The 55,900-nt window shown below is 64.0% G+C and carries 56 protein-coding genes and 1 tRNA gene (2 of these 57 running past the window's edge); 36 read left to right on the plus strand and 21 right to left on the minus strand.

Annotated elements, in window-relative coordinates; genetic code table 11:
- On the minus strand, positions 1-790 hold the 5' portion of the coding sequence (locus FXB41_RS25605) for a LysR substrate-binding domain-containing protein (RefSeq protein ID WP_219683656.1). Its footprint begins 128 nt before the window's first position; 790 of the gene's 918 nt are visible here — the first part of the coding sequence; it begins with the start codon at positions 788-790; its stop codon lies off the left edge, out of view.
- A 126-nt stretch (positions 791-916) separates the two neighbouring features.
- Here FXB41_RS25605 and FXB41_RS25610 point away from each other — a divergent pair, with 126 nt between their 5' ends.
- From FXB41_RS25610 to FXB41_RS25620, 3 genes are all read left to right on the plus strand, one after another.
- Positions 917-1,696, plus strand: coding sequence for a sulfite exporter TauE/SafE family protein (locus tag FXB41_RS25610; RefSeq protein WP_219683658.1), 780 nt, complete (start codon positions 917-919; stop codon positions 1,694-1,696).
- On the plus strand, positions 1,693-1,923 hold the full coding sequence (locus FXB41_RS25615; protein ID WP_018453537.1) for a hypothetical protein: 231 nt from the start codon (positions 1,693-1,695) through the stop codon (positions 1,921-1,923). The genes FXB41_RS25610 and FXB41_RS25615 overlap by 4 nt, the downstream gene beginning before the upstream one ends.
- Positions 1,924-2,039: 116 nt before the next feature.
- Positions 2,040-2,735: a glutathione S-transferase family protein gene (locus FXB41_RS25620; RefSeq protein ID WP_219683661.1), complete on the plus strand. Its 696-nt coding sequence runs from the start codon at positions 2,040-2,042 to the stop codon at positions 2,733-2,735.
- Positions 2,736-2,895: 160 nt separating this feature from the next.
- On the opposite strand, the gene FXB41_RS40990 is transcribed toward FXB41_RS25620, so the two are convergent.
- Positions 2,896-3,087, minus strand: a complete 192-nt coding sequence (locus tag FXB41_RS40990) for a cysteine-rich CWC family protein (protein WP_007596767.1) — start codon at positions 3,085-3,087, stop codon at positions 2,896-2,898.
- Positions 3,088-3,201: 114 nt separating this feature from the next.
- Here FXB41_RS40990 and FXB41_RS25625 point away from each other — a divergent pair, with 114 nt between their 5' ends.
- From FXB41_RS25625 to hmuQ, 3 genes are all read left to right on the plus strand, one after another.
- Positions 3,202-4,791 (plus strand): DUF1800 domain-containing protein, encoded by a 1,590-nt coding sequence (locus FXB41_RS25625; protein ID WP_219683663.1) that lies wholly within the window; start codon positions 3,202-3,204, stop codon positions 4,789-4,791.
- A 2-nt stretch (positions 4,792-4,793) separates the two neighbouring features.
- Complete coding sequence (locus tag FXB41_RS25630) at positions 4,794-6,011, plus strand: DUF1501 domain-containing protein (RefSeq protein ID WP_219683664.1); 1,218 nt, start codon at positions 4,794-4,796, stop codon at positions 6,009-6,011.
- 78 nt (positions 6,012-6,089) lie between these two features.
- Positions 6,090-6,413 carry a heme-degrading protein HmuQ gene (gene hmuQ, locus FXB41_RS25635; protein ID WP_007596764.1) on the plus strand — a complete coding sequence of 108 codons (324 nt, stop codon included), beginning with the start codon at positions 6,090-6,092 and terminating at the stop codon, positions 6,411-6,413.
- 18 nt (positions 6,414-6,431) lie between these two features.
- Here the strand turns inward: hmuQ and FXB41_RS25640 are convergent, their stop codons facing one another.
- The 6 genes from FXB41_RS25640 to FXB41_RS25665 all read right to left on the minus strand — a co-directional run bounded on the left by FXB41_RS25640 (position 6,432) and on the right by FXB41_RS25665 (position 10,327).
- Positions 6,432-7,373 (minus strand): aldo/keto reductase, encoded by a 942-nt coding sequence (locus FXB41_RS25640; protein ID WP_219683666.1) that lies wholly within the window; start codon positions 7,371-7,373, stop codon positions 6,432-6,434.
- Positions 7,374-7,649: 276 nt separating this feature from the next.
- The gene (locus FXB41_RS25645) at positions 7,650-8,105 is read right to left on the minus strand and encodes a GNAT family N-acetyltransferase (protein WP_007596758.1); all 456 of its coding nucleotides are present in this window, start codon (positions 8,103-8,105) and stop codon (positions 7,650-7,652) included.
- 65 nt (positions 8,106-8,170) lie between these two features.
- Positions 8,171-8,983, minus strand: a complete 813-nt coding sequence (locus FXB41_RS25650; RefSeq protein ID WP_219683668.1) for a PAS-domain containing protein — start codon at positions 8,981-8,983, stop codon at positions 8,171-8,173.
- 129 nt (positions 8,984-9,112) lie between these two features.
- Positions 9,113-9,271: a hypothetical protein gene (locus tag FXB41_RS25655; RefSeq protein ID WP_007596748.1), complete on the minus strand. Its 159-nt coding sequence runs from the start codon at positions 9,269-9,271 to the stop codon at positions 9,113-9,115.
- Positions 9,272-9,344: 73 nt separating this feature from the next.
- The gene (locus FXB41_RS25660) at positions 9,345-9,521 is read right to left on the minus strand and encodes a hypothetical protein (protein ID WP_007596747.1); all 177 of its coding nucleotides are present in this window, start codon (positions 9,519-9,521) and stop codon (positions 9,345-9,347) included.
- Between the two features lie 155 nt (positions 9,522-9,676).
- The gene (locus tag FXB41_RS25665) at positions 9,677-10,327 is read right to left on the minus strand and encodes a glutathione S-transferase family protein (protein ID WP_219683670.1); all 651 of its coding nucleotides are present in this window, start codon (positions 10,325-10,327) and stop codon (positions 9,677-9,679) included.
- A gap of 523 nt (positions 10,328-10,850) precedes the next feature.
- On the opposite strand from FXB41_RS25665, the gene FXB41_RS25670 reads away from it, so the two are divergent.
- The 8 genes from FXB41_RS25670 to FXB41_RS25705 all read left to right on the plus strand — a co-directional run bounded on the left by FXB41_RS25670 (position 10,851) and on the right by FXB41_RS25705 (position 19,841).
- Positions 10,851-12,053, plus strand: coding sequence for a pyridoxal phosphate-dependent aminotransferase (locus FXB41_RS25670; RefSeq protein ID WP_007596745.1), 1,203 nt, complete (start codon positions 10,851-10,853; stop codon positions 12,051-12,053).
- A gap of 427 nt (positions 12,054-12,480) precedes the next feature.
- Entirely contained in the window at positions 12,481-12,960 is a 480-nt protein-coding gene (locus tag FXB41_RS25675) for a DUF992 domain-containing protein (protein WP_219683671.1), read from the plus strand.
- Between the two features lie 152 nt (positions 12,961-13,112).
- Positions 13,113-15,161: an elongation factor G gene (locus tag FXB41_RS25680; RefSeq protein WP_219683672.1), complete on the plus strand. Its 2,049-nt coding sequence runs from the start codon at positions 13,113-13,115 to the stop codon at positions 15,159-15,161.
- A gap of 284 nt (positions 15,162-15,445) precedes the next feature.
- On the plus strand, positions 15,446-15,718 hold the full coding sequence (locus FXB41_RS25685; protein ID WP_007596742.1) for a helix-turn-helix domain-containing protein: 273 nt from the start codon (positions 15,446-15,448) through the stop codon (positions 15,716-15,718).
- 109 nt (positions 15,719-15,827) lie between these two features.
- Complete coding sequence (locus FXB41_RS25690; protein ID WP_219683674.1) at positions 15,828-17,582, plus strand: SulP family inorganic anion transporter; 1,755 nt, start codon at positions 15,828-15,830, stop codon at positions 17,580-17,582.
- Between the two features lie 92 nt (positions 17,583-17,674).
- Complete coding sequence (locus FXB41_RS25695) at positions 17,675-18,508, plus strand: shikimate dehydrogenase (RefSeq protein WP_219683675.1); 834 nt, start codon at positions 17,675-17,677, stop codon at positions 18,506-18,508.
- A 67-nt stretch (positions 18,509-18,575) separates the two neighbouring features.
- Positions 18,576-19,202, plus strand: a complete 627-nt coding sequence (locus FXB41_RS25700) for a hypothetical protein (RefSeq protein ID WP_219683677.1) — start codon at positions 18,576-18,578, stop codon at positions 19,200-19,202.
- A gap of 15 nt (positions 19,203-19,217) precedes the next feature.
- Positions 19,218-19,841 carry a single stranded DNA-binding domain-containing protein gene (locus FXB41_RS25705; RefSeq protein WP_219683679.1) on the plus strand — a complete coding sequence of 208 codons (624 nt, stop codon included), beginning with the start codon at positions 19,218-19,220 and terminating at the stop codon, positions 19,839-19,841.
- Positions 19,842-19,995: 154 nt separating this feature from the next.
- Here FXB41_RS25705 and FXB41_RS25710 read toward each other — a convergent pair whose 3' ends face one another.
- A complete protein-coding gene (locus tag FXB41_RS25710; RefSeq protein WP_219683681.1) occupies positions 19,996-21,132 on the minus strand; it encodes an alpha-hydroxy acid oxidase in 1,137 nt (378 codons plus the stop codon).
- 131 nt (positions 21,133-21,263) lie between these two features.
- Between FXB41_RS25710 and FXB41_RS25715 the strand changes: the two genes are divergently transcribed.
- The 11 genes from FXB41_RS25715 (at position 21,264) to FXB41_RS25765 (ending at position 32,337) form a co-directional block, all read left to right on the plus strand.
- The gene (locus tag FXB41_RS25715; RefSeq protein ID WP_007596725.1) at positions 21,264-21,431 is read left to right on the plus strand and encodes a hypothetical protein; all 168 of its coding nucleotides are present in this window, start codon (positions 21,264-21,266) and stop codon (positions 21,429-21,431) included.
- 218 nt (positions 21,432-21,649) lie between these two features.
- The gene (gene glmM / locus FXB41_RS25720) at positions 21,650-22,993 is read left to right on the plus strand and encodes a phosphoglucosamine mutase (protein WP_007596723.1); all 1,344 of its coding nucleotides are present in this window, start codon (positions 21,650-21,652) and stop codon (positions 22,991-22,993) included.
- A 228-nt stretch (positions 22,994-23,221) separates the two neighbouring features.
- Positions 23,222-24,469, plus strand: a complete 1,248-nt coding sequence (locus tag FXB41_RS25725) for an MFS transporter (RefSeq protein WP_007596721.1) — start codon at positions 23,222-23,224, stop codon at positions 24,467-24,469.
- Positions 24,470-24,704: 235 nt separating this feature from the next.
- Positions 24,705-25,550 carry an outer membrane protein gene (locus tag FXB41_RS25730; RefSeq protein ID WP_007596720.1) on the plus strand — a complete coding sequence of 282 codons (846 nt, stop codon included), beginning with the start codon at positions 24,705-24,707 and terminating at the stop codon, positions 25,548-25,550.
- Positions 25,551-25,717: 167 nt separating this feature from the next.
- The gene (locus tag FXB41_RS25735) at positions 25,718-26,539 is read left to right on the plus strand and encodes an outer membrane protein (RefSeq protein WP_007596719.1); all 822 of its coding nucleotides are present in this window, start codon (positions 25,718-25,720) and stop codon (positions 26,537-26,539) included.
- Between the two features lie 74 nt (positions 26,540-26,613).
- On the plus strand, positions 26,614-27,204 hold the full coding sequence (locus tag FXB41_RS25740) for a glutathione S-transferase family protein (RefSeq protein ID WP_219683683.1): 591 nt from the start codon (positions 26,614-26,616) through the stop codon (positions 27,202-27,204).
- Between the two features lie 24 nt (positions 27,205-27,228).
- Positions 27,229-27,693: a GNAT family N-acetyltransferase gene (locus FXB41_RS25745; protein WP_219683684.1), complete on the plus strand. Its 465-nt coding sequence runs from the start codon at positions 27,229-27,231 to the stop codon at positions 27,691-27,693.
- 172 nt (positions 27,694-27,865) lie between these two features.
- Positions 27,866-28,057 (plus strand): hypothetical protein, encoded by a 192-nt coding sequence (locus tag FXB41_RS25750; RefSeq protein ID WP_246649176.1) that lies wholly within the window; start codon positions 27,866-27,868, stop codon positions 28,055-28,057.
- Between the two features lie 79 nt (positions 28,058-28,136).
- Positions 28,137-29,309, plus strand: a complete 1,173-nt coding sequence (locus FXB41_RS25755; protein ID WP_219683687.1) for a phosphoserine transaminase — start codon at positions 28,137-28,139, stop codon at positions 29,307-29,309.
- Between the two features lie 112 nt (positions 29,310-29,421).
- Positions 29,422-31,011 carry a phosphoglycerate dehydrogenase gene (gene serA / locus FXB41_RS25760; RefSeq protein WP_219683688.1) on the plus strand — a complete coding sequence of 530 codons (1,590 nt, stop codon included), beginning with the start codon at positions 29,422-29,424 and terminating at the stop codon, positions 31,009-31,011.
- Positions 31,012-31,164: 153 nt separating this feature from the next.
- Complete coding sequence (locus tag FXB41_RS25765) at positions 31,165-32,337, plus strand: thiolase family protein (RefSeq protein WP_219683689.1); 1,173 nt, start codon at positions 31,165-31,167, stop codon at positions 32,335-32,337.
- 133 nt (positions 32,338-32,470) lie between these two features.
- Here FXB41_RS25765 and FXB41_RS25770 read toward each other — a convergent pair whose 3' ends face one another.
- The gene (locus tag FXB41_RS25770; protein ID WP_219683690.1) at positions 32,471-35,878 is read right to left on the minus strand and encodes a PAS domain-containing protein; all 3,408 of its coding nucleotides are present in this window, start codon (positions 35,876-35,878) and stop codon (positions 32,471-32,473) included.
- Between the two features lie 641 nt (positions 35,879-36,519).
- Here FXB41_RS25770 and FXB41_RS25775 point away from each other — a divergent pair.
- The 5 genes from FXB41_RS25775 to FXB41_RS25795 all read left to right on the plus strand — a co-directional run bounded on the left by FXB41_RS25775 (position 36,520) and on the right by FXB41_RS25795 (position 40,301).
- Positions 36,520-36,957 carry a phasin gene (locus FXB41_RS25775; RefSeq protein WP_219683692.1) on the plus strand — a complete coding sequence of 146 codons (438 nt, stop codon included), beginning with the start codon at positions 36,520-36,522 and terminating at the stop codon, positions 36,955-36,957.
- 194 nt (positions 36,958-37,151) lie between these two features.
- A tRNA-His gene (locus FXB41_RS25780) sits at positions 37,152-37,228 on the plus strand.
- 398 nt (positions 37,229-37,626) lie between these two features.
- Positions 37,627-37,785 carry a hypothetical protein gene (locus tag FXB41_RS25785; protein ID WP_219683694.1) on the plus strand — a complete coding sequence of 53 codons (159 nt, stop codon included), beginning with the start codon at positions 37,627-37,629 and terminating at the stop codon, positions 37,783-37,785.
- A complete protein-coding gene (locus FXB41_RS25790) occupies positions 37,745-38,476 on the plus strand; it encodes a reverse transcriptase domain-containing protein (RefSeq protein ID WP_219683695.1) in 732 nt (243 codons plus the stop codon). The genes FXB41_RS25785 and FXB41_RS25790 overlap by 41 nt, the downstream gene beginning before the upstream one ends.
- 982 nt (positions 38,477-39,458) lie before the next feature.
- On the plus strand, positions 39,459-40,301 hold the full coding sequence (locus FXB41_RS25795) for a hypothetical protein (protein ID WP_219683696.1): 843 nt from the start codon (positions 39,459-39,461) through the stop codon (positions 40,299-40,301).
- Here the strand turns inward: FXB41_RS25795 and FXB41_RS25800 are convergent.
- Entirely contained in the window at positions 40,282-41,265 is a 984-nt protein-coding gene (locus FXB41_RS25800; protein ID WP_219683698.1) for a hypothetical protein, read from the minus strand. The two genes, FXB41_RS25795 and FXB41_RS25800, sit on opposite strands and share 20 nt — an antisense overlap.
- 447 nt (positions 41,266-41,712) lie before the next feature.
- On the opposite strand from FXB41_RS25800, the gene tenA reads away from it, so the two are divergent.
- The 3 genes from tenA to FXB41_RS25815 all read left to right on the plus strand — a co-directional run bounded on the left by tenA (position 41,713) and on the right by FXB41_RS25815 (position 43,725).
- Positions 41,713-42,387: a thiaminase II gene (gene tenA, locus FXB41_RS25805; RefSeq protein WP_219683700.1), complete on the plus strand. Its 675-nt coding sequence runs from the start codon at positions 41,713-41,715 to the stop codon at positions 42,385-42,387.
- Positions 42,388-42,516: 129 nt separating this feature from the next.
- Positions 42,517-43,236 carry an Xre family toxin-antitoxin system antitoxin gene (locus tag FXB41_RS25810; protein WP_219683701.1) on the plus strand — a complete coding sequence of 240 codons (720 nt, stop codon included), beginning with the start codon at positions 42,517-42,519 and terminating at the stop codon, positions 43,234-43,236.
- Between the two features lie 9 nt (positions 43,237-43,245).
- Positions 43,246-43,725, plus strand: a complete 480-nt coding sequence (locus tag FXB41_RS25815) for an RES family NAD+ phosphorylase (protein ID WP_219683703.1) — start codon at positions 43,246-43,248, stop codon at positions 43,723-43,725.
- Here FXB41_RS25815 and FXB41_RS25820 read toward each other — a convergent pair.
- The 3 genes from FXB41_RS25820 to FXB41_RS25830 are packed head-to-tail and all read right to left on the minus strand — an operon-like array spanning position 43,718 to position 46,761.
- Positions 43,718-44,662, minus strand: coding sequence for an AEC family transporter (locus FXB41_RS25820; RefSeq protein ID WP_219683705.1), 945 nt, complete (start codon positions 44,660-44,662; stop codon positions 43,718-43,720). The two genes, FXB41_RS25815 and FXB41_RS25820, sit on opposite strands and share 8 nt — an antisense overlap.
- A 6-nt stretch (positions 44,663-44,668) precedes the next feature.
- Positions 44,669-45,592 (minus strand): HpcH/HpaI aldolase/citrate lyase family protein, encoded by a 924-nt coding sequence (locus FXB41_RS25825; RefSeq protein ID WP_219683707.1) that lies wholly within the window; start codon positions 45,590-45,592, stop codon positions 44,669-44,671.
- A gap of 2 nt (positions 45,593-45,594) precedes the next feature.
- Positions 45,595-46,761, minus strand: a complete 1,167-nt coding sequence (locus FXB41_RS25830) for a CaiB/BaiF CoA transferase family protein (protein ID WP_219683709.1) — start codon at positions 46,759-46,761, stop codon at positions 45,595-45,597.
- Positions 46,762-47,085: 324 nt separating this feature from the next.
- Here FXB41_RS25830 and FXB41_RS25835 point away from each other — a divergent pair, with 324 nt between their 5' ends.
- Positions 47,086-47,448 carry a hypothetical protein gene (locus FXB41_RS25835; protein ID WP_219683711.1) on the plus strand — a complete coding sequence of 121 codons (363 nt, stop codon included), beginning with the start codon at positions 47,086-47,088 and terminating at the stop codon, positions 47,446-47,448.
- A gap of 436 nt (positions 47,449-47,884) precedes the next feature.
- Entirely contained in the window at positions 47,885-48,562 is a 678-nt protein-coding gene (locus FXB41_RS25840) for an AAA family ATPase (protein ID WP_007596685.1), read from the plus strand.
- Positions 48,563-48,638: 76 nt separating this feature from the next.
- Here FXB41_RS25840 and FXB41_RS25845 read toward each other — a convergent pair whose 3' ends face one another.
- From FXB41_RS25845 to trxB, 5 genes are all read right to left on the minus strand, one after another.
- On the minus strand, positions 48,639-48,818 hold the full coding sequence (locus FXB41_RS25845; RefSeq protein ID WP_007596684.1) for a hypothetical protein: 180 nt from the start codon (positions 48,816-48,818) through the stop codon (positions 48,639-48,641).
- A 98-nt stretch (positions 48,819-48,916) separates the two neighbouring features.
- Positions 48,917-49,063, minus strand: a complete 147-nt coding sequence (locus FXB41_RS25850; RefSeq protein ID WP_007596683.1) for a hypothetical protein — start codon at positions 49,061-49,063, stop codon at positions 48,917-48,919.
- A 179-nt stretch (positions 49,064-49,242) separates the two neighbouring features.
- Entirely contained in the window at positions 49,243-50,151 is a 909-nt protein-coding gene (locus FXB41_RS25855) for a 4-hydroxy-tetrahydrodipicolinate synthase family protein (RefSeq protein WP_219683712.1), read from the minus strand.
- Between the two features lie 465 nt (positions 50,152-50,616).
- On the minus strand, positions 50,617-51,540 hold the full coding sequence (locus FXB41_RS25860; protein WP_007614700.1) for a LysR family transcriptional regulator: 924 nt from the start codon (positions 51,538-51,540) through the stop codon (positions 50,617-50,619).
- 5 nt (positions 51,541-51,545) lie between these two features.
- Complete coding sequence (gene trxB / locus FXB41_RS25865; RefSeq protein ID WP_219683714.1) at positions 51,546-52,511, minus strand: thioredoxin-disulfide reductase; 966 nt, start codon at positions 52,509-52,511, stop codon at positions 51,546-51,548.
- Positions 52,512-52,776: 265 nt separating this feature from the next.
- On the opposite strand from trxB, the gene FXB41_RS25870 reads away from it, so the two are divergent.
- The gene (locus tag FXB41_RS25870) at positions 52,777-53,256 is read left to right on the plus strand and encodes an Lrp/AsnC family transcriptional regulator (RefSeq protein WP_007596676.1); all 480 of its coding nucleotides are present in this window, start codon (positions 52,777-52,779) and stop codon (positions 53,254-53,256) included.
- 88 nt (positions 53,257-53,344) lie between these two features.
- On the opposite strand, the gene greA is transcribed toward FXB41_RS25870, so the two are convergent.
- Both greA and carB read right to left on the minus strand, forming a co-directional pair.
- Positions 53,345-53,818: a transcription elongation factor GreA gene (gene greA, locus FXB41_RS25875; protein WP_007596674.1), complete on the minus strand. Its 474-nt coding sequence runs from the start codon at positions 53,816-53,818 to the stop codon at positions 53,345-53,347.
- Positions 53,819-54,031: 213 nt separating this feature from the next.
- A protein-coding gene (gene carB / locus FXB41_RS25880) for a carbamoyl-phosphate synthase large subunit (RefSeq protein WP_219683716.1) crosses the window boundary here: on the minus strand, positions 54,032-55,900 show its 3' portion. 1,596 nt of this gene lie beyond the right edge of the window; 1,869 of the gene's 3,465 nt are visible here — the last part of the coding sequence; the start codon falls outside the window, past its right edge; its stop codon occupies positions 54,032-54,034.

Genomic DNA, 55,900 nt, shown 5'->3' on the forward strand with positions numbered 1-55,900 from the left:
GGTACCAGCGCATGCCCTTGGGCACCGAGAGCTCGAATGGCGCCACCAGCCGGCCGGCGGCGAGATCGTCGTCGATATAGGGCCGAATGCCCATGGCGATGCCGAGCCCGTCGGCGGCAGCCTGAAGCGCCTGACCGTAGAACTGGAACTCCGGTCCCCGCGCGTTGATGCGCGCGAGGTTCGCGGCCTTGAGCCAGATCGGCCAGTCCTCGGGCGAATGCGCGACGCGGATCAGGCTCGGTCCCCTAAGATCGGCCGGGCGCTTCAGCGAGGACGCGAGGCGGGGCACGCAGACCGGTGTGAGGTCGCCGGCGAACAGCGGCTCGGCGACCAGCCCCGGCCAGTCGCCGGTCCCGAGCTGGATGCCGCAGCTCCAGTCCTCGCCGAACGGCACCGACGCGCCGCCGGTGGTGAAGCGCACCTCGATGTCGGGCTCCTCGTTGCGAAACTCCGACAGGCGCGGGATCAGCCAGCGCATCGCAAAGGTGTGGCCGATGCCGATGGTGAGCACGCGGACGCTCGAGGGCGCCGTCACCTGGGCGGTGAGGCTTGCGAGCGCGTCGAAGATCGGCGTCAGCCCGCTCTGGTAGGCGCGGCCCGCCTGCGTGAGAAGCAGCTTGTTGGCCTTGCGCTCGAACAGCGCGACGCCGAGCCGTTCTTCCAGGATGTGCACCATGCGGCTGACCGCCGCCGCCGATACGCTCAGCTCAAGGCCGGCCGCGGCAAAGCTGCCGGCCCGCGCCGCGGCTTCGAATGCCTTGATGCCGTTGAGAAACAGCAAGCGCCGCAAATGACCAACCCTCAGGAAAGCTGATGCCAGGCCAAGATAACTCAGTTTGCGTAGACGGGGCAAGCGGGGCACGTTTCCCTTCGCTTCGCGCCGCGAGCGGGGAGAAGGCCAATCGGAGATTTTTGCGTGACGCCCATCATGATCGCTGCCCTTGGATTGCTGATGGTCGGCACCGCGTTCCTGTCGGGGCTGTTCGGGATGGCGGGAGGGCTGATCCTGATCGGCGTGCTGCTGGCTCTGATGCCGCTGCCGACAGCGATGGTGTTGCATGCGATCACGCAGATGGCCTCGAACGGCTGGCGGGCCTTTCTCTGGCGCGCGCATATCCGCTGGCGGCCGGTCGCGAACTATATGGTCGGCGCCGCCGTCGCGCTTGCGGCGTGGTCGCTCACCCGCTACGTGCCGGACAAGCCGGTCGCGCTACTGCTGCTCGGCATCACGCCGTTCATGGCGCGGCTGCTGCCGCCGAACATCAAGCCGGATCCCGATCGACTCTGGCAAGGCACCGTCTACGGCACGATCTGCATGGGCCTCATGCTGATGACCGGCGTATCGGGGCCGCTGCTCGACACTTTCTTCCTCGGCGGCGATTTCGGCCGGCGCGAGAAGGTGGCGACCAAGGCGATGTGCCAGCTCGTCAGCCATTTCACCAAGCTGATTTATTTCGGCAGCATCATCGACCAGGCGGCGACGCTCGATCCCGTGCTCGCCGGGGTCGCGATCGCGGCGTCCATGCTCGGCACCACGCTGGCGCGGCGCATCCTCGAGGCCATGACCGACCAGCAATTCGTGGCCTGGTCGATGAAGCTGATCACCACTATCGCCTGCTACTATATTGCCTATGGCGGCTGGCTGCTGGTCCGCACGCCCGTGCTGGCCGCCTTCGACAAGGGAGGTTTGCAATGAGCGAGACTGCCGACCCGCTGGTGCTGGACTTCGTCGAATGGGTTGCGCGTGAGCCCCGCGCCTATGCCGAGGTGATCGCGACCTGGAAGACCTCGTGCCCGCGCCTCACCATCTGGGAAGACGCCGCCGACCGCGGCTATGTCGCGCGCGAGACGCTGCCCGGAATGGGGCTGGTGATCGCGGTGACGGAGGACGGCGAGAGACTGCTGCGCACGAACGGGCGCTAGCTCCCGCCACATCCGTCATTGCGAGCGCAAGCGAAGCAATCCAGAATGTTTCCGCGGCGGCAGTCCTGGATTGCTTCGCTTCGCTCGCAATGACGGAATACCGGGAGACCCCTTTCATGTCGTTCAAACTGTTCGAACTTGTCGGCACCGATCCCTCGCGACCGTTCAGCCCGTTCTGCTGGCGCACGCGGATGGCGCTGGCGCACAAGGGCCTTTCGGCGGAAACGCTGCCCTGGCGCTTCACCGAGAAGAGCGCGATCGCGCCGCACGGCTCGGAGAAGGTTCCGGTGCTGCTGCATCACGACCAGCCGGTGGTCGATTCCTGGACGATCGCGAATTATCTTGAGGATCATTTTCCGGACCGTCCGTCGCTGTTCGGCGGCGAGGGCGGCCGCGCCATGGCGCGCATGCTCAATGCCTGGGGCGACATCGCCATCGTCGGCGGCATCTTTCCATTGATCATCGCCGACATTCCGAAGAATCTGGACGCGGTGGACGCCGCCTATTTCCGCCAGTCGCGCGAGGCGCGTTTCGGCAAGAGTCTGGAAGAGGTGATGTCGGGCCGCGATGCCGGCGTGGTCGCCTTCCGCAAATCGCTCGAGCCGATGCGGCAGGCCCTGAAGAAGCAGCCCTTCATCGGCGGCGCCGCACCGAACTATGCCGACTACATCGTGTTCGGTGGTTTTCAGTGGGCGCGCGTGACCAGCCCGTTCAAGCTGCTGGAAGCGGACGACCCGGTCTACGCCTGGCGCGAAAAGCTGCTGGATGGGTTTGATGGAATGGCTCGGAGATCGCCGGGGCACGCGGTGTAGTTGTCGCGAGCTGTCTCTCCTCAGCGTCGTCCTGGCGAAAGCCAGGACCCATACCGCGGAATCTGTCGATGGCGTTCGGTAGACGTTCCGAACGACGAGTCTTCGCCAAACAACTCCGTGGGGTAATGGGTCCTGGCTTTCGCCAGGACGACGCGGAGGATTACGTTGCCTCCGCCGCCTCGCGCAAGCACGCCCGGCACAAACAATCCTCGCCCTTGACCGGCATCGGCAGCCGCGCCGTTTCTTCCGCGCACCAACAGGTGCCCGACAGGTCGCAGCCGAATTCGGCGCCGCAGCGGGAGCAGGCGAGGCGGCGCGGTTCCTGCACTGGAATGTCTTGCGGATTTGTCATGATTTGCGCAAAAGCCGTGCTGTCATTTTCATGTCGGGTTCATCTGCCCCTGCGGTATATTACGCCTCGCGCACGTATCAGGAAAGCGGTTGGCAACGCGCGAAGGACACATCGATGGCCCGCGATTCCCAAGCCGCGCTCGTCGCGCTCAACCGTTTCGGCTTCGGCGCTCGCGGTGGCGCATCCGGCGATCTCATCAACGCCGCCTCCGATCCTCGCGGTTTTGTGAAGGCGGAACTGGCTCGTCCTATCGCTGTGCTGCTGGAGGCGCCGGGCCTGCAATCCACGCCGCAGCTCGGGCAGGCGGTGTTTGCCTATCAGGATCAGGTCAAGCAGGCGCGCGAGGCCGCCGCCAAAGCCGGCGCGCCGGCCGAGGCCCCGTCGCAAGCGCCGGCGGATCAGAAGCCCGGACCGCGCCGCAATCTCTCGCTGAACGCCGTGGCAACCGAGATCGCCGGCCAGATGGCCGAGGCCAAGCCGACTGACAATAAGCCTGCTGACAAGAAGCCGGCGGACGATATGGCGAAGCCGGACACCATGCAGCCCAACGCGGCCGCGCCGGCTGCCGCAAAACCCGCCCCGCAGCCGCTCAACGTCATCCAAAAGACCTTTCGCGCCGAGGCGTTGGCGCGGTTGCAGCGCGCGACCCTGGTCGAGTGCGGCTTCACGGAACGTCTGGTCGTGTTCTGGTCCAACCATTTCTGCATCTCCGCCGGCAAGGGCGAGCTGGCGCGAATATGGGCCGGCGCGTTCGAGCGCGAGGCGATCAGGCCGCATGTGCTCGGGCGTTTCGCCGACATGCTGAAAGCGGTGGAGCAGCATCCGGCGATGCTGTTCTTCCTCGACAACCAGCAATCGCTCGGACCGGACTCGCGCGCGGGCCAGAACCGCAAGCGCGGGCTCAACGAAAATCTCGCGCGCGAGATCATGGAGCTGCATACGCTCGGCGTCGGCGGCGGCTACACGCAGGACGACGTCACCTCGCTCGCGCGCATCATCACCGGCTGGACCTTCGCCGGCCGGCAGGGACAGCTGGGAGCGCCCGGTTCGTTCGTGTTCAACGTCAATGCGCACCAGCCCGGGTCGCAAATGCTGCTCGGCAAGAGCTACGAGCCGACCGGCCTTGCGCAAGGCGAAGCCGCACTCGCGGACATCGCACGTCATCCCTCGACCGCGAACTTCATCGCCACCAAATTCGTCCGCCACTTCGTCGCCGACGATGCGCCGCCGGCGCTGGTGGCGCGATTGCGCGATGTCTTCATCAAGACCGACGGGGATCTCAAGGCGCTCGCAACGGCACTGGTTGATTCCGACGAGGCGTGGAAGGCGCCGCTGACGAAGATGCGCAGCCCCTATGATTTCCTGGTCGCGAGCGGCCGGTTGCTCGCGCGCGTGCCGGAGGATCCCGGCGCCTACCTCAACAACCTCAATCTGCTGGGCCAGCCGCTGTGGTCGCCGGCCGGCCCGAATGGTTTCGCCGACACCAGCGCCGCGTGGGCTGCGCCGGAAGGCATCAAGCTCCGCCTCGACATCGCCGCGCAAATGGGCGCGCGGCTCGGGCCCAACATCGATCCGCTCGATCTGTTGGAATTTGCCGCCGCAGATGCGGCCTCGATCGAAACGCGGCGCACCATCGAACGGGCGGAGTCGCGGCAGCAGGCGCTGGCGCTGCTGTTGATGTCGCCGGAAATGCAGAGGAGATGATGATGATCGACTGCGTCGAGAACCGGCTCCTCACCTCGCGCCGCGGCCTCCTGCTCGGCGGCGCCTCGTTCGCGGCCTGGGCGTACTTGCCGAAATTCGCACGCGCGGCTGACGGCCGCGATCCCAGGCTGATCGTGGTGATCCTGCGCGGCGCGCTCGATGGTCTCTCGACCGTCGCGCCGGTCGGCGATCCCGATTATGCCGGCCTGCACGGGGCGATCGCGCTCACTGCGGACGGCGCCCATCCCGCCATCATGCTCGATGCTTTCTTCGCGCTGCATCCGTCGATGCCTGAGTTCGCACGCATGTATCGCGACAAGCATGCCGCGGTGATCCACGCGGTGGCGACGCCCTATCGCGACCGTTCGCATTTCGACGGCCAGGACGTGCTCGAAAGCGGCTATGCCGGCCCGGGTCGCGTGCAATCCGGCTGGCTCAACCGCGCGCTGGAGGCGCTGCCGCGCGGCGAGCGGGTGTCGAGTGCTCTTGCCGTCGGCCCGACCACGCCGCTGGTGCTGCGCGGCAATGCGCCGACCGTCGGCTGGGCGCCGGTAGCGCTGCCGCAGGCCGATGACGACACCGCGATGCGTCTGGTCGAGCTCTATCGTCACCGCGATCCCGCGCTGGCGGCCGTGCTGTCGCAGGGCCTTCAGCTGGAAAAGGCCGCGAGCGGCGACGACATGAAGCCGAAGCCGGGCAATGCGGTCGCGCAGATGCGCCAGGTCGCGCGTGGCGCCGCAAAACTGATGGCGTCGGACGACGGCCCGCGCATCGCGGCGCTCGCGTTCGATGGCTGGGATACGCACGCCAATGAAGGCGGGCCGGTCGGTCGCCTCGCATTTCTGCTCGGCGGGCTCGACGGCGCGCTCGCCGAATTCGAAAGCGGCTTAGGGGAACGCTGGCGCGACACCGTCGTGGTGGTCGCGACCGAATTCGGCCGCACCGCGCGCATCAACGGCACCGACGGCACCGATCACGGCACGGGAACGATCGCGCTGCTCGCCGGCGGCGCGGTGAAGGGCGGTCGTGTCGTCGCCGACTGGCCAGGTCTCAAGCCCGCCAATCTCTTCGAGGCCCGCGATCTCAAGCCCACCACCGATCTGCGCTCCGTGATCAAAGGCGTGCTGCAGGGCCAGTTCGGCCTGTCCGATCGCGTGCTGGCCGAGACGGTGTTTCCGGACAGTGCGGGAGCACGGCCGATGAAGGGGCTGGTTGCTTAAACTGCGATTCCGGGCCCGCGCCTTGCGGCGCGTCTCGGAATGACGACATGATGAGCCGAACATCAGGAGACCCTTCGCATGTACATCGCCATGAACCGCTTCCGCGTCGCCAAGGGCTCCGAGGCCGCCTTCGAGCAGGTCTGGCTTTCGCGCGATACCCATTTGGACAAGGTGCCGGGTTTCGTCGAGTTTCATCTGCTGCGCGGCCCCGAGCTCGAGGACCACACGCTGTACGCCTCGCACACGGTGTGGGCGAACCATGCGGCGTTTGAGGCCTGGACCAAATCGGATGCTTTTCGTGCCGCGCATGCGCGGGCCGGCGATACCAAGCCGACCTATCTCGGCCATCCCCAGTTCGAGGGCTTCGAGGTGATGCAGACGGTGGGGCGCGGCGCCAAGTAGCGCGCCACGCCGTAACGATCAGCCCAGCGTGATCTTGTCGATCTCCGCCATCTCCTCCGGACTGAGCTTCCAGGCAATCGCCTTCACGTTCTCCTCGACCTGCTCGACGCGGGTGGCGCCGGCAATCACGCTCGACACTTGCGGGCGCGCGGCGAGCCAGAAGAAGGCGAGCTCGAGCATGCTGTGCCCGCGCGCTTTCGCGAATGCCGTGAGCTTCTCGACGATGTCCTCATTGCGCGGCGTGACATAGCGGTCACGCAACGCCGGTACCTTGCCGAAGCGCGTATCGGTCGGGGCGGCCGCGCCGCGCTGGTACTTGCCGGTGAGGAGCCCGCTTGCGAGCGGGAAGAACGGCAGGAGACCGAGCTTGTACTCTTGTGCGGCCGGCAGCAGGTCCTTCTCGATGTCGCGCACCAGCAGGCTGTATTCGTCCTGGCAGGAGACGAAGCGGCTGACATTCATCGCGCGCGCGGTGAATTCGGCCTCCGCCATGCGCCAGGCCGGAAAGTTGGAATTGCCGATGTAGCGCACCTTGCCCTGACGGACGAGATCGTCGAGCGCGCGCAGCGTCTCCTCCATCGGCGTCAGCGGGTCGTAATCGTGCTGCTGATAGAGATCGATGTAGTCGGTCTTGAGCCGCGTCAGGCTCGCCTCGACTGCGTTCATGATGTAGCGGCGCGAAGCGCCCTGCTTGGTTCCGTCGGTCGCCATCGGCTTGGAAAATTTGGTGGCGAGCACGATCTCCTTGCGGCGGTCGCCAAGCACGGTGCCGAGCACCGTTTCCGAACCGCCCATGCCGGCATAGATGTCGGCGGTGTCGAACAGCGTGATGCCGAGATCGAGCGCGCGATGGATCACCTTGCGCGAGGTCTCCAAATCCGTGCGCTGGCCGAAATTGTTGCAGCCGAGCCCGACCGCAGACACGCGCAGGCCGGAGGCGCCGAGATTACGAATTTCCATGGGAGATCCCTGTCGGAGATGGGCAGGGGCTTATTGTGACTGCGGTACGCCGCCGCAGCAAGCCGCGCGCCGCGTTGCTGCCATGCTGACAAGGAACTGCGGACAACGACTGCCGACAAAAAAATGCGGCCCCTGTCAGACGCGGCGACTGACGGGGACCGCTTTGGGGCGCTTGATCGGTGACGGGGGGCTGACCAGACGCAGCTGCAGCCTAGTCCCGCTATGTTACGCGCGGGTGACAGGCAGAGTTATCCACAGGCGTCGCGATCGCGAGGATCAGAAGATCTTGCGATAGACGATGAACCCGGAACGCTCGGCGACCTTGTCGTACAGGCGCTGCGCCGTGACGTTGGTCTCGTGCGTTTGCCAGTACACGCGCGGCGATCCCACGAGCTTTGCGCGCTCGTAGACGCCATGGATCAGCGCCGAGCCGACACCCTTGCCGCGTGCGGCCTCGGTCGTGAACAGGTCCTGCAAATAGCAGGACGGCTCGATCGCGGTGGTGCTGCGGTGAAACAGGTAATTCGTCATCCCGAGCAGGCGGCCGTCGCTCTCGGCGACCAATCCGTGCACCGGCTCATAGGCATCGAAAAAGCGCTGCCATGTCGCGCGCGTGATGTCGGGCGAGAGCGCGGTCGGACCGGAGCGGCCGTAGAAGGCGTTGTAGCCGTCCCACAACGGCAGCCATTGTTCGTAGTCCTGCCTCGTGACGGAGCGAATGGTGAGCGACATATGGATTCCCGCGATCGATGAGGTGTCCTTCATACGTGATGAGGGACGTGCTGATCAATCGCGCATCACTCCGCGAAGCGCAGATACCGGATCAGCTTGCGGCCTGTGGGATCGCGCAGTGAGCGGTAGTAGTCGGCGCGAGACGGCGCATCGGTGTGGCGCACGAGGTCGGTCACGGGCGTGTAGCTCAGCATGCGCCCGCCATCGGGCAGCGCAGCACAGACGAAGCGCAACACCGCGCCATTGCGCAAGGCGATGTCGATCGGCGTGGCATCGCCGATCCGCACCATCTCCATACGCTGTGCGATGAAAGTGCCGAGCTCGTCCTCGGGCAATTCGAACGCGCCGGTGTCGCGGCCATGATACATCAGCGCGATGAACGGCGGCTTGTCGTCGGCGATGTCGTCCGGCACCGCAAAATAATCGCGGAACGCGCGGTTGATGAATTCGGCGCGCGTCTCGGCATCGAGCAGCACGATGCCGATATCGACCTGGTCGAGCGCGGCCGACAGCCGCGCGGCGGTGGCGTGGCTCCGACGTTCGGCGGCAAACGTGCCGAGCAGCCGCTGGCGCATCAGGCCGGTGATGGCTGCGGTGCCCGCGGCCGTCGCGGCCAGGACGCCGAGCCGGATCATATCCGCGATGGTAAAACCTGCAACGCCGTGTCGGCTGAGGAGCAGCAGTGCCGCGCCGATGACGGCGATGGCTGCGCTGGCGACGGCGGAAGCGGGACCCGAGAGCGCGCCGGCGAGCGCCACGATGCAGACGAGCAGCGGCGCGGGCGAGGGAGTGGGGACGAAGCGATCGAAAAACATCGCCAGCAGCAAAGTCGCTGCCGTCAGCGCCGGACCGGAGATCGCACGCCATCCCAACCGCATGGGCCTGTCTCGCTCCTCCCTGAACGCGGTAAGGCGGCAACACTGACTGATTATCGCGCCAGTGCGATGCGGTTTCGCGCGGTGTGCTTAAGGTGCGCTTTGATTCATGCGCAAAGCTTTCGGATGATTTTAGACCAAGTGCGCGTGCTTGAGACGTTGTTGCAGCGCGGGCGCATTCAGCGTCGACGTCCCCTGGCCCTTGCGCGTGCCGACGAAGATCAACAGCGACGCCGCGACCAGGATGGCCGCGGTCAGGGTGATTGCAACGATGACCACAGGTGATTTCATCGAAATCCTGTCGCGATGCCGGTCGGCGCGGGCGACGCTTCGCCTTGAAGGCGTGTCCAGGATGAAGCGGGAATCAGACCGGCAGGCCCATCGCCATGGTCGCCTTGGTCGACAGCACCGTCAGGGTGACGATCAGGCACAGCGAGAGCGCGGCGACGGCGAGCGAGGCCGCGACCGCGTTGGTCAGCCGGGAAGACGAAACGGTTGCGGGTTGGCCTTGAAAGCCCGCCGTGCCGGACGCCCGAATCATGGTCTAAATCCTTCAACGCGCGATCGAATCACCCGCGACATCGAACAATTTCACTGTTGCAATCGGCAATATTGCGGCGGCCAATCGGGTGAAAATGGCGAGATTGCGGCAATGGTGACCCTTATGCCCGCTATTCGCCAGAGCGCGATCGCCCCTCAGGCGCCGGCGGCGATGCTGGCGGGGTCCTCGATGTCGGCCGGCCGCCAGTCCATTGCGACGAAGCCGGGGGCCGCTTCCACGCGCTTCAGCCACTCCCGGATCGCCGGGAAGGTCGAGAGGTCGAAGTCGCAGCGGTCGGCGAGGTGGGTATAGCCGTACAGCGCGATGTCGGCGACCGTGAGCTGGCGGGCGGCGAAATAGGCGTTGGTCTTGAGGTGATTCTCCATCACCTGGAGCGCGCCATAGCCGCGCTCCATCCAGTCCTCCAGCGAATGAGTCTGGAGGTCGCGGCCGCCCCTCACCAGCGACAGCCAGAAATAGGCCGCGCCGATGTTCGGCTCCAGCGCGTGCTGCTCGAAGAACATCCATTGCAGCGCGTCGGCGCGATCGATGCGGTTCTCCGGCGCGAGCGGCGTGCCGACGGCGACATACCAGAGAATGGCGTTGGACTCGGCGAGATAGCGATCGTCGCCGACCTCGAGCAGCGGCACCTGACCGGATGGGTTCTTGGCCAGGAAGTCCGGGGTGCGGCTCTCGCCGCGCAGAATGTCCACCTCGACCGCTTCGTAAGGCAAGTTCAGCAGCGCCAGCGCAAGGCGGACCTTGTAGCTGTTGCCCGAGCGCTGCATCGAATAGAGCTTGTACATTCTAGGGATGATTCCGGAAGACGGGAGGGCGCGGCGCTTGTTGCCCCGCAACGCGGCTAAACAATGATGCCGATGCGAATCCGCCGCAAGACCCGGCCAATAGAAAAACTCGAAAACCCTACCGCATTGCAATGCGGCGGAAGATCATTTCCGTGCGACCATCCAACTCAGTTCACGCTTGCGTCAATGCGGCCGCATTGCTCGGCGCATTTGTGTGAGAGGGTTGAAGGTCGTGATCGCCTCGGCCGCTGGTCTCTCAAGCGCCGGACTGCCGTCAGCTTTATGGGCGTCTTGAAGCGCGCAAAATTGCTCCGAGGACACGCCTTGTCGGATATGTGGGATTTGCCCGGCAAAGTTGCGGAAAATTGCGGAAAGTCACGCCTTGATGCGCGCCAGACACGTAAACTTTTGCGGGATCGGACCGAAGTTTCTTGCGGCGCAACGGCACTCGTTTTAGGGTGGCTCATTCCCACAATCGGAGTCGTGAAGCCAAAGGGTTCACGACGCTTGTCAGGAGATGACGATGTCCTTCCTTGCCGCTGCGCTCGACCGTGTGAAGCCGTCCGCGACCATCGCGGTCACGGATAAAGCACGTGCGCTGAAAGCGGCGGGCCGCAACGTCATCGGCTTAGGTGCCGGCGAGCCCGACTTCGACACGCCCGCGAACATCAAGCTGGCCGCGATCCACGCCATCGAAGCCGGCAAGACCAAGTACACCGCGGTCGACGGCATTCCCGAGTTGAAGGAAGCCATCATCGCCAAGTTTCAGCGCGAGAACGGCGTCGTCTACAAGGCGAACCAGATCATCGTCGGCACCGGCGGCAAGCAGGTGCTCTACAACGCGCTGATGGCAACCATCAATCCGGGCGACGAGGTGATCATCCCCGCGCCGTACTGGGTCAGCTATCCCGAAATGGTGGCGCTCGCCGGCGGCGAGCCGGTGCCGGTGGTCTGCACCGCCGCGACCGGCTTCAAGCTCCAGGCCGAGGCGCTCGAGCGCGCGATCACGCCGAAGACCAAATGGGTGATCCTGTGCTCGCCGTCGAATCCGACGGGAGCTGCCTACACCAGGACCGAGCTGAAGGCGCTGACCGACGTGCTGGTGAAGCATCCTCACGTCTGGGTCATGACCGACGACATGTACGAGCATCTCGTCTATGACGATTTCCAGTTCACCACGGTCGCGCAGGTCGAGCCGAAACTCTACGACCGCACGCTCACCGTGAACGGCGTGTCGAAGGCCTATTGCATGACCGGCTGGCGCATCGGCTATGCCGGCGGTCCGGCGCAGCTGATCAAGGCGATGTCGACGATCCAGTCGCAGTCGACCTCGAACCCGTCGTCCATTGCGCAATGGGCCGCGGTCGAGGCGCTGAACGGTCCGCAGGACTTCATCCCCGCCAACAACAAGGTGTTCAAGGAGCGTCGCGACCTCGTCGTCTCCATGCTCAACCAGGCCAAGGGCATCGAATGCCCGCGGCCCGAGGGCGCCTTCTACGTCTATCCGTCCTGCGCCGGCACGATCGGCAAGACTGCGCCGTCCGGCAAGGTGATCGACAATGACGAGACGTTCGTCACCGAACTCTTGGAGACCGAAGGCGTCGCCGTGGTGCAGGGCTCGGCGTTCGGCCTCGGCCCGGCGTTCCGTATCTCCTACGCGACCAAGACCTCCGACCTCGAAGACGCCTGCAAGCGCATCCAGCGCTTCTGCGGCAATCTGCGGTAAGGCTGTCGCGACAGTGCAAATTGGAAAGGCCCGCTTCGCGCGGGCCTTTTTTATGCGTGCTTCGATGAGTGAAGTTGGATGGACTATTGCTTGGGCCGATGCTGTGCCCTGCCCCTCACCCGGATCGCTTTGGCGCGCACTTGCGCGCCAAAGCGATCCGACCTCCCCCCGCAAAGAGCGGGGAGAGGTTAAGGGCGCTCGCGGCGTCCCGTTGAAGTTCGATGGGCCCATGAAGTGAGGGACACACTGCTCGTGCACTCCCTCGCCCCGTTCTTACGGGGAGAGGGTGGGGTGAGGGGCTCTCTCCGCGAACTCGCTTTTAGACGCGTTCGATCTGGCACCGCCAAAACTATTGTGGCATAGACCATCGCGCATCACGGGTGGGGCGCTCTCTCTGCTCGCATCACATTCATCGCCGGAGATATTCATGCGCCGTTCACTCCTCCTCGCCGGGCTTGCCGTTGCGAGCTTCGTTGCCTCCTTTGCGGGTGCCAGCGCGCAGTCCCGGATGGTGCAGGTGGGCGTGCTCGAATGCCGCGGCGGCGCCAGCGTAGGCTTCATCGTGGGATCGGTAACCAATCTCGGCTGCGTGCTGCGCGTCGATGGTTTGCCGGACGACCGTTACGTCGCGACGATCCGCAAGGTGGGCCTCGACCTCGGCATCACCCAGGAAACGGCACTCGCCTGGGGCGTGTTCGCGCCGGTGAACCGGCTCGGCCCGGGCGACCTCGCCGGCACCTACGCCGGTGCGCAGGGCAGCGCATCGGTCGGCGTCGGCCTCGGCGGCAACGTGCTGGTCGGCGGCTCCAATAATTCGATCGCGCTCCAGCCACTCAGCGTGCAGGGCCAGGTCGGCCTCAACGTCGCCGCCGGCCTCGAGAGCCTGGAACTCCACCCGGGCCGTTGACAACTCCCGTGTGCGAATCGCGTCGCTCCGACGCGATTCCGGCAACGACGCACCGCAGCGACGTTTGATGCTTGCCAAATCTCGGGGACGGGCAGAGCATCGGCGTTTGCCGACCCAATCATGGGCCGAGCTCCACACCAAGGAGGCGGCGAATGGGACAAGACGTCAGAAGTCCCCGAGGTCCACGGTGCATCGCGCTGGTGGGCCCTTTCCAAAGCGGTAAAACCACACTTCTCGAAGCCATCCTGGCGCGAACCGGCGCAATCCCACGCGCCGGCAGCGTCGACGCCGGAACCTCCGTCGGCGACGCCGCGCCAGAGGCCCGTCATCACAAGATGACGGTCGGGCTGACTGCCGTCACCACGAGTTTCATGGGCGACAGCTACACCTTCCTCGATTGTCCCGGTTCCGTCGAATTTGCCCACGACATGCGCGCCGCGCTGCCCGCGGTTGATGCCGCAATCGTGGTCTGCGAAGCCGACGAGAAGAAGCTGCCGCAGCTTCAGATCATTCTGCGCGAGCTGGAAGAACTGAAGATCCCGCGTTTCCTGTTCCTCAACAAGATCGACCGCGCCAACAAGCGCATCCGCGAGACGCTCGAGATACTCCAGCCCGCCTCGCGCGTGCCGCTGGTGCTGCGCCAGATCCCGATCTGGAAGGACGATCTGATCGAGGGCTTCGTCGATCTCGCGCTGGAGCGTGCGTTCATTTACCGCGAGCACAAGGCCTCCGAAGTCGTCGCGCTCCAAGGCGGCGATCTCGATCGCGAGAAGGAGGCCCGCTTCTCGATGCTGGAGAAGCTCGCCGATCATGACGATGCGCTGATGGAGCAGCTGCTCGAGGACATCCAGCCGCCGCGCGACGCCGTGTTCGACGATCTCGCGCGCGAATTGCGCGACGGGCTGATCTGCCCCGTGCTGCTGGGCGCCGCCGCACGCGAAAACGGCGTGCTGCGTTTGATGAAAGCGCTGCGCCACGAGGCGCCCGGTATCGCGGAGACCGCAAAGCGTCTCGGCGTTCCCGAGACCAGAGACGTCCTCGGCTTCGTCTTCAAGACTCTGCATTCGCAGCACGGCGGCAAGCTCTCGCTGACGCGGATGCTCGCGGGCCATCTCGACGACGGTGCTACGCTGCAATCCTCCTCCGGCGGGGTCAGCCGCATCTCCGGCATCCTCGCCGTCACCGGGGCCTACGACACCAAGCGTGCCGCGGCGGAAGCCGGCGACACGGTGGCGCTCGCTAAGCTCGACCCGATCAAGACCGGCGACACGGTTTCGAACGGCAAGACCCCGCCGGCAGCGCTTGCCGCCAGCGAGCCCACTCCGCCGGTGCTCGCGATCTCGGTTGCGGCCACCGACCGCAAGGACGACGTCAAGCTCGGCCAGGCGCTGATGCGGCTGCACGAGGAGGATCCCTCGCTCGTCTTCGTGATGAACGCCCAGACCCACGACACCGTGCTGTGGGGTCAGGGCGAGATGCACTTGCGCGTCGCGAGCGAGCGGCTGCGCGATCGTTTCGGCGTCAAGGTCGCCTCGCATCCGCCTGCGATCGGCTATCAGGAAACCATCCGCAAGCCGATCGTCCAGCGCGGCCGCCACAAGAAACAGTCCGGCGGGCATGGCCAGTTCGGTGACGTCGTGCTCGACATCAGGCCGCTGCCGCGCGGCGAGGGCTTCAAGTTCGCCGAGAAGGTGGTCGGCGGCGCGGTGCCGCGCAACTACATCGGCGCGGTGGAAGAGGGCGTCGTCGACGGGCTCGCCCGCGGCCCGCTCGGTTTCCCGGTCACCGATTTGCAGGTGACGCTGACCGACGGCTCCTATCACAGCGTCGATTCCTCCGACCTCGCCTTCCGCACGGCGGCGCGGGTCGGGCTCACCGAGGGCCTGCCGCAATGCCAGTCGGTGCTGCTGGAGCCGATCCACGTGGTCGAGATCGTCTGCCCGACCGACGCCACCGCCAAGATCAACGCGATCCTGTCGGCACGGCGCGGCCAGATCCTCGGCTTCGACACCCGCGACGGCTGGAGCGGATGGGACTGCGTCCGCGCCATGATGCCGGAAGCCGAGATCGGCGAGTTGATCGTCGAACTGCGCTCGGCCACGGCAGGCGCCGGCAGCTTCACCCGCCAGTTCGACCACATGGCCGAAGTCACGGGGCGCGCCGCCGACCAGATCATCGCCGCGCATCAACACGCGGCGTGATCGGTCTGCCGAAGTAAGGGACGCATCACTCTCTCGCACCCTCTGCCCGTTCTTTACGGGGAGAGGGTGGGGTGAGGGGCTGCCTCGCCACCCCGTCATTGCGAGCGCAGCGAAGCAATCCAGAATCCCTCCGCGGGGACAGCCTGGATTGCTTCGCTGCGCTCGCAATGACGGTGGAGACAGACGGGAGCGATAAAGTGCTTGCGCACGGCCTTGAATGATGTATTTTACATCATTGTACATGCTTCAGATATCACTTATAAACGCTGACACGTGAGGCCGAGGTGATCACGTCGTTCCAGATGCGGGCAGCGCGCGCGCTGCTCGGCATTGACCAGAGGGCCTTGGCGGAGCTCGCAGGCGTTTCGCTGCCGACCATTCAGCGGATGGAGGCGAGCACCGGCAACGTCCGCGGCGTGGTCGAGACCTTGATGAAGGTGGTCGAAGCCTTTGATCGGGCCGGCGTCGAGCTGATCGGCGAACAGGTGCGCAGCGAAGGCGGCGGACGCGGCGTTCGGCTCAAGGAGCCGGGGCCGCCGCGTCGGGTGGGAGCATGATCCCGCAATGATCATGCTCGGAAGCAGTCTTGACTAACGCACCGTCGCGCCCCGATACGCGGCCGCACGATGCATCGGGGCGTTGTGGGCAGCGGAGCATTTTGCTGAAATGAGCATCACAGGCGAACACGCAGGCAAGCTGCACCAGCTTCGTCGGCCGACCTTTACCGAACTCTATCTGCCAAAGCTCGTCACCGTCTGGCGCGAGGGCTATGGCCTATCGGATTTCCGCGCCGATGTGTTCGCGGGCCTCACGGTCGCGATCGTCGCGTTGCCGCTGTCGATGGCCATCGCGATCGCCTCGGGCGTGACGCCGGACCGCGGACTCTACACCGCTGTCGTCGGCGGCTTCATTGCCTCACTGCTCGGCGGCAGCCGATTCCAGATCGGCGGTCCCGCCGGCGCCTTCATCGTGCTGGTTGCGGCGACCGCCGACCGTCACGGGGTTGATGGCGTGATCCTGGCCACGCTGATGGCGGGCCTGTTCCTGATCGCTGCGGGCTTCCTGCGGGTCGGCACTTATATCAAGTTCATTCCGTATCCTGTGACGGTCGGCTTCACGGCCGGCATCGCCGTCATCATCTTCGCCAGCCAGCTGCGCGATCTCGGCGGGATCACGCTCCTCGCGAAGGAGCCGAGCGAGTTCGTTCCGAAACTGGTCGCGCTCGCCGGGGGCCTGCACACCGTCAATCCGTCGGCCGTCGCGGTCGCGATCGTCAGCATTGCCATTATCGCGGGCCTGCGACGCTGGCTGCCGTCCTGGCCGGGTATCCTGATCGCGGTCGTGCTCGCGGCGCTCGCATGTGCCGTGCTGTCGCTGCCGGTCGAGACCGTCGGCTCGCGCTTCGGCGGCATTCCGCGCGAACTGCCCTCGCCGGCCTTGCCTGCGTTCTCGCTCGCGAAGGCGACCGCCGTGCTGCCGGATGCGATCTCCTTCGCGCTGCTCGCCGCCATCGAATCGCTGCTGTCGGCGGTGGTGGCCGACGGCATGACCGGGCGCCGTCACCGCTCCAATTGCGAGCTGGTGGCGCAAGGCGCCGCCAATGTCGGCGCGGCGCTGTTCGGCGGCATCTGCGTCACCGGGCTGATCGCGCGCACCGCGACCAACATCCGCGCCGGCGCGCGGGGGCCGCTGGCGGGCATGCTGCATTCGGTCTTCCTGCTGCTGTTCATGCTGATCGCAGCGCCGCTCGCGAGCTACATCCCGCTGGCCGCGCTCGCCGCCGTGCTCGTCGTGGTGGCCTGGACCATGGCAGAGAAGCACGAATTCGCGACGCTCCTGCGCTCGTCATGGGGCGATGCCGTCGTGCTGCTCGCAACCTTCCTGCTCACCATCTTCCGCGATCTGACCGAAGGCATTTTGGTCGGCTTCGCGCTTGGCGCGGTCCTGTTCATCCATCGCATGGCGGAAATGACCGGCATCGAGGAACGTTCGCCGCTGGTGGCCGCCGATCGTCCCGACGACGATAATGGCGGGCGCGTGCCCTACGACCCCGCCCTCGCGGTCGATCGCGACGTGCTGGTCTATCGCATCACCGGCGCATTCTTTTTCGGTGCAGCCTCGGCGATCGGCGGCGTGCTCGACGGCATCGCCGACAAGCGCAAGGGATTCGTGGTCGATTTCGCCGCGGTGCCGTTCCTGGATTCGACCGCGGCCAACGTGCTCGGCCGCGTCGCCGCCAAGGCCCACCGCCAGGGCATCCGGCTGTTCATCACGGGGGCATCGCCAACGGTTCGCCGCGCGCTGCTCACCCATGGCGTCACGCCGCCACGCGCCCGCTATCGCGAGACCATCGCGCGTGCGGTCGCCGACATCAAGGGCGGCGCGGCGCACCCCGCGGCCGGTGAGGCGGGCACGACCTGACGCCGAGCCTCTCCCGAGACGCCCGCGCGCTTGACAGGGCTTGCGGGACGCGAAATGGATCGCCTCCGAAACGAACCCAGGGGAGGACGACCGTGACCAAGGCTCCCGCAGCCTGTCTGATCGGATGGCCGGCTGCGCATTCGCGCTCGCCGCTGATCCATCGTTACTGGCTGCGCACGCTCGGGATCGAGGGCGGCTATGTCATCGAGGCGGTTCCACCCGATAATTTGCGCGACTTCGTGCTGCGGCTGTCGCTGCGCGGCTTCGTCGGCGCCAACGTCACCATCCCGCACAAAGAGGGCGTGCTTGAGCTCTCGACGCCCGATGCCCGCGCGCGGGCTGTCGGTGCGGCCAACACGCTGTGGTTTGCGGACGGCGAGCTGCGCTCGACCAACACCGACGTCGAGGGCTTTATCGGCAATCTCGATGCCAGCGCGCCCGGCTGGGACGCAGCCGAAGAGGCGCTGGTGCTCGGCGCCGGCGGCTCCTCGCGCGCCATCGTGTTCGGGTTGCTCGAACGCGGCATCAGCCGCGTGCATCTCGCCAACCGCACCATCGCCCGGGCCGAGATGATTGCACGCGAGTTCGGGCCGAAGGTGCATCCTGTTGCCTGGGACGGGATCGATGACATCCTGTCGCGTGCAAGACTTCTCGTGAACACGACCTCGCTCGGCATGCACGGTCAGCCTTCACTCGACCTTGACGTGGCGCGCCTGCCGGATGGCGCCGTGATCGCCGATCTCGTCTATGTCCCGCTGGCGACGCCGCTGCTCGCGGCCGCAAAGGCGCGCGGGCTGAAGACCGCCGACGGGCTCGGCATGCTGCTGCATCAGGCGGTCCGCGGCTTCGAGCTGTGGTTCGGCCAGCGGCCGCAGGTCACGGCCGAGCTGCGTGCGCTGGTCGAGGCCGATCTCACAAAGACTTGAGAGAATAGCGCGTAACCTCCGGAGTTCTATGTCCGTAAGGGGACAATAGGGACAATCGGAGACCGTCATGTCTGTTCAACGTGCAACTTTCACACGTCCGCTCATTGCCGTCGCGATGGTGGCCGTCTCGACCCTCTCGGCACTTGCGCAAAGGGCGCCGGTGCCGACGCGCATCCGCGGCACGATCGAAAGCGTCAATGGCGACACCATGCAGGTCAAGGCGCGCAGCGGCGAGGACGTCAAGCTGCACATCGCCTCCGACGTGAACGTGTCGGGCATTACCAAGATTTCACTTGCCGACATCAAGCCCGGCTCCTTCGTCGGCGCCACCACCGTGCCGGGACCGGACGGCGGCGCGAACGCGGTCGAGGTCCACGTGTTTCCTGAGAGCATGCGCGGCACCGGCGAGGGCTCGCGACCTTATGACCTCAAGCCCAACTCCAGCATGACCAATGCGACCGTGTCGGAGAGCGTGGTCGGCAACGACGGCCATACGCTGCTGGTCAAGTACAAGGACGGCGAGAAGAAGGTGTTCGTCGCCGACAATACGCCGGTGGTGACCTTCGTGCCCGGCGACAAATCCGATCTGAAGGCCGGCGCCAAGGTGATCGCCTTCATGAAGCAGCTGCCGGACGGCTCGTTCGAAACCAACCGCGTCAGCGTCGGCCGCGACGGCCTGACGCCGCCGATGTAAATGGAGACTAACAACATGTCGAAGAGAACCTGGATATCACGCATTGGCATGGCCGCATTCGCGGCCTGCATCGTCACGTCATCCGCCCTGGCGCAGCAGACGCCGACGGTGCGCATCCGCGGCACCATCGAGAGCGTCGACGGCAACACGCTCGGCATCAAGACCCGCGAAGGCAGCGACGTGAAGGTGCGCATGACCGACAACGTCGCCGTCTTCGCGGTGGTGAAGACGTCGTTGTCGGAGATCAAGGACGGCTCCTATATCGGCGTCACCGGCCTGCCGGAGCCCGACGGCACCCAGAAGGCGATCGCGGTGCACATCTTCCCCGAAAACCAGCGCGGCGCGGCCGAAGGCTTTCGTCCCTGGGACGCGCGCGCCAACTCGACCATGACCAACGCCACCGTGGCGCAGACGGTGAAGGGCACCGACGGCCAGAACATCACGGTCAAGTACAAGGACGGCGAGAAGAAAGTCGTGGTGCCTCCGGACACGCCGATCGTCACCTTCGTCGCCAGCGACAAATCCGAGCTCAAGCCCGGCGCCAAGCTGATCATTTTCGGCGCGGTGAAGAAGGACGATGGTTCGCTGGAAGCCAACCGCGTCAACGTCGGCCGCGATGGGGTGACGCCGCCGATGTGAGGAGCGCGCCAAGCGGAGATTTGTAGGGTGGGTTAGGCGAAGCCGTAACCCACCATGCTTCCGCAAATGCGGACCGAAGTTGGTGGGTTACGCTCAGCGACCGCGCTTCGCGCAGCCGCAGAGCTAACCCACCCTACAGCACTGCCGCTGCGGTTCACATCGCAATGATATGTTCGTCGATCTCGTCAATCCTGTTGACGCCGCACAGGCCCATGGTGGTGAGCAGCTCCTTCTGGATGATGTCGATCGCCTTGGCGACGCCGGCCTGGCCGCCGGCGCCCAGGCCATAGGCGTAAGCGCGGCCGATCATGCAGGACTTTGCGCCGAGCGCGAGCGCGCGCATCACGTCTTGACCGGAGCGGATGCCGCCGTCGAACATGATCTCCATCCTGTCACCGACCGCCTCGGCGATCTCGGGCAGCACCTCGATCGATGACGGCGCGCCGTCGAGCTGACGGCCGCCGTGGTTCGATACGACGAGAGCCTGCGCGCCGGTCTTGGCGGCTTCCTCCGCGTCCTCGACGTCCAGAATGCCCTTGATGATCAGCTTGCCCGGCCAGATGCTGCGGACCCACTCGACGTCCTTCCAGTTCAACGACGTGTCGAACTGCGACGCCGTCCACTCGGCGAGGCGATTGAGATCCCCGGTGTTCTTCACATGTCCGGCGATGTTACCGAAGGTGCGGCGCTTGCCCCGGAGCACGCCCGACACCCAGGTCGGCTTGGTGGCAAAGTCGATCAGCTTCGAGAGCGACCATTCCGGCGGAACCGTCATGCCGTTCTTGATGTCGGCGTGGCGCTGGCCGATGACCTGGAGATCGACTGTCAGCACCAGCGCGGAGCATTTCGCCGCGATCGCGCGCTGGATCAGTTCCTTGATGAAGCCGCGGTCCTTCATCACGTAGAGCTGGAACCAGAACGGCTTCTCGACACTGGCCGCGATGTCTTCGATCGAGCAGATCGACATCGTCGACTGCGTGAACGGGATACCGGCGGCTTGCGCGGCGCGGCAGGCATGGATCTCGCCATCGCCATGCTGCATGCCGAGCAGGCCTACCGGCGCCAGTATCAGCGGCATGGTCGAGGGCTCGCCGAGGATCGTGCTCGCGGTGTCGCGTTTGGAGACGTCGACCAGGATGCGCTGGCGGAACTTGATGGCCTGCATGTCATCGCGGTTGGCGCGCAGCGTTTCCTCGGCGTAGGAGCCGCGGTCGCAATAATCGAAAAACGCCTTCGGCACGCGGCGCTGATGCAGTGTGCGAAGATCGTCGATACAGGTGATGTGCTTCATGAACGTTTCCCCGGCCCGTCTTCTATCAAGAGTCTTGTACTGGAAGACTCTTGCATCGGAAGATCGAGGGGTCATCTAGCATGGTTGGATGCACAGCCAAATCGTTTGAAAATCTTTTGGAGGAGGGCGCCATGACCAGGCCGCACACCGGACCGACGCCGGAGGAGATCAAGGAGAAGCATGATCTCGAGGAGGCGCTGGAAGAAGGTCTGGAAGAGACCTTTCCGGGCTCCGATCCCGTCAATGTCACCCAGCCGGCGCCGAGCCGCGGGGACGGCCATGTGAAGCGCTCGGACTAGGCGCGGTTCCGCCCTGTTCCGGCGTCCTCACCGGAAATATAACGTTAACAAGGCGTTATCGGGGCCGGGGTACGTCCGGTTCCGTAATGATTCATCATATTTTTTGAAGCCAAGTTAGCCGCGATGGCTTTATAAGACCTCAGCAAATCAGGGATGCGGGTCCCGCCAGGGCACCCGCAGGTTGTCTTGGGATCCCTGGTTGTCGCGTGGGGGACGATATGAGCCGCAAATATTTCGGGACGGACGGGATCCGGGGCCGCGCCAACGGGCTGATCACGCCGGAGCTCGCGCTCAAGGTCGGCCAAGCCGCAGGCCTGGCGTTTCAGCGCGGTGACCACCGCCACAGGGTCGTGATCGGCAAGGACACCCGCTTGTCCGGCTACATGATCGAATACGCCATGGTTGCGGGCTTCACCTCGGTCGGCATGGATGTGCTGCTGGTCGGCCCGATGCCGACACCGGCGGTCGCGATGCTGACCAAGTCGATGCGCGCCGATCTCGGCGTGATGATCTCCGCGTCGCACAACCTGTTCGAGGACAACGGCATCAAGCTGTTCGGCCCGCAGGGCTTCAAGCTCTCCGACGACGTCGAGAAGCAGATCGAGCAGCTGCTCGACGAGCCCATCGACAAGCGTCTTGCCCAGAGCGCCAGCCTCGGCCGCGCCCGCCGCATCGATGGCGTGCATGATCGCTACATCGAATTCGCCAAGCGCACGCTGCCGCGCGATCTGTCGCTCGACGGCCTGCGCGTCGTGGTCGATTGCGCCAACGGCGCCGCCTACAAGGTGGTACCGGAAGCGCTGTGGGAGCTGGGCGCCGACGTGATTGCGATCGGAGTCGAGCCCGACGGCTTCAACATCAACAAGGAATGCGGCTCCACCTCGCCGGAAGCGCTGTCGAAGAAGGTGCGCGAGATGCGCGCCGACATCGGCATCGCGCTCGACGGTGACGCCGATCGCGTCATCCTGGTCGACGAGCGCGGCCACATCGTCGATGGCGACCAGCTGCTCGCGGTGATCGCGCAGAGCTGGAAGGAAGACGGCCGGCTGTCGCGATCGGGCATCGTCGCCACCGTGATGTCGAACCTCGGGCTCGAGCGCTTCCTCAATGCGCAGGGGCTCGATCTCGTGCGCACGCCGGTCGGCGATCGCTACGTGCTCGAGCAGATGCTGAACGGCGGCTACAATCTCGGGGGCGAGCAGTCCGGCCACATCATCCTGTCCGACTACGCCACCACCGGCGACGGCTTCGTGGCCGCATTGCAGGTGCTTGCCGTGGTGCAGAAGCTGCGCCGGCCGGTGTCGGAAGTCTGCCACCGCTTCGATCCGCTGCCGCAGATCCTGAAGAACGTCCGTCACAAGGGCGGCAAGCCGCTCGACAATTCCGACGTCAAATCGGCGATCTCCGACGGCGAGCAGCGGCTCAACGGCCACGGCCGCCTGCTGATCCGCTCCTCCGGCACCGAGCCGGTGATCCGCGTCATGGGCGAGGGTGAGGATCGCATCCTGGTCGAGGACGTCGTCGACACCATCGTTTCCGCACTCGGGCAGGCCGCGGCTTAAGGCGCATCGCGAAGCACGATCGTAGCCCGGATGGAGCGCAGCGAAATCCGGGAATCGTGCAACAGGCGAACGGCCCCGGATTGCGCTGCGCTCCATCCGGGCTACGAACTCCCTCAGGCGGGAAGAGCGAAGCGCATCCCAGCCATCGACGATTGGCGGTGGATCGCTCGCCGCGCGCAGCGTAACTAGCTTGTCGCGGCAATCTGCCGCGCCGGCCGGGATGCTCCATTGAACAAGCCAGTCGTCGTCTCAGAGGAAACGCTGACCGAGCCCGTCATCGTCAGCGACGTGGCATCCGCCGCCAAGGCCGCAGGGCCGGCCTATGTCGTGCTTGCCGGCATCAGCTTCTCGCACTTTCTCAACGACACCATGCAGTCGCTGATCGCTTCCGTGTATCCGATCCTGAAGGACACCTACGCACTCGACTTCGCGCAGATCGGCATGATCACGCTGGCCTTCCAGTTCACGGCCTCGCTGCTCCAGCCGGTGGTCGGCCACTACACCGACAAGAAGGCGCAGCCCTATTCGCTGTCGATCGGCATGGCCTCGACCTTCTTCGGTCTGTTGCTGCTCAGTGCCGCCCACCAATATCTCGTCATCCTCGTCGCCGCCGCGCTGGTCGGCCTCGGCTCGGCGGTGTTTCACCCGGAATCGGCACGCATCGCGCGGCTCGCCTCCGGCGGCCGCTACGGTTTTGCGCAATCGGTGTTCCAGCTCGGCGGCAGTTTTGGCACCTCGATGGGACCGGTGCTCGCCGCGCTCATCGTCGTGCCGTTCGGGCAGGGCAGCATCGCCTGGTTCTCCTCGATCGCCTTCCTCGCGATCCTCATCCTCTGGCGCATCGGCCGCTGGTACGAACCGCAGATCAAGGCGAAGAAGACCGCGGTCGCTCAAGCCCATCCCGACGCGCCGAGCTCGCGTCGCGTCGTCGTTGCGCTCCTCGTGCTGGTCGCGCTGCTGTTCTCGAAACAGCTCTACGTCTCGAGCCTGTCGAGCTACTACATCTTTTATCTGATCGACCGCTTCGGCGTGTCGACGCAAGCCGCGCAGATGTATCTCTTCATTTTTCTCGCCGCGAACGCGGTCGGCGCTTTTCTCGGTGGTCCCCTGGGCGATCGCTTCGGCCGCAAGATCGTGATCTGGATCTCGATCCTGGGGGCGCTGCCGTTCACGCTGGCGCTGCCCTATGCCGGGCTCTATGCGAGCGCGGTGCTATCAGTGATCATCGGCCTGATCATCTCCTCGACGACGTCATCGATCATCGTGTTCGCGCAGGAGCTGGTGCCGCATCGCTTCGGCATGATCTCCGGCGTGTTCTTCGGTGTCGCCTTCGGCATCGGCGGCTTGGGCGCCGCCGTGCTCGGCAAGCTCGCCGACCACACCTCGATCGCGTTCGTCTACCAGGTCTGCGCTTACCTCCCGGCGATCGGCCTGCTTGCGGTGTTCCTGCCCAAGCTGCCGCGGCACGCGCGTTAACATATCCTGTCTTGCTGCAACGCGGCTTCATACATCGTTAGGAAATGCGGCGACGGCGTCGTATTTGCGCTGCATTTTTGCAACGCTCGCGCCGCACGCGCGTGTGCAGTTAGAAAAAATCAACCTTAAAAATTAGGGTTAAGTGGCGCTTAAACATTTGCTGGCATCGTCCGGGCCGTGAGTTTCCAGAACGTGAGGCGCCGTATTTGCCTCACCGGCCAAAAGGACGAAGCCAATGCGTAGCGTTAAGTCTCTCCTTGCCGCGGGTGCGGCAACCCTGATCTCATCGATGGCGTTCGCCGCCGACATGCCGATCGCGGCGCCCCCTCCGATGTACGCGCCCCCGGCTCCGCCCGCCGATTTCGGTGGCTGGTATCTGCGCGGCGATGTCGGCTTCAGCAATCAGAAGACAAGCGATCTCCACTACGGTCGCGAGTCCGCCTATTCGCAGCTCACCTCGTTCAATCAGCAGGCGTCGTTCGACACGGCCGGCATCTTTGGGCTCGGCGCGGGTTACCGGTTCAACAATTGGTTCCGCGCGGACGTGACCGGGCAGTATCGCGGCAATTCGAATTTCAAGGGAACGGATCGTTTCACCGGAACCGCGGGCGGCGTGCCCTACAGCGGGATCGACAATTACAGTGCATCCAAGTCCGAATGGCTGGTGTTGGCGAACGCGTATGTCGACCTGGGCACCTGGTGGTGCATCACGCCGTTCATCGGCGCGGGCGTTGGCGGCGCACGCGTCTCCATCTCGAACTTCACCGACACCGGCATCAACGATCTTGCGTTCTCGACCGCGAGCTTCTCGAGCGCACCGACCGGTTCGAAGTGGAACTTGGCGTGGGCTGCCCACGCGGGTCTCGCATACAAGGTCAATCCCAACCTCGTCCTCGAACTTGCCTATAGCTATGTCGATATGGGTGAGGGGCAAACCGGTGTTTTGTCGACCTACACCGGGGGAACCACGGGCAACGTCTTCAAGTTCAAGGACATCACCTCGCACGACCTGAAGCTCGGCGTGCGCTGGAATCTCGACAGCCCGCCGGCCTACATGCCGCCGCTCGTCACCAAGGGCTGATCGTCAGCCTGATCGGTTAGGACTTCTTAACGGCGCGGGATCATCCCGCGCCGTTTTGCTTTGCGTATTTTTCATGGCGGGCGGCGACGAAAGGCTCCGACGCAACCATTGGTTAAGGTTAACGAGCCATGATCACGAGCGAAAGTTCGAGTTCGATGGAGCGTTCGATGCGTAGGCTTTTGTTGGCGGCGGCGATGTTGGGGACGATCTCTGCGGCGCACGCGGCTGATCTCTCTGACCTGCCGATCCTGCGCGGCGGCTTCACAGACGGCTTGAGCAACTCCAACGTCAACTGGCAAGGAAGCTATATCGGCGCCCAGGGAAGCTACGGGACATCCGATATGAATTTCACCGGTTCTACTAGAACTGTTGCGGCTGCCTTGCTTGCCAATACTTCGATTGAAGCCGGCGGACAGGTATCGAGCTGGCCAGTGGGCGGCGGCAAGGTGTCATCACATGGTCATGGCTATGGCGCCTTCGCCGGTTACAACGGGCAATGGGACGATGTCGTGCTCGGCGTCGAGGTCAATTACATACATGGCAAGTTCGGCGGCTCGGCGACCGGCACCATGGGGCGCTCCTTTGTCGATCCTCTGAGTTTTCTGGACGACATCACGTACAAAAGCACGAGCTCGATAGCGATCTCCGATATGGGAACGCTCCGCATTCGCGGCGGCTACGCCGTCGGCTCTTTCTTGCCTTATCTGTTCGGAGGCATTGCACTTGGGCAAGCCAACATCACCAAGACTGCCGAGATCACCGGGACTCAGTTCAACCAGTCGGCGCCCTTTCAAACAATCAATGTCAATCTGTCCGCCACAGATGGTCTCTATAGTCACCTGATCTATGGCTACTCCACCGGTATTGGTGTCGATGCGATGCTGTGTGCAGGCCTGTTTCTGCGGGCGGAGTGGGAATACGTTCGCTTCACGTCATCGGTTGACACCAGTATCAACACCGTTCGCGCCGGCCTCGGCTACAAGTTCTGAAGGCACTGCGGTGTCGTCGGTTGACAGGTTTGCCTCGTCCTGATGCTCTGTTGCCGGAAGACGGGGCAGTAGCGATGAAGATCTACGGCGATACCAATTCCGGCAATTGTCTGAAGGTGAAGTGGGTCTGCGATAAGCTCGCGCTGCCCTATCAGTGGATCGAGATCGACACTCGCAAGGGCGAAAGCCGCACGCCGCAATTCCTGAGGATGAACGGCGCCGGCCAGGTGCCGACGGTGGCCTTCGACGAAGGTGGCACGCTGGCGCAATCCAATGCCATCATCCGCTATCTCGCGCGCGACAGTGCGCTCATTCCGCGCGATGCCTTCACTGCCGCGAAGATGGACGAATGGCTGTTCTGGGAACAATACAGCCACGAGCCCTATATCGCGGTGTGCCGCTTCCAGCTCGTCTATCTCGGCAGGGACGCCTCCGAGCTCGATCCCGAAAAGGTCAAGCGCGGCTATGCGGCGCTCGACCGCATGGAGCAGCATCTGGCGGCAAGCCGCTTCTTCGCCGGTGATGACGTTTCGCTTGCCGACGTCTCGCTGCTTGCCTATACGCGCGTCGCGCATGAGGGCGGCTTCGATCTCGGTCGTTATGCCGCCATCCGCCGCTGGATCGGCGAAGCCGAGACCTTTCTCGGGCTTCCCAAGGTGCGTTAGGCGCGCTGAGGCAGGAGTAACTCAATGAACACCGAATCCGTTTCCATTCGTCCCGCGCGCCGTGAGGATGTTGCTGCGATCGTGGCGATGCTCGCCGACGATCATCTCGGGAGCGCACGCGAGCGCGTGGAAGATCCGTTGCCTGCATCCTATTACGAGGCATTCGCGCGGGTCGAGCGCGATCAAAATATCCAGCTCGTGGTCGCCGAGAGCGAGGGCAGGGTGGTCGGCTGCCTGCAGCTCGCGATCCTGCCGGGTCTCAGCTCGCAAGGCGGCTTGCGCGGTCTGCTCGAAGACGTCCGCGTCGCTTCCGATTGCCGTAGCCGCGGCATCGGCGAGCAATTGGTGCAATGGGCGGTGACGGAAGCGAAAGCGCGCGGTTGCAATCTGGTCGAGCTGCTGACGCATCAGACGCGAACAGATGCGCAGCGCTTCTACAAGCGGCTTGGGTTCACGGCGAGTCACGTCGGCATGACTGTCCGCTTTTGACGCAGTACGACAATGAGCGTTGCGCGATCAGCGAAATCGGATCGCGCATACGTTCATATTAAGAGCTGATAAACCACCGCTACGGCGTTCACGTTGGCTAGGGAACGAACGGTGCTACGGGACGTCGAAACCGGGCTCGATCGGTTCGGGGATTTCGATGACAAGCTATTCGATGATCAAGGTCGGCAACGACTACGTCGTGCAGGCCAACGACAAATGCATTTTGAAAGTCGGCAGCCGCCGCCGCGCCGCGCAATTGATCAACGATGCCACCGACTTGTTGAACGCGCTGGCCGTGGTCGAATCCCCTAAAATCGCACCGGAGGCGCCATCATTCGCGCGTGAGGTCCCGGAACTTCCTTGACTGGTCTTCCCGATTCCCGTATCAGCCGCGGCGGGACACCTCCCCCCAACGGGAGGCTTACTATCTGGAAGGGTAGACGATGACTGTAGCGAAGCCCGCTTCGCGGCCGAACGTGCCGCATTTTTCCTCCGGCCCCTGCGCCAAGCGCCCCGGATGGAATGCCCAAAACCTCAAGGACGCAGCGCTCGGCCGTTCGCATCGCGCGAAGGTCGGCAAGACCAAGCTCAAGCTCGCGATCGATTTGACGCGCGAGGTGCTCGAAGTGCCCGCCGATTATCGCATCGGCATCGTGCCGGCGTCCGATACCGGCGCGGTCGAGATGGCACTGTGGTCGATGCTGGGTGCGCGGCCCGTCACCACGCTCGCTTGGGAATCCTTCGGCGAGGGCTGGGTCAGCGACATCGTCAAGGAATTGAAGCTCAAGGACGTCACCAAGCTCAATGCGGCTTACGGTGAACTCCCGGATCTCTCCAAGGTCGATCCGAAGTCCGACGTCGTCTTCACCTGGAACGGCACCACCTCGGGCGTGCGCGTGCCGAACGCCGACTGGATCAGCGCGACCCGCGAAGGCCTGACCATTTGCGACGCCACCTCGGCCGCGTTCGCACAACCCCTCGACTGGGCCAAGCTCGACGTCGTCACCTTCTCCTGGCAGAAGGCGCTCGGCGGCGAAGCCGCGCACGGCATGCTGATCCTGTCGCCCCGCGCGGTGGAGCGGCTCGAAACCTACAAGCCGGCCTGGCCGCTTCCGAAGATTTTCCGCATGACCAAGGGCGGCAAGATCAACGAAGGCATTTTCGTCGGCGAGACCATCAACACGCCGTCGATGCTCTGCGTCGAGGATTATCTCGACGCGCTGAACTGGGCCAAGTCGATCGGCGGCCTGAAGGCGCTGATCGCGCGCGCCGACGCCAACACCAAGGTGCTCGCCGACTGGAAGGCGAAGACGCCCTGGATCGACTTCCTCGCCAAGGACGCCGCGATCCGCTCCAACACTTCGGTGTGCCTGAAGTTCACCGATCCCGCGATCACCTCGCTCTCCGAGGACGCGCAGGCCGACTTCTCCAAGAAGCTGGTGGCGCTGGTCGAGAAGGAAGGCGCGGGCTACGACTTCGCCTACTACCGCGATGCGCCCGCCGGCCTGCGGATCTGGTGCGGCGCCACCGTCGAGGCCAGCGATGTCGCGCTGCTGACCCAGTGGATCGACTGGGCTTTTGCCGAGACCAAGGCCGCGCTCGCCAAGGCGGCGTAGGTTTCTTTCTTCGCTTCTCCCCGTAAGAACGGGGGGAGGGAGAAGTGCTCCGAGACATTCATCCAATCCGGTCTAAGGCCCTTCCCTTGAGGAAGGCAGAGGACACATTCCCATGACCAAACCCAAAGTTCTCATTTCCGACGCGCTCTCTCCCGCCGCCGTACAGATCTTCAAAGACCGCGGTGTCGAGGTCGACTTCCAGCCCAACCTCGGCAAGGACAAGGACAAGCTCGCCGAGATCATCGGCAATTACGACGGCCTCGCGATCCGCTCGGCGACCAAGGCGACCGCGAAGATCCTCGAGAAGGCGAGCAACCTCAAGGTGATCGGCCGCGCCGGCATCGGCGTCGACAACGTCGAGATTCCCGCCGCCACGGCCAAGGGCATCATCGTGATGAACACGCCGTTCGGCAATTCGATCACGACCGCCGAGCACGCCATCACCCTGATGCTGGCGCTGGCGCGCGAGATTCCGCAGGCGGACGCTTCGACCCAGGCCGGCAAATGGGAGAAGAACCGCTTCATGGGCGTCGAGATCACCGGCAAGGTGCTCGGCGTCGTCGGCTGCGGCAACATCGGCTCGATCGTCGCCGACCGCGCGCTCGGCCTGCGCATGAAGGTGATCGCGTTCGATCCGTTCCTGTCGCCGGAACGCGCCAGGGACATCGGCGTTGAGAAGGTCGAGCTCGACGATCTCTTGAAGCGTGCCGACTTCATCACGCTGCACACCCCGCTGACCGAGAAGACCAAGAACATCATCGACGCATCCGCGATCGCCAAGATGAAGAAGGGCGTGCGCCTGATCAACTGCGCCCGCGGCGGCCTCGTCGACGAGCAGGCCGTGGTCGACGCTTTGAATTCCAAGCACATCGCAGGTGCCGCCTTCGACGTCTTCGTCGAGGAGCCCGCCACCGCGAACGTGCTGTTCGGTCATCCCAACGTGATCTGCACGCCGCATCTCGGCGCGTCCACCACCGAAGCGCAGGAGAACGTCGCGCTTCAGGTCGCCGAGCAGATGTCGGACTACCTGCTCACCGGCGCGATCTCGAATGCCGTCAACTTCCCCTCGATCACGGCGGAAGAGGCCCCGAAGCTGAAGCCTTTCATCGCGCTCGCCGAAAAGCTCGGCTCGTTCGCCGGCCAGTTGACCGAGAGCGGCATCCTCAAAGTCGAGATCACCTATGAGGGCCACGTCGCCGAGATGAAGATCAAGGCGATCACGTCCGCCGTGCTGTCCGGCCTGCTGCGGCCGATGCTGGGCGAGGTCAACGTCGTCTCCGCGCCCGTCGTCGCCAAGGAGCGCGGCATGGTGGTGGACGAGATCGTCCGCGCCGCCCAGAGCGACTATGAAAGCCTGATCACCGTCACGGTCACCACCGAGCGGCAGGAGCGGTCGGTTTCGGGCACCGTCTATGCCGACGGCAAGCCGCGCCTGGTCGACATCAAGGGCATCCGCGTCGACGCCGAATTTGGCAAGTCGATGATCTACGTGACCAACGAGGACAAGCCGGGCTTCATCGGCAAGTTCGCAAGCCTCTTGGGCGATGCCAAGATCAACATCGCGACCTTCCATCTCGGCCGCGTCGCGCCGGGCTCCGATGCCATCGCGCTGATCGAGGTCGACGGCGCGGTGCCGGCCGATCTGCTCGCCAAGGTGCAGGCGCTGCCGCAGGTCAAGCAGGTCAAGGCGCTGACGTTCTGATACGCCGACATATTCCGACCCGCGGAACAACGCCGCCCTCTCGCGAGGGCGGCGTTTTTATTTCTCCCGCGACCGCCGGACATTGTGTACCAATGGCGCCGAGAAGACGTCGACCGACGCTCCGTTCAAAATCGTTCGAAAAGGGAGAAAACAATGCGTGAAGCCGTCATCGTTTCCTATGCACGCACGGGCCTCGCGAAATCCGGCCGCGGCGGGTTCAACATCACCCCGCCGATGTCGCTCGCGGCCCACGCCATCCACCACGCGGTCGATCGCGCCGGCGTCGAGAAGGGCTATGTCGAGGATTGCTATCTCGGCAATTGCGCCCATGGCGCGCCGAACATCGGCCGCCAGGCCGCGCTGCTGGCAGGAATGCCGAAATCGACCGGGGGCGTCTCGGTGAACCGGTTCTGCTCGTCCGGTCTCCAGACCATTGCGATGGCCGCCAACTCGATCCGCTCGGACGGTTCCGACTGCATCGTCGCAGGCGGCGTCGAGAGCATCTCGATGCCGGGCGGCGGCACGCCGAAGGAATCGATCGATCCCGAGCTGCTCAAGACGGCGCCGGCGATCTTCATGGCGATGATCGACACCGCCGACATCGTCGCCGAGCGCTACAATCTCAGCCGTGAATATCAGGACGAGTATTCGCTGGAATCGCAGCGCCGCATGGCCGCCGCGCAGCAGGCGGGCAAGTTCAAGGACGAGATCGTTCCGATGAAGACCAAGATGAAAGTGGTCGACAAGGCGACCAAAGCGGAGTCGATCGTCGATTACGTCGTCGACCGCGACGAGTGCAACCGGCCCGAGACCACGCTGGAAGGTCTCGCCAAGCTCGAGCCCGTCAGGGGTCCCGGCAAGTTCGTCACGGCGGGCAACGCCAGCCAGCTGTCGGACGGCGCCGCGGCCGTGGTGCTGATGGAAGCCAAGGACGTGGAGAAGCGCGGCCTCAATCCCATGGGCCGCTTCGTCGCCTGGGCGGCGGCGGGTTGCGAGCCGGACGAGATGGGCATCGGCCCGATCTTTGCCGTGCCGAAGCTGTTGAAGCGTCATGGCCTGAAGATCGACGACATTGATCTGTGGGAGCTCAACGAAGCCTTCGCCAGCCAGTGTCTCTATTCGCGCGACAAGCTCGGCATCGATCCCGCCAAGTACAACGTCAACGGCGGCTCGATCGCGATCGGCCATCCCTTCGGCATGACCGGCGCACGTCTCACCGGCCACATCCTTCAGGAAGGCAAGCGCCGCAAGGCCAAATGGGGCGTCGTGACCATGTGCATCGGCGGCGGCCAGGGCGGCGCCGGACTGTTCGAAATCTACAGCTGAGGCGAAGACTCATTGAATGCGAAGGGCACGGCGCCGCAAGCGCCGTGCCCTTTTTGTTTGGGCGATTTGTGCTTGTGGGCTCTCTCAACGCGGGTCGTCCCGGGCCTTCGCCGGGACGACGATGTGGCGAAGGTTAAGCCTGCGCCAGCGCCGGTGCGAACACCACCTCGATCAGCGAGCCGGAGTTCGCCGCGCTCTTGATGTTGAACCGGGCGCGGTTGGCTTCGACCAGGGCCTTGGTCAGCGACAGGCTCAGCGCCGAATTGTCCTCGGCGTCGCCGGGCGGTGGCGTCCGGAACGGCTCCATCGCGGCGGCGACTTCGCGCTCGCTGAGGCCGTGGCCGGTGTCGCGGATCCGAAGTGCGACCTCGCCGCGGTCGGTGAGGGCGGTCGAGACGATGACCTGGCCGCCGGCGCTGGCGAGCCGGATCGAGTTGGAGATCAAGTTCATGGTGATCTGCCGCATCGCGCGCGCATCCGCGCTCACCTGCGGCAGCGCATGGCCGAGCGAGGTGCGGATGATGATGCGCTCGCGATTGGCCTGCGGCTGCATCACCACCACGCAGGCCTCGACCAGATCGTTGAGGTTGAGGTTGGCGAAGGTGAGGTCGAGCTTGCCGGTCTCGATCCGCGACAGCTCGAGCAGGTCGTCGATGATGGCGATCACGCGCTCCCCGGAGGCGCGGATGTCCTTCATGTACTCGCCGTAGCGCTCGTTGCCGAGCGTGCCGAAGCGCTCCGAGATCATCACCTCCGAGAAGCCGATGATGGCATTGAGCGGTGTGCGGATCTCGTGGCTGATCCGCGCCAGCATGTCGGCCTTGGCATTGGCCGCGCCGTCGACCAGGCGTCGCGCCTGCGTCAGCTCGCTCTCGCCCTGCTTGCTGTGCGAGAGGTCGCGGAACACGGCGAAGAAGTTCGGGCCGTCGGGCCGGGTGCGGCCCATGATCATGGCGAGCGGAATGACGCCGCCCTTCTTCTCGCGCCCCAGCACCTCGCGGCCGTGGTCGAGCAGGCTCGCGATGTCCTGGCTCTTGAGGTTTTCCAGATAGTCGATGACGACATGCTGGCTCTCCGGCGCGAACAGCGTCACCAGATTCTGCTGCATCAGCGTCTCGCCGTCATAGCCGAACAGCGCCTCGGCGCTGCGGTTGCAGGCGTGGATGTTGCCTTCGGCATCGAACATCACGATGCCCTCGGCCGTGGTGTCGAGGATCGCGGCGAGATCTTCCGCGTCCGCCTCGCCGACGTCGGGCTCGGGCGGGAAGGTCTCGGGGACAATGGTCTCTGCGATCACGGTCTCCGCAACGACGGGCGCAGCGGGTGCTGCTTGCGGCAGCGCGCAGATCAGCGCGTGCGCGCTCTCGCCGTCCCAGTCGATCGCGTGCAGATGCGCTTCGGTGGTCGGCAGCGGCGCTTCGCCATTGGCGAGCGTCGCGCTGATCGTGACAGGCGTGCCTGCTTGCGATGTGCTGCTGGCCGCCGACACGCCCGGCTCGACATAGAGCGCATCCAGCCCGCCGGCGTTCTCCAGGGCGCTCAGGCTGGCATAGCCCATGCGCGCGAGAAACGCGGGGTTGGCGTAGAGCAGGCGGTCGAGCCGGTAGATCAGGATGCCTGATGGCAGCAGGTCGAGCAGCGCGCGGTCGCGCGGGCTGTGGCCGTGCGCCGGCGGCGCGGGCGCGCTCAGCCATTCGGCTGGCGTGTGCGGCGTCTCAGACTTGGGCTCGGGCTCCGGCGTCGGCGCTTCGGGCGTGATCTCGGCATCCGGCGGTTCAGCCGATGCCGCGATGGTTTCCTTGTCGCGTTCGAGGCGCTCGGACAATTGCCGGGCAAGCTCGTTGAACGCACTGTTCTCGACCGGCGTCAGCGTCGGCGATCGCGTGTCGCCGGGCGCGCGGAACGGCAGGACATTGGGAGGCGTTTCCACTGGGGTTTCCGGATCGGTTGGATGTGAATTCGCGTCGGTTGCGGGTTCGGGCAGTTCAGCTTCAGGCTCAGGCTCAGGCTCAGGCTCAGGTGCGGGCGGCTCGATCGGCGGAGGCGGCGCCTCTGGCTCTCGCTCGGGCTCCGGCTCGACCATATCGGCGGACAGGCTTTGCGGCGCCGTCGGTTCGGCCAGCAGTTCAAAACGCCTGAGCGCATCGAGCCGGTTGAGGCCATCGAGATCGCGGCAGACGCCAAATCCCCTGAAGCCCGCGAAATTGCGGTCGCCGTCATAAACCGGAAGTCCGGCAAGCTCGACCGGCAGATGCTCGCCGCAATCGACCGGCCAGTTCACGGTGATCCCGGCCCAGGTGTCCTTGCTCGCAAGCGCCTGCGCCACGCGGCTTTCAGGGTCGAGCGCGAAGGCGTCGGCGATCTCGTGCCAGGGGCGGTTAAAGCCGGCGGCCGTGCGCGGACCGATCAGGTGGATGAACTCGTCGGACAAAAGCGCAAAGCGGCCCTCTGCATCCACCTTCCAGAGGAAGCGCAGCGGATGCTGACGCGGTGCGGGCGGCTCTTCGTGGCCCGACGGCGGCTCGACCATGCCTGTTACGGTCGGCGCGTCCTGCGGCGACACCATGGCTTCGGCCGAGTTTTCAACCGGAGTTTCTGGCGCGGCTTCCGCCGCGTCCTCGACGGCTTGCTGGATCGTCACGATCTCCGTCGCAGGCTCGCGCGCGGGCGGATCGTGCGCGATCGTTGCTTCCGGCGCGTCGACCGGCTCGGCAAAGGCGTCGAACAGCGCGATTTCGGATGGCGCCTCGTGCGACGGCGCTGCCTGCACATGCTCCGGCACGGGGGCGGGAGCAGGGGGCGGCGCGGACTCAGGCTGAACGATGTCTTCGCGCGCGACCTCTTCAGCGGTCTCGGCTTTAACGTCATCAGTCGCCGCCGCGGCCTGCTGCACGGCAGGCTCGATCAGCGCGACCAGCCCGACATCGGCCCCGCTGCCGACCCGCTGCAGCACCATCTGGCCGATGCCGATCGGCGTCTCGGCGCGGCCCTGGCGAAGCGCATCGCTGCGCGCCTGTTCGAGGCCGGCTTCGCCGAGATCGCGGAAGCCGAGCAGGGTGCGGGCGGTTTCGCTGGCGCCGACGAACAGGCCGTCGGGCGCGAATGCCGCCATCGGCGTCTTGGCGCCGTCGACGAGACGAAGCAGCCGTTCGACCAGGGGCATCGAGCGCAGCATCGGATCCATCGCGGTAACGAGCACAGCGCGGCCGCCATCGGCGAAGTCCAGCCGGGCACAGGCGCAGGTCATCAGCGTGCCGAGCCGCGCGCCGAAGCCGCGCAGCCGTTCGAGCCGGATCGCCCCGCTCGGAGGCAGCCGGCCGGCCAGCCGGACGATCTGGCGGCGGTGGCTGTCGGCGGGGCCGAAAATCTTCTCCGCCAGCGCCGTGGCATTGGCCGCGCCGAACAGTCTTGCCCCGACCGGATTGGCCCAGAGCACGCGCGTGCCGTCGATCGACCAGAGCCAGGCGGGCAGCGGCGAGGTCGCGTGCACGGCCAGCCGGGGATCGCCCACGCCTCGCAACTGGAAATCCGAACTCGTCATCCGACCGGCTTCGCGTCCCGCTTGTGCGCATGGCTGCCGGGAATGGCAGCCTTAAGAAAGGGTTAGTATCGCCCGCAGCCGCGGGCAGGTCCACGTCCCAAGCCTATGCGCCAAGCCCTAAAGCCGCGATAACCTTAATGTCCCCGACCCCGCAAGGCGTGCCAGCGCTGCATCCGCAGGATTCGCGCGTGGCAAATGTCAGTCGCATCAACCCGAACTCGCGCCCCACCCCAACTGCGTTCCCTCCCCCCTTGTGGGGGAGGGCTAGGGAGAGGGGTAAGCCCAGCAAAAGGTCTCAGTCGTTGCCCCGAGGCCCAGAGCGCGACGGACAGAATCCCCGTGTGGCACCCCCCTCCCTGACAAGGGGGGAGGGAACGGAGAGAGCGCTGCTGGCCGTCGCAAACCCCCTCAACCACCGGTTCCCCTGCCCGGGAACCTCATCCTCCCCGAGATTAAATTTTGCAACGCACCCTCCAAACCCATTGCGTTGCACAATGTTGACATTTTAGGCAGCCATGGTCCCCCGCGCTGGGCGAGCCATCATTCGTTTCGTGTTTCCAGTCTTCGCACCCGTCACCCGGTTGGCCGGCGGGCGCGCCTGAAGGCTCACTCCGTTTTTTCATTAGTGTGAGGGACAAACCATGACAGGTACGACTGATCCGTTCTCCGCCTCCGTCATTCCGTTCGAGATGCCGGAGCAGGTGCGTGCGTTCGCCGAAAAGGGCGTATCGCAGGCCCGCGAGAACTACGCCAAGTTCAAGGACGCCGCCGAGACCCACAACGGCACGGTCGAGGCCGTGTTCGCGTCCGCCCACAAGGGCGTGAGCGAATACACCGCCAAGCTGATGGAGTTCGCGAAGGCCAACACCAAGGCCCATCTCGACTTCACCCAGGAGCTGTTCAGCGTGAAGGCGCCGCAGGATGCGTTCGCGCTGTGGACCGGCCATTCCAAGACGCAGCTCGAGACCTTCCAGGCCCAGGCCCGGGAGCTCGCCGAGATCGCCCAGCGCGCGGCCACTGCCGCCGCCGAGCCGATCAAGGCCTCTGCCGCGAAGCTCTACACGCCCCCCGCCGCCTGATTGGGTTGGGACGTCTGAATTAAGAAACCCGGGCCTAGAGCCCGGGTTTTGCTTTGGAAATAACCTCGTTTGCGGGACGTTTTGAGGGGGTTGCGGCCTTGCCAAAAACGCCCGTTGCACCTAGTTTCCGCCCCGTCCAGCCCCCCTCGGTGACCGGCCCTATCAAGGGCGCCCCTCGGGCGGCTCGCAAGGATGCAGTTGTAGCTCAGTTGGTTAGAGCGCCTGTCTGTGGAACAGGAGGTCGGTGGTTCGAGCCCACCCAACTGTACCAGCGCTGCGGATGATTTAGCCCGAACATTAAGGAACGGATTGGTGGCTGCCCGCCTATGGCCGCCGCGCTATCATCGTTTCGCGAACTGCGTATAACTTCTTGCGTTGCGACAGGCTGGATCGGCCCGGCTCTGGGTGGCGTCTCCAACACTCGATTTCCATTCTGAAAAAGAAACATTCGACTTTAAGTCAATACCTCTTGCATACTGGAACCGCATCTCTACGTTGAAATCTCCGCTGGCAATGACCTGGCGACATCGGACGTTTCGTACGTAGTACGTGGCGTTCGGTTCGGACAACTGATGCGACTTGCGAACCATGGCGTATCAGGTGCTTCTCGGTTGACGACTCCATATACTTGGGTCGCGGGTAGCTGGCGGTGAACTATGGAGATGCCGCATGCGCAAATTTTTAGCACGTGTGGCGACCCTTACCCGCAAGATCGCGGAATGGTTGGTGCCGGTCCTGACTGTCATCAAGCTTCTGATCGAAATCGCGGGTAAGGTCGCCAACTGCCATGATCGTCAACTACGAGTTCAAGTATCGGTCGCGCGGTAAGTGGTTCTTCGTTCCGAATGATAAGTGCGAGCGGCGTGGTCGGCGAATGCTTGCTTATTTCAAGCGCCTGACGTTTCCCGAGTACATGTATCACTTCAAGAAAGGTGGCCACGTCGCGGCGTTGCATGCCCACCTCAACAATCATTTCTTCTTCAAAATCGACATCCAGAACTTCTACTATTCTATCGCGCGTATGCGGGTGACGCGCGCGCTCCGCCAGTGGGGTTATCCAGGCGCAAACACCTTCGCCATGTGGTCCTGCGTTCGAAATCCATTGCCCGGACCAAAGCACGCGCTACCGATCGGTTTTGTGCAGTCTCCGCTGCTTGCAAGCCTAGCGCTGATGAAGTCGGAAGTTGCCGACGCAATGGAGCGCGCGAGGGCGAAAGGAGTATGTATCACCGTCTATCTCGACGACTTCATTGGCTCCCATGACGACGAAGTACTGCTGACGGCAGCATATGAGGATATCCGCGATACATGCGTTGCTGCGGGCTTCATTCCAAATCCCGGCAAGCTAGTGTCGCCACAAGTTGCGATAACGGCGTTCAACTGTGATCTTACGAATGGCTCCGCAGAAGTAATGGGGGCTCGGGTCGCAAAGTATTTCGAGAGAGCGGACCGTACACTTCTCTCGGATGTAGGCTTTGACGAGTACCGGAATCTCGTGCGGTCAAAGAACGTGCCTTAAAAGGAAAGGACGCCCTGTTGCCAAGGCCTCCCTTCCGTTCAAAATAATCTAGACAGCAGGCGATCATCGAGGCCAGATGCAGACTGCATCCCACGCCAATACGATACGTCTTACTATTCGGCTGGCGGGCTTCGAAAAAGGCCGCCCTGCCTTACAGGCAGAATCAGGTTATCCTTCAACAGGAAAATAAGCAGTTTAAGCGCGGGTGTCGGTCGGGATGGGGCAGCATCGGCATTTCTAGGTACCTAAACGCAGCACAGCGTGAGGTTCTATTTGCATCCTTACTCTCGGCTCTAACGGGGCTGGCCGTTGCTGTCTTGACTGAATCGCATAGCAAGCCGTTGATCGTAGGGAGCGGAATATTTACAGCGCTTTCTTTGTTTCTATTGCGGCTGCGCTTTCGATTTCTGTATGGCGCTATCGAAGTCGGCTTCGGCTTATATGTTCTGTGGAATGCTGCCGATAAGGGACAAGGAGGTTTCAGCTCAGGTTTTAGCTCGGGGTTCGATACATTCCAAATCTCGGTGGTTTTGATACAGACCTTCGGCGCAATCTACATTCTCGTTCGTGGCCTAGATAATTTGCTACAAGGCCTCCCGGTTGAAACAAGAACTAAGTTTGAAGAACGAGTACGGAAATGGCAGGTGTGATTTAGAGCTTTTCTCTCAGGATTACGGTGGCAGTGCATGAAACTCCCGATCGCACCGGGTGCTCGCTGTCTGCAACGCCTGGTCAATGTCAATTTCGTGCACTGTCTCCGTAACGAAGCGTTGCAGCCACTCGAACGAGTGCTTCCTCGAAAATGGCGTCAATCCGTCCCTGATCGATCACCGGAAAACAGAGGTTGTTATCCTGGCCGAGCCAAAGCTCATAAGAATTCGCGTTCATGGCATAATCGACTTGCGTGGGACATTATGAGGGGCCAACCATTAGGTGTATAATCGTTCGCGCAATTGTAGCGGTACTTAGCGATCAGTCGAAAATGCCCACCCTCTATCTCGATCATAGCATCATCACACACCCCGCTTCATGGACGCCGGTCGATGACGTTCTCACTGCCGGAAAAGTCCAACTGGCGCTGTCCCTTTGGAACTTGTTCGAAATCGGATCGGCTTCCGACAGGGCGCAGCAGGACCAGCGGCTCGCCTTTCTAATGAAGGCCAAGCCACTATGGATCTTGGAGCGCGTGCAGATCGAGCGGCGCGAGGTGAGGGCCTTTCTTTGGAAGCAAAAACTTCAGATCGCGCCGGAGCCAGTTGATGCCTTTCGGCGTCATCTCTCCGAAGTCGAGTCCTTCATGGTTGGCTCGCAAACGCGGATCGGGGTTACCCCGAGGCAGTGGATCGATACCATCGATTTTAAGCGATACGCCCCATCCAAGGAGCTTGCGCCGACTGCGCTGCGTCAGCTTCAAACGCTGGGGCCTAAGAAGGTCGCCGAGCGGCAGGATGAAATCTTTGAGAAATGGATTCACGGCCTGCTTCCGACGAAGTTGCCGGATGGCTCGGCTTGCTCGAAGGCGGAGCTGTTGGCGTTTTCAAAGTTCTGTCTAGACAACCAAGCAGCGTTCTACGCGGCGTGCCCGGCGATGGCCGTCGAGAATGCCCTAACGCGCGCCCGCACTGCTACGGCGTCTCGTATTCCGCAAAATTCTGACGGAATTGATCTCATGCACGCGGTCGTCGCGCTTGCTTATTGCGACTATTTCTTACTGCGAGACGGTTTCGTGTTTCAATGTTGCGAACACGCGCGCAAGGAGTTAGCGGGCAGGCCGCTTGCAGCCGTATTCCGGGACGCTGAGGACCTTAAGAAGGCACTTCCTTAGCCTCGGCGCTCTGATCCGTCGGCGCGCCCTTGTCCTTGGCCTCCGCCGCTAGCTCGTTTATGGGCTTATTCATCACATGCGTAACGCAGGACAAGACGCCTTTTAAGGCCTGGCTCCAAGGCACGCCAACGATTGGAATGATGCCGCCGTGATAGCGGGCCTTCAGGCCGACCATGAAGTCGGTCGTATCGATGATCTGTTCTGGGGTGCAGTTCTCGATCGGGCGCCCTTCGCAAATGCGCTCTAGCCGCTTTTCTTGGATTTTGTCGACCAGTTGAACAAACAGGTGATAGACCCGCGCGGCGTCTTCAGCGATGTCCAGATCTTCAAGGATGATCTGCTGTGTCAGTGCGTCGCCAGCCGTAAGGTCGAGATCGCACGAGTTTGTTGTCGCGGCAAGCTTGGTGCCGAGCTTTGAACCGTGTTCATCGCCATAGATTTCAGCTTGGTTGAAAAGAAAATCATGAACGTCGCTGACGGCATTGGAGGTCTCGGAGAATTTGTATCCGAACGCTCGCACGGAGGCGACCTCGTCGAGCGCATCCACTTCCATCTTCTCAGCCTTGGCTAAAAACCGGATTCCGGAATCAACGACAGCAAGCGCCTCACGAACGCGAGCCGTGGCGACGCCCGGGTCCATCTCGAACTTCTCGTACCGAGAAGATAGCCATTCCTTGTAGTAACCTTCGAGGCTCTTCCAATCGGCGCCGGGCGAAAAGGTCCACGAATTGCCGTCCTGAACGGTCTCGGCGGCGAAGGCATTGGGGAATGCCTTCTGGGCGGTGTCGAATTTCACTTTGTGATTTCGGGGAGGTTCTTGGCCGCTGTGGAACAGGAGCGCCGAGAGCATAGCATCTACCGCCGAATAGCCGTCAGCAATCGCTTGGCGTGGGGTGCCCGCAAAACGCGCGTGGTGCGCGTACTGTTTTGCGAGCGCGAGCTGCAACAAAATGTCCTCGTTCATGGCAGCATTCCGAAGGCAGGAGGGCCTTAAATCCGGCGCCAAGAAAAGGGCAATTTGGGGCGCTCGGTAAGGGGTGCCGTTATTCTACATGGCGCTCCTCGATCAATGCAATTTGTCTTCAAGCTGCGCGAAACTGTTCGGCTGTTTAGCCGCTTTTTATGGGCAGAAAGGTCCATGAATCGTTGCGCAAGCTTGGTACAACAGTCATCGTCGCCGATTCCGCTACCGGGTTACGGACGTCGATGTCAGGCTCTGGCCGCCGAAATCCGCAAGCGCAGCCAGGAATTACGGTGAAAGTGCACTAAACTTCCGGCGCGGGAGCGCCCTATTCCGCAACGTTGCTCAAAGCCAGTTTTGTCCGCAGTCACCGTAGCTCCTCCGCCCGCAATGCGCTATCGGTAGCTTGCCAAAGACATTCATGGACAAGCAGGCCGGGTAGACAAGATCGTGAGTTTCTTCGAGCGTCTCAAGACAGCCGCATCCGTTGAGTGGCGGGCCTACACCGAGCATCCCTTCACGAACGGATTGGCAGACGGCTCGCTCCCCGAGGCGGCGTTTCGTCACTACCTCGTTCAGGACTATTTGTTCCTCATCGAGTTTGCGCGCGCCTACGCGCTCGCGGTCTACAAGTCGCCCAGACTTGCCGACATGCGTGAAGCCGCGGCCGGTCTTTCGGCCATCCTCGATGTCGAGATGAACCTGCATGTGAAGCTCTGTGCCGATTGGGGTCTGTCCTCGACCGACCTTGAGCAGGCCCCTCCGGCGGCCGAGATGCTGGCCTATACACGCTACGTGCTCGACGCGGGAATGCGCGGCGACCTGCTGGCACTCAAGGTGGCGCTTGCCCCCTGCGTGATCGGGTATGCGGAGATCGCCACGCGGCTCGCCTCGCTTCCCCTCGCGGACGCCTCAGCGAACGCCTACCGCGTCTGGATCGCCGAGTACGTCGGCGCGCCGTACCAGGAGGTCGCTGCCAAAGCGCGGGCGCATATGGAGCATCTCGCCGATCTCTACGCCACGCCGGCGCGAGAGGCAGAACTGATTGCGATCTTCAAGGAAGCCACCAGACTCGAGGCAGACTTCTGGGAGATGGCCTGGCGTGAGGGCCAGCGTGTTCAATAGCCCTTTCAGGCATTGTCTGAGCTCCCCGGCATGAGGTCGCGAGAGCACCGCCGCGCTTGAATCCGGCAGCCCATGTGCTTAAATGCCACTTGGCTGTATTTTTTAGGCGTTTGGCATTACGGCGGACCAATGGCAAAGAACGAGCGGACTGGCAAAGGCGTTGGTTCAACTTCCCGCGGGCTTCGTGCCTCCGGCTCGCTGACCAACAAACGGATCAAGACGATCGCGGCGGCAGCCCTGACCCAGCGACCTGACCGCAAGCCATCATCGAAGCCGACGCACAAATCTCCTCCCGACAAATCGCGCGGGGGGGCGGCAATTGAACGCTTGTTCGCCTCCGAGCAGGACCACACCTATCAACCGCAAGCCGGCGCCATTGTCGTGCAGGGGCATTTCGATGCGGTCACGGGGCTCTCCACCGTCACCGACGCGCCTTCGCTCGGGCTGGGCAGGGGCGGGACGGATGAATCGCAGCCGTCGGCCGAGCTGTTCAATGTCGTTATCGACGCCAACAGCCTGTTTCGCATCGAACCTGCCGCGCTCAAGCGCCTCGCCAATTACAGCGACGACGAAATTCACGCGCTTGTCGTGCCGAAGCGCACACTGGCGCGGCGGCTGTCGGAGGGCGAGCCGCTGACGGTCGAGGAGACCGACAAAGCCGTGCGGCTGGCGCGGGTTGACCGATTGGCCGCCAACGTGTTCGGCGAGCCTGCGAAGGCGCACCGCTGGTTGCGCAAGCCCAAGAAGTTGCTTCGCGGGGAAACGCCACTTGCTTACCTCGCGACGGAGGCGGGCGCGCGCGTCGTCGAAGAGATGCTGCACCGGATCGATCACGGCATCCTTGCGTAAGGATTTGCCGTGAGGATCTGGCGGATCTCCAACTTCGACGATCTGTCTGGCGTGGGCGGCCTCAAGGCGGACGGCCGCTGGCATGATCGCGGCCGGCACGCGGTCTACGCAGCGGATCATCCGGCGTCGGCACTGCTCGAAGTGATGGTGCATCTGGAAATCGATTTCGAGGACCTGCCGACGAGCTACCAACTGCTCGGCATCGACGTGCCTGATGACCTCGCCGTCGAGACGGTGAGCCGGGCCGACATCGAGAGTATATCGCCGGATTGGGCTGACGATCCCAGGGTGAGCCGCGACGTGTTGCGGACCTGGTTCACTGAGGTGCGCACGGCGATGGTGTCGGTGCCATCGGTCATCGTGCCATTCGCGCAAAACTACCTCATCAATCCCAGGCACAAGGACGCGGCGCGCATCCGCGTGGCGCATGTCGCGCGCTATCCCCATGACCTCAGGCTGTTCGGCCAATGGCCGGCCAACGCTACCTAACCCCCGCCACCACCCACACCACCACCGGCAACGTCACCGCCGCCAGCAGCGTCCCCAGCGCCACCGCGCCCGACACCGGGTTCACCAGCCGCTGGTACTGCACCGCGAAGATGTACGCGTTCGCGCCGGTCGGCATCGCCGCGAACAGCACGACGACGCCGGCCGCGAGCGGCGGCAGGTCGAGCAGCTTTGCCAGCACGAAGGCGGCCGCCGGCATCGCCAGCAGTTTGAGTGCGCTCATCACGACGACGCTCAACATCTCGCCTTTGACCTCGAACCGGAACAGGTTGATGCCGAGCGCGATCAGCGCCGCCGGCGATCCCGCCTGCGCCAGCAGCTCGACGGTCCGGTCGACGACCGGATGAAGGCCGAGGCCGGTGAGGCGCCAGACGAGGCCGAAGCCGATCGCGAGCATGATCGGGTTACGGGCGAGATCGCGCAGCACCGGCACGATCAGCGACGCCGCCGAGGCGGTCTGCTTGCGGTCCACCAGCTCCATCTGCAGCGTGCCGCAGAGCCAGAGCAGTGGCGTGTTCACCGACAGGATCAGCGCCATCGGGCCCGCCGCCTCGTTGCCCAGCGCCGAGAGCGTCAGGGGAATGCCGAGCATCACGATGTTGCCGTAGACCGAGCCGATCGCGAACACGACGCCGTCCTCGCGGTCCTCGCGCCGTTGCCGCAGCAGCGCTGACAGCGCCAGCGCCGCGATCCAGGTCAGCGCGAGCGCGCCGTAATAGGCGCCCCACATCCGCCACGGGCTGACGCCGGAGAATTCCGAGACGACGATGGTGCGGAACAGCAGGGCGGGAATGGCGATGCTGAAGGCGAATTCGGAGATGCCCTTGTGCGCGGTCTCCGAGACGAAGCGAAACAACACCGCGGCATAGCCGGCCGCGATCAGCGCAAACACCGGCGCGACGATCAGCACTGTGGCCATGCGCGGCTACGACCCCATCTCGATGATCCGGCGCGCCATGCGCACATTGGCATAGTCGATCATCTTGCCGTCGAGCGTCACCGCGCCCTGGCCCTGCGCCTCGGCCTGCTCCATGGCCTCGACGACCCGCCGCGCGTGCGCGAGCTCGGTGTCGGACGGGACGAACGCCCGCAGCGTCGGTTCGATCTGGTCGGGATGGATCACCTGCTTGCCGTCAAAACCCATCGCAGCCGCCTTGAGCGCGCTGCTTTCAGTCAGTCTGGCATCGCGGAACGCGCCGCACGGACCGTCGATGGCGCGCAGGCCGAACGCACGCGCGGCCACCAGCAGGCGCATCATCGGATAGGCGAACAGGTCGAGCGGGGCCGAGGCATAGCCGCTCTGGGCGGAGCCGACGTGGCGATAGCCGTCCGGCGACGCGCCGATTTCCGAAGAACGGGCGCCGATCGAGGCGGCGAAATCGCCGACACCGAGATGAAGGGCGGCGACGCTCTCGTGCGCGGCGGCGAGCGCGTCGACATTGACGAGACCCAGCGCGGTCTCGATCAGCAGTTCGAGCGCGGCCGGGGAAGAGCGGCCGGGCGCGGCCGCGCGCAGCTGATCGGCAATGGCGGCGATGTCGCTCGCGCGCTCCGCCTTCGGCACGATCACCGAATCCAGCCGGGGCAGCGCAGCGAGCATGCTGACTTCCTGCGCGATGAACGGGCTGTCGACGGCGTTGATCCTGACCGCGACGACCTTGTTGCCCCAATCCAGAGAAGATAACGACCCCGCTGCTTCCTCCAGCGCCGCGCTCTTCTCAGACGGCGGCACCGCGTCTTCGAGATCCATGAACACCGCGTCCGCGGCCGAGCCAGCAGCCTTGGCGACGAGACGGGAGCGATGCGCGGGAACGGCCAGATAGACCCGCGTCGGCCGTAGACGGACCATCGTCATGTCTCCTTTGCGAGACCGAGCTCGCTGAGGATGGATTGGTTGTGCTGGCCGACGTCAGGCACCGGATCCATCCTGGGCGACAGGCCGGGAATGGTGAGAGCCGGCAGGAAGCTCATCACCGGGCCGCAACCAGTGCCCACCGTTTGCACCCGGGAGCGGGCGCGGAGCTGCTCGTGCTCCAGGAACGCCTCGACTGAATTCAGATGCGCGTTGGCGATCGAGGCCTCGTCGAGCAGCCGCAGCACCTCGTCACTGGTCATCGCGGCAAAACACTGCTCGATATGGACCTGCAGATCGTCCCTGTTCTGCATGCGCAGCGGATTGGTGCGGAAGCGGGGGTGGTCGGCAAAGGCGGCCTCGCCAAGCACGATGGCGCACAGCGATCGCCATTCCCGGTCGTTCTGGATGCCGAAGAAGATCGTGTTGCCGTCGCCGACGCGGAAAGGGCCATACGGCGCTATCGTTGCGTGCTTGGCCCCGGTTCGCGGCAGCGGCCGGCCTGTACTTGCCGTGTAGAAGGCGGGATAGCTCATCCAGTCCGTGATGGAATCGAACAGCGAGGCCTGGAAGGCGGTGCCCTTGCCGGTGCGCTCGCGGCGATACAGCGCCATCAGCACGCCGTTGAGGATGTACATGCCGGTGGCGATATCGACCACCGAAAGCCCGACCTTGGCGGGCTCCGCCTCGGTGCCGTTGATGGCGAGGACGCCGGCCTCGCACTGCACCAGCAGATCGTAGGCCTTCTTGTCGCTGTAGGGTCCGCCCGCGCCATAGCCCGACACGTCGCAGGCGATAATCCGGGGAAACTTCCGCAGCAGCGATGCGGCATCGAGGCCGAGCCGCTCCGCCGCGCCGGGCGCCAGGTTCTGGATGAAGACGTCGGCCTGCGGCAGCAAGGCGTCGAGCACCTTCTGGCCTTCAGGACTCTTGATGTCGATGGCGAGGCTCTCCTTCGACCTGTTGGTCCAGACGAACTGGCTCGACATCCCGTTCATCACGTGATCGTAGTCGCGGCAGAAATCGCCATCGCCCGGCCGCTCGATCTTGATGACGCGCGCGCCCCAATCCGCAAGATGCCGGCTGGCAAGAGGAGCGGCGATCGCCTGCTCGAGCGAGACCACCGTCACCCCCGACAACGGCAGCTCCGCCTCATTCCGCTCCATGCAATCGTCTCCGCTCCCGCTCACGCTTTTGTCCAGCGCAGGAGACAAGCCGACCACCCCACGCACGTTCTGTGATGATGGCATCATGCTCCTGTTTTGCCCGACGAGTCAAATCTAATTTCGTAAAATCCGCAAAACGCGATCTGCAAAGTTCAATTCCGACAGGGACTTGGCTACTGTGCATGGGGTTGTTTTCGCGGTTTTTGTTTTAGGGGGCGCCCTGTTGCCGAGACCGCACAGGTCCCGGCTTTCGCATCTCGCCTCGGTTGCCAACGAACCGCCGTTCACCCACTATCCGCTCCGACTCGACATTTGGGGGGATCGATGCCGGCGTTCCGTTTCAAGAAATCTTTCGCTGCTGCGGTCACGGGGCTCGCTCTGGCCGTCCTGATCCACCCGAGCGAAGGCTTTGCCTACTCCCAGGAGGAGCAGCAGGCCTGCACCCCCGATGCGATGCGGCTGTGCGGCGAGTTCGTTCCGAACGTCGACGCCATCACCGCCTGCATGATCCAGAAGAAGTCGCAGCTCTCGCCGCAGTGCCGGGTGTTCTTCCGGCCGGGACCGGAGCCGGGCATGGCGGCCGCGCCACGCGCCGGCAAGCCGACCAGCATCGCGCCCAAGAGCTCGACCCGGACGGCGAAGAAGAGCACCAAGCCGGCCAAGAAGAAGAAAGCCAGCGAAGGCTGAACGCGGACACCGCGTTCCCTCTTTGAAACTCGATCATGCCCGGGCCAAAGCGCGCAGTGCGTTTGAAGTCCCGGGCATTTGCGTGTCCGGCCCTCGTTCGCTGTCCCCTTGAGTCAAACTGACCAGGGCATCAGCCCCACACCAGCCACCGGACTCCTTTTGTTCGCCTCCGTGTGCGGACGCTTGCGACAAGGCGGGATGGAAACGGTTAGCGAAGCGGATTGCGCGGCGAGGTTGCATTCCGCTTCGTCCCGCCGCACTGCTCAAAAAACGCACGATTGATGGCGTGAAGCGGTCGTCGCACGCAGTAGTGTGACTCAAAAGCCAACGCGCTTTGTTATTTCATGGCGCCAGCATAACTTATGATAAATTTTTCTTTCCCGAATCACCGCGGTGATTCATTTTCGCCGCCTGGGGTCAATCTGGAGGCAGAGGTATGAACGTTATTGTTTTTGCATCGCGTAAAGGTGGCTCAGGCAAGAGTACGCTGGCCGCGCATCTCGCCGCGCAGATCAAGGCGACCAAGCCGATCCTGCTCGTCGATGCGGATCCGCAAGGCTCGCTCACGCTGTGGCACAAGCTGCGTGGCACCAACGAACCGCCGATCAAGTCCGCGGTGAACTCGGTCAGCGGCATCGTCTCCGCTGCCAAGCGCGACGGTTATGAATGGGTGTTGATCGACACGCCGCCGAACCTCTCGGCCGTCGTCGACGACGCCATCCGCAATGCCACCATGGTGGTGATCCCCGCCCGTCCCGGCGTGTTCGACGTCAACGCGGTGCAGGAAACCATCCAGATGTGCCGTGCGGCGCGCAAACCCTACGCGGTCGTGCTCAACGGTGCGCCGGCGCGCCGCGACGAGTCCGAGAGCCCGATCGTCACCATCGCCCGCGAAGCGCTGGCGAAGTTCCGTGCTCCGGTGTGGGGCGGCCAGATCACCAACCGTTCGGATCTGCTGATGGCGCTGAGCCACGGCGAGGGCGCGCGGGAATATCAGGCCGAGAGCCGTGCGGCGCAGGAAATCGCAAGGCTGTGGGCGGCGATCGAACGTTCGGTAAAGGCTATTCGCGGCACGGCGTCGGCGTCCGGCGCAATGCACAAGCAGGCGGCGTAATTTTCATAAATCATTCCCCGGACGAAAAACGCGCGGACATCCGCGCGTTTTGCGTTTCTGGAGATCGCTGTGGAGGCTATGCCACCATCAGCATGTAGAACACGATCACCGGCGACAAAGTGAGGATCACCGACCAGATGCCGGCGGCCCAGAGAATGTCCTCGGTGGTGAAGCCCTGCTGTCCAGCGTCGTAATGCGACGCCATTTCGTTATGACTATTCACAAACGCCCCCGCGATTTCTTCGCTTATGGGCATGAACGCTACACGGGATGATTTAAAAATCCGGGTCGCAGTTTCGCGCGCTTTCGAACACAGGTGCTACCACGGGTTAACCATCCCGACCTGCGCTTGCATCACGCCAGCCAGACTCGAAACACCAGCACCGGCATCAGGCCGAGCATCACCGCCCAGAAGCCAAACGACGACACCACCAGAATTCCCCGCAAGAAATCGGCCGACGCGAACATGTCTGCCGCCGTCGGGCGGATGCGCTGCCCCATGATCGTTCCCCCATTTGAAAAGACTTTGAATGAAGACGATAGGCGCGTTTGCGTAAACGAGCCGTGGATGCGCCATGCGGCAGCAGCGAAGGCCGTTCGGGCGCGGTTAACCAAGCACTCCGCTCTCTCACTCCCTCTCCCCGTTCTTACGGGGAGAGGGTGGGGTGAGGGGCCATCAGCTACGCCGCGACTTGCGTCCGCCGTTCGATCTCGCGGTCGAGCTGGACGGCGAGTTCGCTGCCGATCTCGACCATCGGCAGGCGCACTTCGGGGCTGTCGATCAGGCCCGTGCGCCACAGCCAGTATTTTGCCGGTGCGGGACTGGGCTCGGTGAACAACAGCCGCGTCAGGTCCGCGACCTCCTGCCAGCGCGCCAGCGCCGCATCGTGATTGCCGCGCTTCAGCTCGGCATGGACAGCCGCAAATGTCGCGGTCTCGAGATGGGCTGACAGCACGATGCCGCCGTCGGCGCCGTCGCTGAGCGCGTCGAAATAATTCGCATCCTCGCCGGTCAGCACGCGAAAATCCCTCGGACGGTCGCGCAGCAACGCGATGGATTGCTCGCGGCTCGCGCCGCAATCCTTCAGGCCGATGATGTTCGGATGCCCGGCAAGCCGCAGCAGGGTCTGGTTGGTGATGTTGACTGAGGTGCGATAGGGGATGTTGTAGAGCGCGAGCGGCCAGGCGGCGTGATCGGCGAGCGCTTCGAAATGCGCCAGCAACCCGCGTTGCGACGGCCGCACATAATACGGGCTCGCGATCAGATAACCGTCGATCGGCCAGTCCGCGGTCGCGTCGAGACGCTCCTTCAGCCGCGAAGTGTCCGCGCCTGAGAGTCCGAGGCAGATCGGAAGCTTGCTGTGGCCGGTGGTCAGCTCGTCGCGCACGATGGCGACGAGGCGTTCGAGCTCGGCGTCGCGCAGCGTCATGCCTTCACCGGAGGTCGCCCCCAGGATGAAGCCGTCGACAGCCTGTCCGCTGTAATGCCGTGTCAGCCGGCGCAGCGACCTCTCGTCGAGGGCGCCGTCGCGAAACGGCGTCACCAGCGGCAGCCAGAGCCCGTGCAATTGTTCCTGTAGTCCGGTCATGTTCCATCTCCTGCTCGGGAAAAGTCCTGAGACGAGGGCACATGAAAAAACCCCGTCCAGGCGGCGGGGTTTTCGAAGTTTCGGCTCGCGATGACGAAGGCTGTGTTAGCGCGTGCAAAAATCCGAGGTCCCCAGATGGGGGCCTTTTTTCGAGGCGATTGCCTGCGACGAGCTTACGCACGACTTCGTGATCATTTGCAAATCATGCGGGGTAAGCATGGAACTGTCAATACACGTGGAGGGCGAAGGCCGAATCCGCCAAAAAAAAGCCGGGCTCGATCGAGCCCGGCTTAAGGTATTGGCCACGTGAGGCCGACACAATCACCTTCCAAGAGGGATTACTGAACTCCCGCGCCACTGGAGGAGGGGGACAAATGCGCAACGCGAAGGCTCAGCGTGAAAAGATTATGGGCTAGCTTCGCGCCATGCATCAAGCGTCCAAGCCGCATGTCAGACATGCGGAAATCAGGACGGCCAGCGCTGCGCCTTGCTCACCACGAAGTCGCGGAACACTTGCACGCGCGCGACCGTCTTCAGCTCTTCCGGATAAACAAAATACGTATCGAGCTGGATCGAATCCGATTCGCCGAACAGCTGCACGAGGCGGCTCTGTTCTTCGATCAGATAGTCGGGCAGCGCGGCAATGCCGAGGCCCTGCTGACAGGCGCGGACGAGGCCGAGAATGTTGTTGACCCTGAAATAGGCCTCGCGCGGACCCGAGCCGTTGCGCCCCGCTTCGACCAGCCAGTTGCGGTTCTGAAGATGCGGCGCGAAGTTGCCGTCGGAGAGCGTGATGATGCGGTGGGAGTCGAGCTCCTCCAGCGTGCGCGGCGTGCCGAAGCGCTTGATGTAATCGGGCGAGCAATAGGCGTGGAAGCCCATCGCGAACAGCTTGCGCTGGATGAGATCCGGCTGCGTAGGCTTGCGGGTGCGGATCGCGACATCGGCCTCGCGCATCGACAGGTCGAGCTCCTCGTCTGTGACGATCAGCGAAATCCGGATTTCCGGATAGAGCGCGGTGAATTCGCCGAGCCTGGGGATCAGCCAGTTGATGCCGACGCCGGGCGTGGTGGTGATCTTGAGATCGCCGCTCGGCCGCTCGCGGCTGTCGGTCAGTTTGGCGCGCGCTGCCTGCAGCTGCATGAACACGTCATGGGCGGTGCGGAACAAGAGGTCGCCCTGTTCGGTGAGGATCAGGCCGCGGGCGTGGCGGTGGAACAGCGAGACCGAGAGCTCCTGCTCCAGTGCCGAGACCTGGCGTGACACCGCCGATTGCGACAGGCCGAGCTGCTCGCCCGCGTGCGTGAAGCTGCCCGCTTCCGCCGCGGCGTGAAACACCTTCAGCTTGTCCCAGTCCATATCCGTAAATCCGTCGCGTGTTCTTGCCATGATGTCTATTCCGCTGCCGCGCGCTCGCTGGCGCGCAGGGCCAAAAATCGTTCCGCCTCGAGCGCTGCCATGCAGCCGAGGCCGGCCGCCGTGACCGCTTGACGATAGGTCTCGTCGGCGACGTCGCCGGCGGCGAACAGGCCGGGGACCGAGGTGGCGGTCGAGTTCGGGGCGACCTCGACATAGCCCGACGGTTTCAGCTTGATCTGGCCGGCCACGAGCTCGGTCGCCGGGGCATGCCCGATCGCGATGAAGACGCCGTCGGTCGGCACGTCGGTCAAGGCGCCGGTCTTGACGTTCTTCAGTCGCACATGGGTGACCTTGTTCGGGTTCTCGGTGCCGCAGATCTCGTCGACGGCTGAGTCCCAGACCACTTTGATCTTTGGGTGCTTGAACAGACGCTCCTGCAGGATGCGTTCGGCGCGGAAATGATCGCGACGATGCACGATGGTGACCTGCGAGGCATGGTTGGTGAGGTACAGGGCTTCCTCGACCGCGGTATTGCCGCCGCCGACCACCACGACGTCCTTGTTGCGGTAGAAGAACCCGTCACAGGTGGCACAGGCCGACACGCCGCCGCCCTGGAATTTCGCTTCGGACGGCAGCCCGAGCCAGCGCGCCTGGGCGCCGGTGGCGAGGATGACGGTGTCGGCGAGATAGACGTCGCCGCTATCGCAGGTCAGGCGAAAGGGTCGCTGCGAGGTGTCGAGCTTCGTCACCAGATCGGTCTTGATCTGGGTGCCCACATGCAGCGCCTGCTTCTCCATCTGCTCCATCAGCCAGGGGCCCTGGATCACGTCGGCGAAACCGGGATAGTTCTCGACGTCGGTGGTGATGGTGAGCTGGCCGCCTGCCTGGATGCCCTGGATCAGGATCGGCTCGAGCATCGCGCGCGCGGCGTAGATCGCCGCCGTGTAGCCGGCGGGGCCGGAGCCGATGATGACGACCTTTGCATGGACAGCGGCGGACATTTCGACAGATGCCTTTCACGGGGGACTGCAGCGCGGGCGCGGAACGTGCCGGGAGGCCTCGCGGAGGCGCTGAAATATCAGAGGTAATCTAAGCCTTCTGGTGAGCTATGCAAGAATTGCATTCCCTGTCGGCGGATTTTTCCAACAGGGAACAAAAGTCGATTGCGCTGCACGCGCAATAAAATTGCGCCGGTCGTGCGGTCTGGGCTATGAGGATTGCGACAGACCCACCAATACCGCCGTAAAGGCCAGGAGTTCCAATCACGTGTCGCGGAACCTAGACGAGATCGACCTGAAGATTCTCACCGAGATTCAGGCCGACGGTCGAATCACGAATGTCGAGCTGGCCAAGCGCGTCGGCATTTCGCCACCGCCCTGCCTGCGCCGAGTCCGTGCGCTGGAGGAGGAGGGGTATATCCATGGCTATCGCGGGCTTCTGGACGCACGAAAGCTCGGCTTCGACGTCACGGTGTTTGCCGCAGTGCACCTCTCCAGCCAGGCCGAGGCCGATTTGCGCGCCTTCGAGGAGTTCGTCCGCGCCGAGCCGCTGGTGCGCGAGTGCTGGATGTTGTCCGGCGAGGTCGATTTCATCCTGAAATGCGTCGCGCCCGACATGGCCACCTTCCAGGATTTCGTCACCCATTTGACCGCCGCTCCACACGTCCGCAACGTGCGAACCTCGCTGGTGCTGCACAATTCGAAATACGAGGCGGCCGTGCCGCTGGACGTGAGGGGACGAAGGTAGCGCCTCCTCCGTCACTGCCAGCAACACGCAGCAACAAAAAGGCCGCGCAGTGCGCGGCCTTTTTCAAATCACACGCAACGGCAAATCGCTACCGCCACTCCACCTTGGTGATCTCATAAGCCTTGGCGCCGCCGGGTGCATTGACCTCGACGGTTGAGCCCTTCTTCTTGCCGATCAGCGCGCGCGCGAGCGGCGAGGTGATAGAGATGCGGCCCTTCTTGGCGTCGGCCTCGACCTCGCCGACGATCTGCCACACCGTCTTCTTCTCGGTGTCCTCGTCGACCAGCGTCACGGTCGCGCCGAACTTGATGGTGTCGCCGGACAGCTTCGAGATGTCGATGATGTCGGCGCGCGCGAGCTTGTCCTCGAGCTCGGCGATGCGGCCTTCATTGTGGGACTGCTCTTCCTTCGCGGCGTGGTATTCCGCGTTCTCCGAAAGGTCTCCGTGCGAGCGCGCCTCGGCGATATGCTCGATGATCCGCGGACGGTCCTCCGACTGGCGCTTCTTCAGTTCTTCCCCGAGTGCGGCAAAGCCGCCCGCTGTCATCGGTACCTTTTCCATCTCTTCTCTCGTCCTTCGGTCGCGCGCGCCCTGACATGTCAGCGCGCACGCAACTTGATTCGTCAGTTCTGTCCGGGGGCTCAACGCGCGTGCCGCCGAACGTTCATATGGGCTTGGCGCCGGAACAGAACAACCATATGGCCGGACAGTTCCTCCGGCCATAGTGGCTTCATCGCCAATCACTTAGCGGGAGATTGGGCCTCCCGCTCGCGATCAGGTTTCCGAAAAGTAGCTCTGCAGGGTCCGAACCTCAAGGTCCCCGCCCAGATAGGCGCGGATGCCCTGCGCGGCCGCCACGGCCCCAGAAAGAGTGGTGTAATACGGCACTTTATGCAAGAGGGCCGCGCGCCGCAGAGAACGGCTGTCGGCGAGCGCCTGCGGCCCTTCGGTGGTGTTGAAGACGAGCTGGACGTCGCCATTGGTGATGGCGTCGACGATGTGCGGCCGGCCCTCCAGCACCTTGTTCACCTTCTCGGTCGGGATGCCCTGGTCGGTCAGGAAGCGGGCCGTGCCCGACGTCGCCAGCACCTTGAAGCCGAGCGAATGCAGCTCGCGGACGGCCTCGGTGATGCGCGTCTTGTCGCTTTCGCGGACCGAGACGAACACCGTCCCCTTGCGCGGCACCCGTGTGCCGCCGCCGAGCTGGCTTTTCGCGAACGCCACCGCGAAGGAGCGGTCGATGCCCATGACCTCGCCGGTCGAGCGCATCTCGGGGCCGAGCACGGTATCGACGCCGGGGAAGCGGGCGAACGGAAATACCGATTCCTTCACGCCGACATGATCGAAGTTCGCCTTCTTCAGCTTGAAATCGGCAAGCTTCTCGCCGGCCATGACGCGCGCCGCGATCTTCGCAACGGGCGTGCCGACCACCTTGGCGACGAAGGGCACCGTGCGCGAGGCGCGCGGATTGACTTCGAGCACGTAGATCTCGCCGTCCTTGATGGCGTATTGCACGTTCATCAGGCCGACGACGTCGAGGCCGAGCGCCAGCTCGCGGGTCTGCCGCTCCAGCTCCTCGATCATCTTGTCGTCCAGCGAGTGCGGCGGCAGCGAGCAGGCGCTGTCGCCGGAATGGATGCCGGCTTCCTCGATGTGCTCCATGATGCCGACGATGAAGGTGTCCTTGCCGTCGCAGAGGCAGTCGACGTCGATCTCGGTCGCATCGGACAGATAGCGGTCGAACAGCAGCGGGTTCTTGCCGAGCACGGTGTTGATCTGGCCGGTCTTGTCGTTCGGGTAGCGCGCCTTGACGTCCCCCGGCACCAGCTCCGGCAGCGTGCCGAGCAGGTAATCACTGAGCTGGTTCTCCTCGCGGATGATTTGCATCGCGCGGCCGCCGAGCACGTAGGACGGGCGCACCACCAGCGGCAGGCCGAGATCGGTTGCGACCAGGCGCGCTTGCTCGACTGAATAGGCGATGCCGTTCTTGGGCTGCTTCAGCCGCAGCTTGTCGAGCACCCGCTTGAAGCGGTCGCGGTCTTCCGCAAGATCGATGGCGTCGGGCGAGGTGCCGAGGATCGGCACTTCGGCGGCTTCCAGCGCACGCGCGAGCTTGAGCGGGGTCTGGCCGCCGAACTGCACGATCACGCCGTGCAGCGTGCCGTTGGTGCGTTCCTTCGCGATGATCTCCAGCACATCCTCGGCGGTGAGCGGCTCGAAATAGAGCCGGTCAGCCGTGTCGTAGTCGGTCGACACCGTCTCCGGGTTGCAGTTGACCATGATGGATTCGTAGCCGGCGTCGTGCAGCGCGAAGCAGGCGTGACAGCAGCAATAGTCGAATTCGATGCCCTGGCCGATGCGGTTCGGTCCGCCGCCGAGGATGATGACCTTCTTCTTGTCGGACGGCGAGCTCTCGTCCGCAGGCGTGCCCGCGAACGGCGCCTCATAGGTCGAGTACATGTAGGCGGTGGGCGAGGCGAACTCGGCCGCGCAGGTGTCGATGCGTTTGTAGACCGGGCGAACGCCGAGCGCGTGGCGCTTCGCCGTGACCTCGGCCTCCGTCGTCTCCGCGATCACCGCGAGCCGGGCATCGGAGAAGCCCATGGCCTTGAGCGTGCGCATGCCGAAGGCGTTGCCCGGCAG

The sequence above is a fragment of the Bradyrhizobium canariense genome (genome assembly GCF_019402665.1).
In the GTDB taxonomy this organism is placed as follows: domain Bacteria; phylum Pseudomonadota; class Alphaproteobacteria; order Rhizobiales; family Xanthobacteraceae; genus Bradyrhizobium; species Bradyrhizobium canariense.

Bases quoted from the DNA above. Each gene is read 5' to 3' on its own strand.
- serA (WP_219683688.1), top strand. From the start codon at position 29,422: ATGACCAAACCCAAAGTTCTCATTTCCGACGCGCTCTCTCCCGCCGCC.
- FXB41_RS25850 (WP_007596683.1), bottom strand. From the start codon at position 49,063: ATGGGGCAGCGCATCCGCCCGACGGCGGCAGACATGTTCGCGTCGGCC.
- FXB41_RS25705 (WP_219683679.1), top strand. From the start codon at position 19,218: ATGTCGAAGAGAACCTGGATATCACGCATTGGCATGGCCGCATTCGCG.
- FXB41_RS25800 (WP_219683698.1), bottom strand. From the start codon at position 41,265: ATGAACGAGGACATTTTGTTGCAGCTCGCGCTCGCAAAACAGTACGCG.
- FXB41_RS25615 (WP_018453537.1), top strand. From the start codon at position 1,693: ATGAGCGAGACTGCCGACCCGCTGGTGCTGGACTTCGTCGAATGGGTT.
- FXB41_RS25645 (WP_007596758.1), bottom strand. From the start codon at position 8,105: ATGTCGCTCACCATTCGCTCCGTCACGAGGCAGGACTACGAACAATGG.
- FXB41_RS25770 (WP_219683690.1), bottom strand. From the start codon at position 35,878: ATGACGAGTTCGGATTTCCAGTTGCGAGGCGTGGGCGATCCCCGGCTG.
- FXB41_RS25680 (WP_219683672.1), top strand. From the start codon at position 13,113: ATGGGACAAGACGTCAGAAGTCCCCGAGGTCCACGGTGCATCGCGCTG.
- FXB41_RS25755 (WP_219683687.1), top strand. From the start codon at position 28,137: ATGACTGTAGCGAAGCCCGCTTCGCGGCCGAACGTGCCGCATTTTTCC.
- greA (WP_007596674.1), bottom strand. From the start codon at position 53,818: ATGGAAAAGGTACCGATGACAGCGGGCGGCTTTGCCGCACTCGGGGAA.
- FXB41_RS25735 (WP_007596719.1), top strand. From the start codon at position 25,718: ATGCGTAGGCTTTTGTTGGCGGCGGCGATGTTGGGGACGATCTCTGCG.
- FXB41_RS25740 (WP_219683683.1), top strand. From the start codon at position 26,614: ATGAAGATCTACGGCGATACCAATTCCGGCAATTGTCTGAAGGTGAAG.
- hmuQ (WP_007596764.1), top strand. From the start codon at position 6,090: ATGTACATCGCCATGAACCGCTTCCGCGTCGCCAAGGGCTCCGAGGCC.
- FXB41_RS25820 (WP_219683705.1), bottom strand. From the start codon at position 44,662: ATGGCCACAGTGCTGATCGTCGCGCCGGTGTTTGCGCTGATCGCGGCC.
- FXB41_RS25775 (WP_219683692.1), top strand. From the start codon at position 36,520: ATGACAGGTACGACTGATCCGTTCTCCGCCTCCGTCATTCCGTTCGAG.
- FXB41_RS25625 (WP_219683663.1), top strand. From the start codon at position 3,202: ATGGCCCGCGATTCCCAAGCCGCGCTCGTCGCGCTCAACCGTTTCGGC.
- FXB41_RS25715 (WP_007596725.1), top strand. From the start codon at position 21,264: ATGACCAGGCCGCACACCGGACCGACGCCGGAGGAGATCAAGGAGAAG.
- glmM (WP_007596723.1), top strand. From the start codon at position 21,650: ATGAGCCGCAAATATTTCGGGACGGACGGGATCCGGGGCCGCGCCAAC.
- FXB41_RS25630 (WP_219683664.1), top strand. From the start codon at position 4,794: ATGATCGACTGCGTCGAGAACCGGCTCCTCACCTCGCGCCGCGGCCTC.
- trxB (WP_219683714.1), bottom strand. From the start codon at position 52,511: ATGTCCGCCGCTGTCCATGCAAAGGTCGTCATCATCGGCTCCGGCCCC.
- FXB41_RS25810 (WP_219683701.1), top strand. From the start codon at position 42,517: ATGGCAAAGAACGAGCGGACTGGCAAAGGCGTTGGTTCAACTTCCCGC.
- FXB41_RS25750 (WP_246649176.1), top strand. From the start codon at position 27,866: ATGATCAAGGTCGGCAACGACTACGTCGTGCAGGCCAACGACAAATGC.
- FXB41_RS25855 (WP_219683712.1), bottom strand. From the start codon at position 50,151: ATGACCGGACTACAGGAACAATTGCACGGGCTCTGGCTGCCGCTGGTG.
- FXB41_RS25730 (WP_007596720.1), top strand. From the start codon at position 24,705: ATGCGTAGCGTTAAGTCTCTCCTTGCCGCGGGTGCGGCAACCCTGATC.
- FXB41_RS25825 (WP_219683707.1), bottom strand. From the start codon at position 45,592: ATGGTCCGTCTACGGCCGACGCGGGTCTATCTGGCCGTTCCCGCGCAT.
- FXB41_RS25665 (WP_219683670.1), bottom strand. From the start codon at position 10,327: ATGTACAAGCTCTATTCGATGCAGCGCTCGGGCAACAGCTACAAGGTC.
- FXB41_RS25790 (WP_219683695.1), top strand. From the start codon at position 37,745: ATGATCGTCAACTACGAGTTCAAGTATCGGTCGCGCGGTAAGTGGTTC.
- FXB41_RS25670 (WP_007596745.1), top strand. From the start codon at position 10,851: ATGTCCTTCCTTGCCGCTGCGCTCGACCGTGTGAAGCCGTCCGCGACC.
- FXB41_RS25710 (WP_219683681.1), bottom strand. From the start codon at position 21,132: ATGAAGCACATCACCTGTATCGACGATCTTCGCACACTGCATCAGCGC.
- FXB41_RS25640 (WP_219683666.1), bottom strand. From the start codon at position 7,373: ATGGAAATTCGTAATCTCGGCGCCTCCGGCCTGCGCGTGTCTGCGGTC.
- FXB41_RS25655 (WP_007596748.1), bottom strand. From the start codon at position 9,271: ATGAAATCACCTGTGGTCATCGTTGCAATCACCCTGACCGCGGCCATC.
- FXB41_RS25650 (WP_219683668.1), bottom strand. From the start codon at position 8,983: ATGCGGTTGGGATGGCGTGCGATCTCCGGTCCGGCGCTGACGGCAGCG.
- FXB41_RS25620 (WP_219683661.1), top strand. From the start codon at position 2,040: ATGTCGTTCAAACTGTTCGAACTTGTCGGCACCGATCCCTCGCGACCG.
- FXB41_RS25700 (WP_219683677.1), top strand. From the start codon at position 18,576: ATGTCTGTTCAACGTGCAACTTTCACACGTCCGCTCATTGCCGTCGCG.
- FXB41_RS40990 (WP_007596767.1), bottom strand. From the start codon at position 3,087: ATGACAAATCCGCAAGACATTCCAGTGCAGGAACCGCGCCGCCTCGCC.
- FXB41_RS25795 (WP_219683696.1), top strand. From the start codon at position 39,459: ATGCCCACCCTCTATCTCGATCATAGCATCATCACACACCCCGCTTCA.
- FXB41_RS25785 (WP_219683694.1), top strand. From the start codon at position 37,627: ATGCGCAAATTTTTAGCACGTGTGGCGACCCTTACCCGCAAGATCGCG.
- FXB41_RS25830 (WP_219683709.1), bottom strand. From the start codon at position 46,761: ATGGAGCGGAATGAGGCGGAGCTGCCGTTGTCGGGGGTGACGGTGGTC.
- FXB41_RS25840 (WP_007596685.1), top strand. From the start codon at position 47,885: ATGAACGTTATTGTTTTTGCATCGCGTAAAGGTGGCTCAGGCAAGAGT.
- FXB41_RS25660 (WP_007596747.1), bottom strand. From the start codon at position 9,521: ATGATTCGGGCGTCCGGCACGGCGGGCTTTCAAGGCCAACCCGCAACC.
- FXB41_RS25690 (WP_219683674.1), top strand. From the start codon at position 15,828: ATGAGCATCACAGGCGAACACGCAGGCAAGCTGCACCAGCTTCGTCGG.
- FXB41_RS25845 (WP_007596684.1), bottom strand. From the start codon at position 48,818: ATGCCCATAAGCGAAGAAATCGCGGGGGCGTTTGTGAATAGTCATAAC.
- FXB41_RS25745 (WP_219683684.1), top strand. From the start codon at position 27,229: ATGAACACCGAATCCGTTTCCATTCGTCCCGCGCGCCGTGAGGATGTT.
- FXB41_RS25835 (WP_219683711.1), top strand. From the start codon at position 47,086: ATGCCGGCGTTCCGTTTCAAGAAATCTTTCGCTGCTGCGGTCACGGGG.
- FXB41_RS25860 (WP_007614700.1), bottom strand. From the start codon at position 51,540: ATGGCAAGAACACGCGACGGATTTACGGATATGGACTGGGACAAGCTG.
- FXB41_RS25765 (WP_219683689.1), top strand. From the start codon at position 31,165: ATGCGTGAAGCCGTCATCGTTTCCTATGCACGCACGGGCCTCGCGAAA.
- FXB41_RS25675 (WP_219683671.1), top strand. From the start codon at position 12,481: ATGCGCCGTTCACTCCTCCTCGCCGGGCTTGCCGTTGCGAGCTTCGTT.